The 56,104-nt window shown below is 62.0% G+C and carries 57 protein-coding genes and 2 tRNA genes (2 of these 59 cut by a window edge); 27 read left to right on the top strand and 32 right to left on the bottom strand.

From position 1 onward, the window contains the following. From F3H35_RS13015 to F3H35_RS13005, 3 genes are all read right to left on the bottom strand, one after another. On the bottom strand, positions 1–333 hold the 5' portion of the coding sequence (locus tag F3H35_RS13015) for a PepSY domain-containing protein (RefSeq protein WP_149779990.1). The gene continues 57 nt to the left of window position 1, outside the view; 333 of the gene's 390 nt are visible here — the first part of the coding sequence; the start codon lies at positions 331–333; the stop codon falls past the left edge of the window. 80 nt (positions 334–413) lie between these two features. Next, on the bottom strand, positions 414–875 hold the full coding sequence (locus F3H35_RS19215) for a hypothetical protein (protein ID WP_394852315.1): 462 nt from the start codon (positions 873–875) through the stop codon (positions 414–416). A gap of 151 nt (positions 876–1,026) precedes the next feature. Further along, positions 1,027–1,329, bottom strand: a complete 303-nt coding sequence (locus F3H35_RS13005; RefSeq protein WP_149779988.1) for a PepSY domain-containing protein — start codon at positions 1,327–1,329, stop codon at positions 1,027–1,029. 143 nt (positions 1,330–1,472) lie between these two features. On the opposite strand from F3H35_RS13005, the gene F3H35_RS13000 reads away from it, so the two are divergent. Together F3H35_RS13000 and F3H35_RS12995 are read left to right on the top strand one after the other, a co-directional pair. Further along, a complete protein-coding gene (locus F3H35_RS13000; protein ID WP_149779987.1) occupies positions 1,473–2,132 on the top strand; it encodes a response regulator transcription factor in 660 nt (219 codons plus the stop codon). Then, complete coding sequence (locus F3H35_RS12995) at positions 2,129–3,493, top strand: ATP-binding protein (protein ID WP_149779986.1); 1,365 nt, start codon at positions 2,129–2,131, stop codon at positions 3,491–3,493. The genes F3H35_RS13000 and F3H35_RS12995 overlap by 4 nt, the downstream gene beginning before the upstream one ends. Positions 3,494–3,675: 182 nt before the next feature. Here F3H35_RS12995 and F3H35_RS12990 read toward each other — a convergent pair whose 3' ends face one another. The 3 genes from F3H35_RS12990 to F3H35_RS12980 form a co-directional block, all read right to left on the bottom strand. After that, positions 3,676–5,637 carry a hydantoinase B/oxoprolinase family protein gene (locus F3H35_RS12990; RefSeq protein ID WP_149779985.1) on the bottom strand — a complete coding sequence of 654 codons (1,962 nt, stop codon included), beginning with the start codon at positions 5,635–5,637 and terminating at the stop codon, positions 3,676–3,678. Between the two features lie 3 nt (positions 5,638–5,640). Further along, positions 5,641–7,668, bottom strand: coding sequence for a hydantoinase/oxoprolinase family protein (locus F3H35_RS12985; RefSeq protein ID WP_149779984.1), 2,028 nt, complete (start codon positions 7,666–7,668; stop codon positions 5,641–5,643). Positions 7,669–7,776: 108 nt separating this feature from the next. Next, positions 7,777–8,733, bottom strand: a complete 957-nt coding sequence (locus tag F3H35_RS12980) for an AraC family transcriptional regulator (RefSeq protein WP_149779983.1) — start codon at positions 8,731–8,733, stop codon at positions 7,777–7,779. A 349-nt stretch (positions 8,734–9,082) separates the two neighbouring features. Between F3H35_RS12980 and F3H35_RS12975 the strand changes: the two genes are divergently transcribed. The 12 genes from F3H35_RS12975 (at position 9,083) to F3H35_RS12915 (ending at position 21,852) form a co-directional block, all read left to right on the top strand. Next, the gene (locus F3H35_RS12975) at positions 9,083–10,270 is read left to right on the top strand and encodes an ABC transporter substrate-binding protein (protein WP_223228407.1); all 1,188 of its coding nucleotides are present in this window, start codon (positions 9,083–9,085) and stop codon (positions 10,268–10,270) included. Then, complete coding sequence (locus F3H35_RS12970; protein WP_223228411.1) at positions 10,267–11,250, top strand: GntR family transcriptional regulator; 984 nt, start codon at positions 10,267–10,269, stop codon at positions 11,248–11,250. The genes F3H35_RS12975 and F3H35_RS12970 overlap by 4 nt, the downstream gene beginning before the upstream one ends. A gap of 237 nt (positions 11,251–11,487) precedes the next feature. Further along, positions 11,488–12,573 carry an ABC transporter ATP-binding protein gene (locus F3H35_RS12965; RefSeq protein WP_149779980.1) on the top strand — a complete coding sequence of 362 codons (1,086 nt, stop codon included), beginning with the start codon at positions 11,488–11,490 and terminating at the stop codon, positions 12,571–12,573. Beyond that, on the top strand, positions 12,570–13,436 hold the full coding sequence (locus tag F3H35_RS12960) for an ABC transporter permease (protein WP_149779979.1): 867 nt from the start codon (positions 12,570–12,572) through the stop codon (positions 13,434–13,436). The genes F3H35_RS12965 and F3H35_RS12960 overlap by 4 nt, the downstream gene beginning before the upstream one ends. 3 nt (positions 13,437–13,439) lie before the next feature. Next, the gene (locus tag F3H35_RS12955) at positions 13,440–14,291 is read left to right on the top strand and encodes an ABC transporter permease (protein WP_149779978.1); all 852 of its coding nucleotides are present in this window, start codon (positions 13,440–13,442) and stop codon (positions 14,289–14,291) included. After that, positions 14,288–15,004, top strand: coding sequence for an SDR family NAD(P)-dependent oxidoreductase (locus F3H35_RS12950; protein ID WP_149779977.1), 717 nt, complete (start codon positions 14,288–14,290; stop codon positions 15,002–15,004). The genes F3H35_RS12955 and F3H35_RS12950 overlap by 4 nt, the downstream gene beginning before the upstream one ends. Next, complete coding sequence (locus tag F3H35_RS12945) at positions 15,001–15,756, top strand: SDR family NAD(P)-dependent oxidoreductase (RefSeq protein ID WP_007817668.1); 756 nt, start codon at positions 15,001–15,003, stop codon at positions 15,754–15,756. Before F3H35_RS12950 ends, F3H35_RS12945 begins: the two co-directional genes overlap by 4 nt. A 65-nt stretch (positions 15,757–15,821) precedes the next feature. Beyond that, positions 15,822–17,045 carry an ABC transporter substrate-binding protein gene (locus F3H35_RS12940; RefSeq protein WP_149779976.1) on the top strand — a complete coding sequence of 408 codons (1,224 nt, stop codon included), beginning with the start codon at positions 15,822–15,824 and terminating at the stop codon, positions 17,043–17,045. 71 nt (positions 17,046–17,116) lie between these two features. Continuing rightward, a complete protein-coding gene (locus F3H35_RS12935) occupies positions 17,117–18,223 on the top strand; it encodes an ABC transporter ATP-binding protein (RefSeq protein ID WP_149779975.1) in 1,107 nt (368 codons plus the stop codon). Between the two features lie 15 nt (positions 18,224–18,238). Next, a complete protein-coding gene (locus F3H35_RS12930; RefSeq protein ID WP_149779974.1) occupies positions 18,239–19,591 on the top strand; it encodes an amidase in 1,353 nt (450 codons plus the stop codon). A gap of 43 nt (positions 19,592–19,634) precedes the next feature. Further along, positions 19,635–20,537 carry a polysaccharide deacetylase family protein gene (locus tag F3H35_RS12925; RefSeq protein WP_149779973.1) on the top strand — a complete coding sequence of 301 codons (903 nt, stop codon included), beginning with the start codon at positions 19,635–19,637 and terminating at the stop codon, positions 20,535–20,537. Positions 20,538–20,895: 358 nt separating this feature from the next. Further along, positions 20,896–21,852: a CobW family GTP-binding protein gene (locus F3H35_RS12915; RefSeq protein ID WP_149779972.1), complete on the top strand. Its 957-nt coding sequence runs from the start codon at positions 20,896–20,898 to the stop codon at positions 21,850–21,852. Between the two features lie 235 nt (positions 21,853–22,087). Here the strand turns inward: F3H35_RS12915 and F3H35_RS12910 are convergent. Then, positions 22,088–22,177, bottom strand: a tRNA-Ser gene (locus F3H35_RS12910). Positions 22,178–22,238: 61 nt separating this feature from the next. Here F3H35_RS12910 and F3H35_RS18885 point away from each other — a divergent pair. After that, complete coding sequence (locus F3H35_RS18885; RefSeq protein WP_188129963.1) at positions 22,239–22,406, top strand: hypothetical protein; 168 nt, start codon at positions 22,239–22,241, stop codon at positions 22,404–22,406. Positions 22,407–22,453: 47 nt separating this feature from the next. Then, entirely contained in the window at positions 22,454–23,674 is a 1,221-nt protein-coding gene (locus F3H35_RS12905) for a lytic murein transglycosylase (RefSeq protein ID WP_149779971.1), read from the top strand. Between the two features lie 171 nt (positions 23,675–23,845). Here the strand turns inward: F3H35_RS12905 and ychF are convergent, their stop codons facing one another. Beyond that, a complete protein-coding gene (gene ychF / locus F3H35_RS12900) occupies positions 23,846–24,943 on the bottom strand; it encodes a redox-regulated ATPase YchF (RefSeq protein WP_149779970.1) in 1,098 nt (365 codons plus the stop codon). A gap of 125 nt (positions 24,944–25,068) precedes the next feature. Here ychF and trpA point away from each other — a divergent pair, with 125 nt between their 5' ends. From trpA to F3H35_RS12885, 3 genes are all read left to right on the top strand, one after another. Continuing rightward, the gene (gene trpA / locus F3H35_RS12895) at positions 25,069–25,860 is read left to right on the top strand and encodes a tryptophan synthase subunit alpha (protein ID WP_149779969.1); all 792 of its coding nucleotides are present in this window, start codon (positions 25,069–25,071) and stop codon (positions 25,858–25,860) included. 100 nt (positions 25,861–25,960) lie between these two features. Next, complete coding sequence (locus tag F3H35_RS12890) at positions 25,961–27,127, top strand: alpha-hydroxy acid oxidase (protein WP_149779968.1); 1,167 nt, start codon at positions 25,961–25,963, stop codon at positions 27,125–27,127. A 270-nt stretch (positions 27,128–27,397) separates the two neighbouring features. Continuing rightward, the gene (locus F3H35_RS12885) at positions 27,398–28,048 is read left to right on the top strand and encodes a 50S ribosomal protein L25/general stress protein Ctc (protein ID WP_149779967.1); all 651 of its coding nucleotides are present in this window, start codon (positions 27,398–27,400) and stop codon (positions 28,046–28,048) included. A gap of 73 nt (positions 28,049–28,121) precedes the next feature. On the opposite strand, the gene F3H35_RS12880 is transcribed toward F3H35_RS12885, so the two are convergent. Next, positions 28,122–28,802 (bottom strand): FkbM family methyltransferase, encoded by a 681-nt coding sequence (locus F3H35_RS12880; RefSeq protein ID WP_223228406.1) that lies wholly within the window; start codon positions 28,800–28,802, stop codon positions 28,122–28,124. A gap of 73 nt (positions 28,803–28,875) precedes the next feature. Here F3H35_RS12880 and pth point away from each other — a divergent pair, with 73 nt between their 5' ends. The 5 genes from pth (at position 28,876) to F3H35_RS12855 (ending at position 32,198) form a co-directional block, all read left to right on the top strand. Next, positions 28,876–29,574 carry an aminoacyl-tRNA hydrolase gene (pth, locus tag F3H35_RS12875; protein ID WP_149779965.1) on the top strand — a complete coding sequence of 233 codons (699 nt, stop codon included), beginning with the start codon at positions 28,876–28,878 and terminating at the stop codon, positions 29,572–29,574. A gap of 28 nt (positions 29,575–29,602) precedes the next feature. After that, positions 29,603–30,766 carry a serine hydrolase domain-containing protein gene (locus F3H35_RS12870; protein ID WP_149779964.1) on the top strand — a complete coding sequence of 388 codons (1,164 nt, stop codon included), beginning with the start codon at positions 29,603–29,605 and terminating at the stop codon, positions 30,764–30,766. Positions 30,767–30,839: 73 nt separating this feature from the next. Further along, positions 30,840–31,160 carry an antibiotic biosynthesis monooxygenase family protein gene (locus F3H35_RS12865; protein ID WP_149779963.1) on the top strand — a complete coding sequence of 107 codons (321 nt, stop codon included), beginning with the start codon at positions 30,840–30,842 and terminating at the stop codon, positions 31,158–31,160. A gap of 49 nt (positions 31,161–31,209) precedes the next feature. Further along, complete coding sequence (locus tag F3H35_RS12860; protein WP_149779962.1) at positions 31,210–31,587, top strand: DUF2237 family protein; 378 nt, start codon at positions 31,210–31,212, stop codon at positions 31,585–31,587. A gap of 143 nt (positions 31,588–31,730) precedes the next feature. Beyond that, on the top strand, positions 31,731–32,198 hold the full coding sequence (locus tag F3H35_RS12855) for a DM13 domain-containing protein (RefSeq protein ID WP_149779961.1): 468 nt from the start codon (positions 31,731–31,733) through the stop codon (positions 32,196–32,198). Between the two features lie 19 nt (positions 32,199–32,217). Here the strand turns inward: F3H35_RS12855 and trpB are convergent, their stop codons facing one another. From trpB to cmk, 8 genes are all read right to left on the bottom strand, one after another. Further along, complete coding sequence (trpB, locus tag F3H35_RS12850) at positions 32,218–33,447, bottom strand: tryptophan synthase subunit beta (RefSeq protein WP_149779960.1); 1,230 nt, start codon at positions 33,445–33,447, stop codon at positions 32,218–32,220. A 194-nt stretch (positions 33,448–33,641) separates the two neighbouring features. Then, positions 33,642–33,875, bottom strand: coding sequence for an N-(5'-phosphoribosyl)anthranilate isomerase (locus tag F3H35_RS12845; protein ID WP_149779959.1), 234 nt, complete (start codon positions 33,873–33,875; stop codon positions 33,642–33,644). 46 nt (positions 33,876–33,921) lie between these two features. After that, positions 33,922–34,557: a class I SAM-dependent DNA methyltransferase gene (locus F3H35_RS12840; protein WP_149779958.1), complete on the bottom strand. Its 636-nt coding sequence runs from the start codon at positions 34,555–34,557 to the stop codon at positions 33,922–33,924. Between the two features lie 33 nt (positions 34,558–34,590). Then, a complete protein-coding gene (locus F3H35_RS12835) occupies positions 34,591–35,247 on the bottom strand; it encodes a phosphoribosylanthranilate isomerase (protein WP_007817609.1) in 657 nt (218 codons plus the stop codon). Positions 35,248–35,254: 7 nt separating this feature from the next. Further along, positions 35,255–35,605 carry a LapA family protein gene (locus F3H35_RS12830; RefSeq protein ID WP_149779957.1) on the bottom strand — a complete coding sequence of 117 codons (351 nt, stop codon included), beginning with the start codon at positions 35,603–35,605 and terminating at the stop codon, positions 35,255–35,257. Further along, positions 35,605–35,889 (bottom strand): integration host factor subunit beta, encoded by a 285-nt coding sequence (gene ihfB, locus F3H35_RS12825; RefSeq protein WP_007817605.1) that lies wholly within the window; start codon positions 35,887–35,889, stop codon positions 35,605–35,607. The genes F3H35_RS12830 and ihfB overlap by 1 nt, the downstream gene beginning before the upstream one ends. A gap of 339 nt (positions 35,890–36,228) precedes the next feature. After that, a complete protein-coding gene (gene rpsA, locus F3H35_RS12820) occupies positions 36,229–37,917 on the bottom strand; it encodes a 30S ribosomal protein S1 (RefSeq protein ID WP_007817603.1) in 1,689 nt (562 codons plus the stop codon). A 265-nt stretch (positions 37,918–38,182) separates the two neighbouring features. Next, positions 38,183–38,794: a (d)CMP kinase gene (gene cmk / locus F3H35_RS12815; RefSeq protein WP_149779956.1), complete on the bottom strand. Its 612-nt coding sequence runs from the start codon at positions 38,792–38,794 to the stop codon at positions 38,183–38,185. 238 nt (positions 38,795–39,032) lie between these two features. Here cmk and F3H35_RS12810 point away from each other — a divergent pair, with 238 nt between their 5' ends. Then, positions 39,033–39,353, top strand: a complete 321-nt coding sequence (locus F3H35_RS12810; protein ID WP_149779955.1) for a hypothetical protein — start codon at positions 39,033–39,035, stop codon at positions 39,351–39,353. A 33-nt stretch (positions 39,354–39,386) separates the two neighbouring features. On the opposite strand, the gene F3H35_RS12805 is transcribed toward F3H35_RS12810, so the two are convergent. The 3 genes from F3H35_RS12805 to F3H35_RS12795 all read right to left on the bottom strand — a co-directional run bounded on the left by F3H35_RS12805 (position 39,387) and on the right by F3H35_RS12795 (position 42,879). Continuing rightward, positions 39,387–39,460: transfer RNA gene (locus F3H35_RS12805), tRNA-Gly, on the bottom strand. A 68-nt stretch (positions 39,461–39,528) separates the two neighbouring features. Further along, the gene (locus F3H35_RS12800) at positions 39,529–41,586 is read right to left on the bottom strand and encodes an ASKHA domain-containing protein (protein ID WP_149779954.1); all 2,058 of its coding nucleotides are present in this window, start codon (positions 41,584–41,586) and stop codon (positions 39,529–39,531) included. Between the two features lie 138 nt (positions 41,587–41,724). Next, entirely contained in the window at positions 41,725–42,879 is a 1,155-nt protein-coding gene (locus F3H35_RS12795; RefSeq protein ID WP_149779953.1) for a CaiB/BaiF CoA transferase family protein, read from the bottom strand. Between the two features lie 185 nt (positions 42,880–43,064). Between F3H35_RS12795 and F3H35_RS12790 the strand changes: the two genes are divergently transcribed. Further along, the gene (locus F3H35_RS12790; RefSeq protein ID WP_149779952.1) at positions 43,065–43,688 is read left to right on the top strand and encodes a cysteine hydrolase family protein; all 624 of its coding nucleotides are present in this window, start codon (positions 43,065–43,067) and stop codon (positions 43,686–43,688) included. Between the two features lie 30 nt (positions 43,689–43,718). Here the strand turns inward: F3H35_RS12790 and aroA are convergent, their stop codons facing one another. The 11 genes from aroA to F3H35_RS12735 form a co-directional block, all read right to left on the bottom strand. Then, positions 43,719–45,068, bottom strand: coding sequence for a 3-phosphoshikimate 1-carboxyvinyltransferase (gene aroA, locus F3H35_RS12785; protein WP_149779951.1), 1,350 nt, complete (start codon positions 45,066–45,068; stop codon positions 43,719–43,721). Positions 45,069–45,233: 165 nt separating this feature from the next. Beyond that, a complete protein-coding gene (locus F3H35_RS12780; RefSeq protein WP_007817596.1) occupies positions 45,234–45,584 on the bottom strand; it encodes a RidA family protein in 351 nt (116 codons plus the stop codon). 11 nt (positions 45,585–45,595) lie between these two features. Further along, positions 45,596–46,699 (bottom strand): NAD(P)/FAD-dependent oxidoreductase, encoded by a 1,104-nt coding sequence (locus tag F3H35_RS12775; protein WP_149779950.1) that lies wholly within the window; start codon positions 46,697–46,699, stop codon positions 45,596–45,598. Then, positions 46,696–47,718: a histone deacetylase family protein gene (locus F3H35_RS12770; RefSeq protein ID WP_149779949.1), complete on the bottom strand. Its 1,023-nt coding sequence runs from the start codon at positions 47,716–47,718 to the stop codon at positions 46,696–46,698. The genes F3H35_RS12775 and F3H35_RS12770 overlap by 4 nt, the downstream gene beginning before the upstream one ends. Next, a complete protein-coding gene (locus tag F3H35_RS12765) occupies positions 47,715–48,203 on the bottom strand; it encodes a GNAT family N-acetyltransferase (protein WP_149779948.1) in 489 nt (162 codons plus the stop codon). The genes F3H35_RS12770 and F3H35_RS12765 overlap by 4 nt, the downstream gene beginning before the upstream one ends. A 4-nt stretch (positions 48,204–48,207) precedes the next feature. Then, a complete protein-coding gene (locus F3H35_RS12760) occupies positions 48,208–49,134 on the bottom strand; it encodes a BKACE family enzyme (protein ID WP_149779947.1) in 927 nt (308 codons plus the stop codon). Positions 49,135–49,147: 13 nt separating this feature from the next. Then, positions 49,148–50,500 (bottom strand): aminotransferase family protein, encoded by a 1,353-nt coding sequence (locus tag F3H35_RS12755; protein ID WP_149779946.1) that lies wholly within the window; start codon positions 50,498–50,500, stop codon positions 49,148–49,150. A 4-nt stretch (positions 50,501–50,504) separates the two neighbouring features. After that, positions 50,505–51,575 (bottom strand): ABC transporter ATP-binding protein, encoded by a 1,071-nt coding sequence (locus F3H35_RS12750; protein WP_007817587.1) that lies wholly within the window; start codon positions 51,573–51,575, stop codon positions 50,505–50,507. Between the two features lie 79 nt (positions 51,576–51,654). Beyond that, on the bottom strand, positions 51,655–52,797 hold the full coding sequence (locus tag F3H35_RS12745) for an extracellular solute-binding protein (RefSeq protein WP_149780066.1): 1,143 nt from the start codon (positions 52,795–52,797) through the stop codon (positions 51,655–51,657). A gap of 56 nt (positions 52,798–52,853) precedes the next feature. Then, positions 52,854–53,657, bottom strand: coding sequence for an ABC transporter permease (locus F3H35_RS12740; protein WP_223228404.1), 804 nt, complete (start codon positions 53,655–53,657; stop codon positions 52,854–52,856). Further along, the gene (locus tag F3H35_RS12735) at positions 53,657–54,523 is read right to left on the bottom strand and encodes an ABC transporter permease (RefSeq protein WP_149779945.1); all 867 of its coding nucleotides are present in this window, start codon (positions 54,521–54,523) and stop codon (positions 53,657–53,659) included. Before F3H35_RS12735 ends, F3H35_RS12740 begins: the two co-directional genes overlap by 1 nt. Before the next feature lie 111 nt (positions 54,524–54,634). Between F3H35_RS12735 and F3H35_RS12730 the strand changes: the two genes are divergently transcribed. Further along, positions 54,635–55,594, top strand: a complete 960-nt coding sequence (locus F3H35_RS12730) for a LysR family transcriptional regulator (RefSeq protein ID WP_149779944.1) — start codon at positions 54,635–54,637, stop codon at positions 55,592–55,594. A 47-nt stretch (positions 55,595–55,641) separates the two neighbouring features. Here F3H35_RS12730 and F3H35_RS12725 read toward each other — a convergent pair whose 3' ends face one another. After that, positions 55,642–56,104: the 3' portion of a choice-of-anchor K domain-containing protein gene (locus F3H35_RS12725; RefSeq protein WP_149779943.1), read on the bottom strand. 308 nt of this gene lie beyond the right edge of the window; the window shows 463 of its 771 coding nt (coding positions 309–771); the start codon falls outside the window, past its right edge; its stop codon occupies positions 55,642–55,644.

Raw genomic sequence — 56,104 nt, 5'->3', positions numbered from 1 at the left:
CGAGACCGAGGGCGCGACGGGATTGGCAGGCGCCAAGTTGAGTGAGCCGCGGCGATCATCGTAATCCTCATACTCGAATTCGACCACCTGAAGTGTACCCGGGTCGAGTTTCACCTCGATTGGACGGCCATTGGCATCGCGTCCCTCGATCTTGTAGCAGGCATCGTCGATCTTGAACTCGCGCACTGTCCAGCCGTTTTGCCGGGCCAGTTGCATCGCGGTCTCTTGCGGCTGCCATTGATCACGGGGGACGAAACAATCATCGTCATCCGCAAGCACGGCGCCTGCTGGCAAGGTGGCGAAAAGGGTCAAGGCGATAAGTGTCTTTTTCATGGCAGTATCTCCTTTTTTGCTGCTGAGACCAATTTGGCGCCACTATCTGAGGGTTTCCTGACGGCCCGACGCTTTCCACGTCAAGTCGCCGTCAGGAAAGGCTCCGCCGGTGAGAGCGTGGCCCGGTTTTCGTGATGGCGGACAGACGCCAGCACGATACCGCCCACATGCCGCAACACCGGCAAGAGCAACAGGTTGGCGAAGAGCTCATGCGCCTCTTGGAGTGTCTCGCTCATGGCCTTGGCCTGCGCGCCGTATTCGCGGTGGGCACCCGCCTCGTCCGCCCATGCGGGAGCCAAGATCGCCAGAATGGCCGGCACCATTGCCAAGCGACCGGGTGCGTCTTTGAGGAATCCGGTGACGGCAACGCAGGAGCGCGTTGCAAGCAAGGCCAGCACCATGACCGCGCCCGCCGGATTATGTCGCGCAGATAGGCAAGAGTTGCCCCGGGGGCTGACGAATTGAGAGAAGCGCACATGGCGGCTTGCCCAAGCCCCTACCAGCCGGATCGCGACAAGTCCCACGGCCGCGTATCCTGACAGTTGGTCTATCCTCGAACGCTCTTGCGCGCTCGCCCAGGCCGGCGCAACGGTCTAGACAAAACCCCGGTAAAAGATCCTGATGACCGGGTCCGAGACCCGGACCTTGCTGGACGCACCCGTATCGATATGCCGGGCGGCGTGATCGATTGCATCAGTCATCGTCATCGTCGTCGTCGTCATCATCATCGTCTTCGTATTCGAACTCGATGATCTGGAGCGTCTCGGGATGGAGCGTCACCTCGATGCGCCGCCCGGCGGCATCCCTGCCGTCGATCTCGTAGCAACCATCGTCGATCTTGATACGACGCACCGTCCAGCCATTCTCGGTGGCGAGCCGAGCGACTGTCTCGCGCGGCTGCCAATTCGCCATCGGCGCATAGCAATCATCATCCGCCAATGCGGCACCGGCCGGAAAAACCGCGATAAAACCAAGAATTGTCAATGTCTTCTTCATGGGACAAACTCAATGTGGAGCATCTGTTCGGGGCCATTAAGCGTCACCATACTTACAGGAACCTGAAGAGCTGTCCTCGCAAGCGTCAGCTTTGTGTCAGCCATAGCCGCCAAAGGTGGATCATCGAAACGGAAGGGACATCCATGCGCATCCTGCTGATCGAGGACGATACGACGCTCGGCGCGGCCGTGCGGGACCAGATTGCGGCGGATGGCCGGTCGGTGGATTGGGTCACCAGGCTTGACGCTGCGGATGATGCGCTGCGCGCAACGTCTTATGATCTGATCCTTCTCGACCTTATGCTGCCGGATGGACGCGGCATCGGATTTCTGAAGGCGTTGCGGCTGCGGGGCGATGTGACACCGGTCATCATTCTGACCGCCCTCGATCAGGTCACGGATCGGATCGAGGGGTTGAACGCGGGCGCTGATGATTACCTCGTAAAGCCCTTCGACCTTGCCGAATTATCCGCGAGGATCGGCTCGGTCGCGCGGCGCTATTGTGGCAACCCCAACCCAATCATCACCCATGGCCCCATCGACGTCGATCTTGCCGCGCACAGTGTTCATCGCGACGGCAAGCCGGTGCAATTGACCGCGCGAGAATGGGCGTTGTTCGAGGCCTTTCTTGCGCGTCCCGGGCAGCTTTTGTCGAAGGCGCAACTTGAAGAAAAGCTTTATGAATTTGGCGCCGAGGTGGAAAGCAACACGATCGAAGTGCATGTCAGCCGGTTGCGCAAGAAACTGGGAGCCGGGATCATCGAAACCGAGCGCGGTATGGGTTACCGTCTGGGGCGCCCATGAGATGGCCGGCAAGCCTGCAGGCCCGGCTTGCGCTGTCGCTTGGCCTTGTGCTGACAATCCTCTGGCTTGTGGCTGCGACGGTGACAGCTGTCACGATCCGCGGCGAGATGGACGAGGTCTTTGACAGCGCCCTGCGCGAAACCGCAGAGCGCATCCTTCCGCTCGCGGTAACCGACATCGTCGGCCGGGAAGATCAGGGAATAACGCAGCGACTGACCCCGATCCGCGCGCATGACGAGTTTTTCACCTATGTGGTGCGCGATAGCGAAGGGCGTGTTCTTCTGCAGTCCCATGCGGCCGATCCGGCCATTTTCCCACCCTATGACGGGACAGGGTTTCAGCAGACCGCCACTCATCGCCTGTATAGTGATGCGGCGCTGCGGGGGACGATCCGGATCACGGTGGCCGAACCGCTGACGCATCGCGCCGAGGTCGCGCGCGAAATCCAAGTTGGATTCAGCCTGCCACTGTTGATCGTACTGCCGGTGGCGCTGGTGGCCATCATTTTGACTGTGCGGTTCAGTCTCGCGCCGCTGCGCCATTTCCGCACGCGGATCGAGGCGCGGAGCGCACGCGACCTGTCGGAAATCCCCGCCGAGGGCCTTCCAGCGGAGCTGTCGCCCCTTGCGGCAACGGTCAACGGGCTGCTTGCCCGGATGCGCGACGCCTTCGAGGCCGAACGCAGCTTTGCGGCCAATGCAGCCCATGAAATCCGCACGCCTCTGGCCGGCGCCATCGGGCAGGCACAGCGCATTCGGTCCGAAACACGTGATCCGGCGATTGACGCGCGCGCTCGGGAAATTGAAACGACACTCAAGCGGCTGACCCGGCTTTCCGAGCGCCTGATGCAGCTTGCGCGGGCGGAAGGCGGGCAGCTGAGAACGGACCGGGGCACCGATATCAGGACCGTGGCGAGGATCATGGTGGAGGATATGGCGCGCGCCTGCGCGCCGGGGCGCATCGTCCTGACCCTGCCGGACAGTCCTGTCCTGTCGGACATCCACCCAGACGCTTTCGGCATCCTGTGCCGAAACCTTGTGGAGAACGCCTTGCGCCATGGCGCGGAAACCACTCCGGTCGAGGTGAGCCTGACAAGCGACGGTCTTCTGAGCGTGGCAAATGACGGCCCGGTCGTGCCGCGCGACACGATCGCCCGACTGGCGGGTCGTTTCGAGCGCGCGAACGCCAGTAGTGAGGGCAGCGGGCTGGGTCTGGCCATCGTCACGGCCATCGCCGAGCGGATCGGAAGCGACCTCGTTCTGGTGTCACCACGCGCCGATGCGCCCGACGGGTTTCAGGCATCGATCCAACTGCCTATGGTTCCCGACACGGCCTCTCCGGACAAAATCCACAAGTCTTGAAGTGCTGTCAGGCAAGCGGTTGGTGACACGCACCTGCACCATTTGCCGGATCGCCTGCTTTCCGGGGGGGCTAGGAACATGTCTGTGCGGGGCAAGTGCCCTGCCCGCTTCACAGACGGAGATTCTTGGACAGCCGTGACCAATGCACATGGCCCGGCAGGATGTGCCGGGCCATGACAATGTCAGCTCCAATGCGCGACGGAACGCTTCTCAAAGCTCTCCCGGAACTGCCGCGTCGAGTTCTCCATGATCTCGCCTGTCCCCCAGTCCAGGATGACGGCATATCTGCGAACCGCGTCCATCTCGTCGATTTCGCCGTTCTGATACATGCGAGACACGATCTCGGGGTCCATTCGAGCCCAGCCCACGCGGTTTTGGCGAATATACGCTCGGGCCTTTTCGGTCGCGGCTTCGTCGATCTCGTATTCCAGCATGTCGGCGTCAATCACCTTGATCACCACGCCATAGTCGAGTTCTGCCCGCTTGACCGAAACATATTCGTCAATCACATCCTGACGAACACGCTCCGGGTCGCGCTCCAGTGGGTCGCCATAGCCACCACCCCCGGCGGTGGGCCGTGTGAACCTGTCGCCGCTCTTGATCTTGTAATTCGAGAATACGGAACCCAGCCACTTTTCCTCGCCAGTGTCTGCATGCTCGATCATCAGACCGTGCGGCATCGACGGCAAACCACCTTCGACGCCCCAGACAACAGCGCGTTCCCGGTCGCAGATATAGGAAATGACCGTGTTTTCAGCTTCCAGCAATGTCGACGCCTTGATCACGCCAGCACCGCCACGCCATTTGCCGGGGCCAGGACTGTCCTGCTTGATCTGAAATTCATCGGCGCGCGTCGGGTTCACGCGCTCGTTGCCTTCCGAAGGTTGCGACATCAAGCCGGTACCGAAACAGGCGGTTGTCACGTCGCTTCCATCCTTGCCATTGCGCCCGCCCCAGCCACCGGGCAACCACTCGTAAAACATGTAGATGGGTTTCTCAGGCTTGCGCAGATCGTTCCCACCGGCGAGCAGATATTCCAGGTTGAAGGCACAGGCGATGGCGCGCTCCGGCATGATCTGTGACCACATTTCGAAAATCGCGTTCATGATCTTTTCGAACGGCATCAGAAAGCCCGTCACCGCAACGGGCCATTCCGCACTCACGACACTGTTCTTCGGAGCCTTGACCTCGACCATGCGGTAAAACCCGCTATTGAGCGGTAAGTCGGGGAAAAATGTCTTCATCCCGGCGACCACGGCCGAAAACGTGGCGCCATGCGCGGAATTGTAGATCGAAGAGATGGTCGGGTGGCTGCCCTCGAAATCATAAACGATCCGGTCGCCCTTGATTGTCATCTTGATATGGATCGGGATCATTCCCTCGCCTGCACCAGGATCACGGTCGATATAATCCACAGCCTCCCAAGTCCCGTCAGGCAAGTCCGATATGCGCTGACGCACCGCGCGTTCGACATAGTCCTGCACCGCGCCCATGCCTTGGGTGACTTGATCGCGTCCATATTTGGCCACCAGTCGCTGAAGTTCGCGTTCGGCCACCTGTGTCGCCTGGGCCTGTGAATGGATGTCGCCGATGATCGACGCGGGATCGCGCGTATTGGCCGCGATCATATTCGCTACATCGGCACAGAACCTGCCCTTGTGAAACAGCCGGACAGGTGTGATCCGCACCGCTTCGCCGAACATCTCATGCGCCGCGACGTTGAACGACCCCGGAACGGAGCCACCCAGATCGGACCAGTGCCCGTTGGACTGCGAGAAACCGATCAGCTGTTCTTCGTCGAAGATCGGGCGGATCAGGCGCACGTCGCTGAAGTGGGTACCGCCTGCATATGGATCGTTGATCGCATAGACATCACCGGGATACATATCGCCTTCGAAAACACGGATCACGTCCTTGCAGGTATAGTGCAAGGTTCCGACATGCACCGCGATGTCAGAATTGCCCTGCGCAACGCAGTTTCCTTCGGCGTCATGCAGACCATTCGAGAAATCACGGTTGTAGATCACGAAGGAATAGCAAGTCCGCAGCATCTGCTCGGCCATCTGGTCGACCGAGGTAATGAAAGAATTCTTGAGAACCTCGAATGTGACCGGGTCCAGTTCCTGATTGGTTGTGCTGTTCATACCTCAGTCCTTCACGCGAATAAGAATGTTCATGTATTGGTCGACCTTGGCCGTAGCCTTGGGCGGCACGACGACTGTCGAGTCGATCTGCTCGACAATGGCGGGCCCGGTAAATTCAGCCCCCGCCTTCATCTTGGCGCGGTCATAGATCGCGGCCTCGCATTTTTCCCCCTTGAACCAAACCGCGCGGGTGCCTGATGGTTCGGGTGCGTGCTTGACGACCTCGAAGGACGGAAGCTTGGCCTTCTGCACGATGCCGGTCGCCTTGACGCCGACACGGAAGATACTGACGGGTGCGTCTTCGCGACGGAAATTGTATTCGCGCTCATGCTCGTTGTGAAAACCTTGCACGAGGTCCTTCGTGCTCGTGATCGGGGACGGAGCCGAGACGGAAAGCGACCGCCACTGTCCCTGGTACATCATCTCGACCGAGCGTTGCAAAACGGTGTCTTCGGGCGCGACACCTTCGTGGCGCAACCGTGCCACAGCCTCTTTCTCGATCCTTGAAAATGCGGCTTCCAGGTCTTCCGGCGTCGTGGTCGCTGCATCCGCCATGAAACTGTCGGAAAAGTCGTGCTGGATATCGACCAGCAGGCATCCCATCGCCGAGGTGACGCCCGGGTTGGGCGGCACGATCACGACAGGAATGGACAGCTCTTTTGCCACCGCAGCACCATGCAGGGCGCCTGCACCGCCAAAGGCGATCAGCGCGAAATCCCGCGGGTCATGTCCGCGGCTGATCGACAGAAGGCGCACCGCGTTGGCCATATTGGCGTTGGCCACGTCAATGATCGCCTCTGCCGCCTCGTGAAGTTCCATGCCGAAAGGTTCTGCGACTGTCTCGCGCACAGCCTTTTCGGCCAGTGCAGGATCAAGAGTGATGTCGCCGCCGGCAAGGCTATGTCCTAGTCGGCCCAAGACAACATTGGCATCACTGTTGGTCGCCACCTCGTTGCCATTGGAGTAGCAGGCAGGCCCCGGATAGGCTCCGGCGGATTGTGGCCCGTTGCGCAGCGATCCCCCCTCGTCCTTCCAGGCCAGAGATCCCCCGCCGGCCCCGATTGTCAGCACCTCGATGCTGGGAAACCGGATCGGATAGCCGTATTCGATATACCAGTCCTTCGTCACCGTGGATTCGCCGCGGTAGGTCAGCGACACATCTGTGCTGGTCCCGCCCATGTCGAAACCGATCGAGTTCTCATAGCCGCACAGATTGCCGATGAAACGGCTGGCGATGGCCCCCGCCGCGATGCCGGACCCCGCAAGACGCGCCGCGAAATCCTTGACGCTGGCAGGTGTCATGACCCCGCCGCCCGAGTGCAGCAAAAGAAGGTCCCGATTGTATCCACCGTCCGTCAGCTTGTCGCTGAGGCGCGAGACGTAATCGACGACCACCGGCGACACGACGGCATTGACCATCGTCGTGGAGAACCGCTCATGCTCGAATATTTCGGGCATGATTTCTGACGATATCGAGATATGCACATCCGGCATCACCTCGCGCAGGATCGCCCGCATGCGCACTTCGTTCGTACTGTTGACATACGAGTTGATGAAGCAAACCGCGACCGCCTTTATGTCGCGCTTTTTCAGGATCTCGGCGACGCGGCGTGCCTCATCCTCGTCAAGCTCCTGGATGATCTTTCCAGCAGCGTCCACGCGTTCCTTTACGGTCAGACGGTCCCTTCGCGGAATATAGGGTTTGGCAACATCCTTGTAGGTGTCCCACAGGTCTTCCTTGTTCGAGCGGCGGATCTCGACAACATCGCGGAAACCTTCTGTGCAGACCATGGCCGCGCGCGGCAACTTGCGTGTGATCAGCGCATTCGTGGCCACCGTGGTCCCGTGTGAAAACATGGTGACGTCGGACAGGCTTACCTTGGCATCCGACACGCCAGTCAGGATGGCGCGCATGGGATCATCGGGGGTGGACGGTGTCTTTTCGATCCGGATCTGCCCGGTCTCTTCGTCCATGATACAGACGTCGGTGAACGTCCCCCCGACATCCACTGCAACTCTCGTCTTTGTCATCAGTTTTTCCTATCCTTTTTCACACCTGCCGAACGCGCGACAGGCGATACCGTTCGCCTGCGAAACCACGAGTGCAGGAGGCTCATCGAACTTTCGTCTCACGACGGGTCAGACGCATGCAGCCGAACGCCTTTGCTTGCGTGTCTCCGTCGGCGTGCAGCCGAACTTGGCGCGGTAGTGCTTGCAGAACTGGGCCTGATCGTAGAAGCCCCATTTCTGCGCGATCTGGGCCATGGTGGAGGTGTCATGCACCATCTCCAGCGTCTCGCGACAGCGGGTCAGCCGCCTGTCACGAATATAGCCCGCAACAGAGCACTCGTTTTCGGCGAACAAACCCTGCAGATACCGAAGGGATATGCCGCAGGATTCGGCCACCATCTGCGGCCCCAGATTGGGGTTTGACAGGTTATCACGTATGAACTGCTCAGCCCGCTGCAGATGGGCGGCACGGATCGTCGACACGGAACTATCAAGAATGCGATCATCGCTGCGCATCGAGAGGCACAGAAGATCGAGCAGATGTTGTCCGGCCATTTCACGCGCGGCATCGTTGATGACGTCAATGCTTTCGATCGTGTTGCGCACGGCGCCGACGAAATAGGACCCGATCCCGGAGCGCGCATCAAATGTGAGGGCGCTCAGGCGTTCCGTCGGCCCGACGCGCGACTGCACACTGGCCGTAGGCACTTTCAGCACCCAAAGTTTGTTGCGCTGGCTGTGAGAGAATTCATATGGCATGTCGCCCTGTTCGACCAAAAACCCACCTGGCGCACAGCGCGTATGGCGTGACGCCTGATGGAAACGCACCTCGGCGACATGGGGGATCGTGATCAGCAGACTGTTGTCCTTTTCCTCTTGGAAATGGCTCTTGTTGCGGCGGTACATGACGCCATCGCATTCCATCTCGGACAGGCCCATCACACCAAGCCCCCACGACTTCAAAGACCCCCTGAAACGCGTGGCGTCCCGGCATTCAACCGAGAGCGGGAAATAGGTTTCCGAGATCGTTCGCGACCAGACTTTGTTCTTGTCGATGGCACTTCCGTGGTCGGTAGAAAAAAACATCCTTTCCTCCTGTCGGACGGCTTGTCGCAAATACCGGCCTTGTCATCTTAGGGTAAACCTTACCCCAAGCCACAAGGCAAAATAGGTGATTTGCGCACAAAAGTTTGGTGCCCTCCTCTCTGGGGATCCGGAGTGCCGAGGCTTGCAATTCGCCTGGCGCATGCGCCAAAAACGCCCAAGGACACGCCAAGGTGGCGCCCCGAACGGCGCGATGCGGTCTTGCACAGCAGGCGCCTTTGGGGCCTCATGTTGCACGTCTTGTGCCGATGTCCGGTACGTTTCAATTTGGAAAACCGCTCCGATGCATGCCGACCTGCGTCATTCGCAAAAACCAGCGGCACCTGCCCAGGTGAAACGGCATGTCCTTCGTGTGCGCGGGACCGATGTCACCTTGCTGGAGGAAGTGCGGCAGCTGGCGGAGGCGGACCTTGGCTTTGAAATCCAGCATGAATCGCTCGACTTCCTGACCTGCCAGCACCGGGCGGCCATGGATCCTATGAACTACGACATCTATGAGCAATGCTTTCACAATCTGGATATCGTCTGGTATTGGGGCGCGCTGCAGCCGATCGACACGCGGCGCATTCTCCAATGGGACAAAATCGGCGATCTCGCCAAGACGGGTGGCATTAGCAAATATACTTGGCAGGGCCATGGCGACGCCCCGGTGCGCAAGCTCTATGTTCAGCCGGATGGCACATTGGGCCAGCAACCGATGCCGCTGATCAGCATGTTGCCGACCGCCCATAACGTCGACAGTTTCGGTTTCGACCGCCGCCTTTTCGGGGATGAGGGACCCGAGGGCTCGAGCTGGGCATGGTTGCTGGACCGCCGGGCACGCGGGCGGATCGCTCTGGTGGATGAACCCGCGATCGGAATCTATGACGCGGCTCTGGCCGCCGAGTCGAACGGAGACCTGACGTTCGAGGATATCGGCAACATGACCGTTGACGAGATCGACAGCCTTATGGCCCTGCTGGAAACGCTTCGGCAACAGGGGTTCTTTGTCGGCAGTTGGGTGTCTCCCGATCAAGCCGAAGCGCTGGTGCGCGCGGACCGGGTCTCGGTGCAAAGCATGTGGTCCCCCTCTTACGGCAATCTTGGTCATATGCAGGGCGTCTTCTGCGAAAGCGTGCCACGCGAAGGGTATCGCGCCTGGCACGGTGGCGCCTCACTCGCGCGGCACCTTTCGGGTAGCCAGTTGGATATCGCCTATGAGTATCTGAACTGGTGGCTGTCCGGTCCGGCGGGTGCGGTGATGGCGCGTCAGGGGCATTACATGACGAATGCCGATGGCGTACGCGAATATCTGAGCCCTGAGGAATGGGGCTATTGGTATGAAGGAGAGACCGCCCGATGCGACTTGAAAGGGCCTGATGGAAGGATCGTGGTTCGAGCGGGTCAACGCCGCGCAGGCGGAGCCTACCGCGAACGCGTCAGCCGGATCGCGTTGTGGAATACGGTGATGGACGAATACAATTACGCGGCCCGCGCCTGGAACCGGTTCATCACAAGCCTCGGAACGTTCGGACAATGACCGCGAAACCCAAAAGCCTTGAACAGGAGCCTCTTTACGAAACCATCAGCCGGGTCTTGCGATACAACATCGTGTCCGGGCGCCTGCCCGATGGCTTTGTTTTGATCGAAGGCCCGATCGCAAAGCTGATGCAAACCAGCCGCGCTCCGGTGCAGGCATCGCTTCGAATGCTCAACGCAGAGGGTTTGATACACCGGTTCCGGGGACGCGGCTATCTGGTCGGACAACCTTCGGCCAACCTGAAACCGATCCGGAAGCCCCTGGAGGATTTCGATTTCGACATTCCCCCTGCCTCGCGCTCGGCCTTGGCTGTGCGCGGGACATGGCTCCGGGTCTATGACAAGGTCGAAGCGGAAATAGCGGCCTGCCAGATATTCGGTGAATTCCGGGTGGTCGAAACCGAGCTGGCAAACCACCTCGGTGTCAGCAGAACCGTCGCCCGAGATGTCCTGAGCCGCCTGAATGAACGGGGTTTGATCCGAAAGGGGGCAACCTCGCATTGGCTTGCCGGGCCACTGACCGCCCGGACCCTGCGCGAGAAGTTCGAGCTTCGCAGTTTGATGGAACCGGAAGCCCTGCGGATGGCGACCGATTTCATCGACTATTCCCAGATCACGCGGATCTGCCAGCAGATCGAGAGCGGCAAGGCAAAGGACGCGGCCGAACTGGAAGATGCGCTGATGCGTTACTGTCTTCGCAAGGCCCCCAACAATGCTCTTGTGGAAATCATCGACAACAATCGCTTGCTGTTGTCTGCGATGGACAAGGCGCTCAGCGACCTGGGATTGCCGGTGGACACGGTCGCCCTGGATCAGTACGGCGCCCTTTTCCATCTGATCGGATCACGCCAAACAAGCGCCTCGACTGAATATTTGAAAGAACATTTGCGCATATTGTCGTACAAGAGTTTGGCACGGCTCAAGATCGTGGCGCTAATACCCGAAAGCGAATCGATCCCCAAATATCTGAACAGAGTTTAAAAATGGATTTGGAACGCGATATCCATTTATTTCTTCGGTAAATTACGTGGATTTTCTTAATATTTCCGGAATTTTGCGTGATAATCGCAAAGTATCCGGGAAAAGATGGCTATTGCCATAAGCCTCAATTAGTCATTTCATACGATATACATTTTGTGTTCAGGCCATGTTGCAGCACCCCAGAAGCAGGTCGTGCGGCGGCTGAGTTGCTTGGGTTCACAACGAAAAGAGGGCTTTATGACGCAAAGCGACCCCATTTTTCGGCTGGAGGGAGTGACGCGCAGATATGGCAATCTGACCGCGCTTGACGGCATAGATTTCGGAGCTGAGGACAACAGCTACATCGCGTTGCTGGGGCCATCGGGGTCGGGCAAGACCTCACTCCTGCGTGTGATCGCCGGATTTGAAGCTCCGGATACGGGCCGCATCTGGTTTCAGGGTCGTGACATCACCGATCTGCCGGCTCATGAGCGCGGAATCGGCTTTGTCTTTCAGAATTTCGCACTTTTCCCACACCTGACCATTTTCGAGAACGTCGCCTTCGGCTTGCGGAATGGCGCGACCAAAGTACCGGACGCAGAGATCACGGATCGCGTCAGGGCCTCGATCGACATGGTCGGGCTTGCTGGTCTGGAAGACCGGAATCCGGATCAGATATCTGGTGGGCAAAAGCAGCGCGTTGCACTGGCGCGTTCACTCGTGATGCAGCCTAAACTGGTGTTGCTGGACGAGCCGCTTGGGGCACTGGACGCCAACTTGCGCGAAAGAATGCAGACGGAACTGCGGACCATTCGCGAAAGGCTCGATGTGACCTTCCTGCATGTGACGGGAAGCGAAACCGAAGCTCTGGCGATGGGCGACCGGGTAGCGGTTCTGGATGCCGGCCGGATCGTGCAATACGACACGCCGGATGCGATTTATGACCGTCCGATCATTTCGGATGTCGCGCTGTTTCTGAATCGCTTCAATCTTTTCGAGGGAACTCTGAAAGACGGCAGCTTCCATGGCGCCTTCGGAGCAGCGCCCGTGTCTTCGGTTCGGGCCAACGACAGCGATGTCTACGCGATCCGGTATGACCGGACACGGATATTCGACACGGATGCCTCGGATCTGCCCGGACCGGCGCTGCCTGTCCGCTACCTCGCGAGCGAATATCTCGGATCCTCGATCATCTTTCTGTTTGAAACCGCAGACCACAAGACAGTCGAGGTCGATCATCACCTCAGTCTGGGCGAGCCACGCGATCTGAGCGTCGGACAAAATTACATTCTTTCATGGGATCCCGCGCAGGCGATCGTATTTGGCAAGGAGGCAGCACAATGAGTGCGGCAATTGGCAAACGGCAGAAAGCAACCACATTCCAGCTGCTTGCTCCCGGCGTCGTCTGGATGATCCTGTTCCTGGTCGCACCGATCATGATGATCGTTTACGTGTCGTTCTGGACGCAGACGACCTTCGCGATAAACTCGACACTGACGCTGGACAGCTGGCGGAACTTCTTCGCCTCGGAGGCCTATGTCGGTGCACTCTGGACCACGATCCGGCTGTGGCTGATCGTTCTTACCCTGACCTTCCTCATCGGGTATCCCGCCGCTCTCTATGTGGGCTTGCTGGTCAAGAGCAAGACGGTTGCAACAGTCTTGCTTGTGCTGTGCGTGATCCCCTTCTGGACCTCGTTTCTGATCCGGGTGCTGGCCTGGCGCCCCATGTTGGGCAAGGAGGGGGCGATCAACATCATCCTTCAGAAAGTCGGTCTTATCGACACGCCGATCGAGGTTCTTCTGTTTTCCGAACTTTCGGTCATCATCGGCATGACGCAGATTTACGTCGTCTTCATGGTGGGGCCGATCGCCTTCATGCTAGGCCGGATCGATCGCAACATCATCGAGGCTGCCCGCGACCTGGGCGCCGGTTTCGGACGGATCTTCTGGAAGATCATCTTCCCGCTCAGCTTGCCCGGGGTCGTGGTCGGCGCGATCTTCGTCAGCGTGATGGTTCTGGGCGAATTCGCAACATCGGGTGCCCTGTCCGGAAGAAAGGTGAACCTTCTGGGCAATATCATTGTGACCCAGGTGGGATCGCTGAAATGGGCCATGGCATCGGTTGTCGGGGTGATCCTGACCATCCTGCTGGGCATCGTGGTGGCAGGATTTCTGCGCATCGTCGATCTGAAGCGGGAGATTTAAGCGATGGAATCCAAGATCCTCAAACCGATCCTCGCAGTCTATGTCGGCCTGTTCATCCTGTTTCTCTACGGTCCCTTCATCGTGCTGAGCATACTGTCCTTTCAGCAGGGACCCGAAGGGGGGCCGCAGTTTCCGATCATCGAATGGTCCACTTACTGGTACCAGCATCTTTTCGGGCTGACCCCGCCATCACGCATTGCCCCGCTGCCGGTTGGTGAGGCTCTTGTTCGCTCGCTGACACTGGCCTTCATGACGATGGTCACAGCGACGGTTCTCGGCGTCATGGCCGCGCAGGCCTTCCGCAAACGGTTCCGGGGCGCTGGTGTGGTGTTCTACTTGATCGTTCTCGGGATGATGGTTCCAGGCGTTCTCACCGGCCTTGGCACATCGCTGCTGGCCAATAACGTGGTCGGTATCGAGCGCCACTGGTGGAGCACGGCTTTCCTGGCGCATGTGGTCTATACATTCCCGTTCGCTTTCCTTGTGATGCTGGCGATCCTCAACCGCTTCGACGGCTCTGTCGAGGAGGCATCGTGGTCGCTTGGCGTCTCGCCCATCACGACGTTCCGCAAGGTGACGTTCCCGCTGATCTTCCCGGGCGTTCTGTCGGCCATGCTTTTCGCCTTCACGCTCAGCTTTGATGAATTCCCGCGCACCCTGTTCGCTTCGGGCCGAGACCAGACATTGCCGCTTGCGATTTACGGCACCTTCTCGGTCGAGATCCATCCCAACATCTTTGCCTTCGGGGTCATGACAACACTGTTCTCATTCGCGCTCTTGGCGGTCTACGGCATCCTGATGGGCCTGAGCGTCCGGCGCGCAAAGAAAATGGCCATGCAGGAAGATATCGCATGAATACGGTCATCGTCACTGGCGCAGGATCAGGGATCGGCCTTGCAGTTGCCACGAAGCTTGCTGGGCTGGGCTATAATGTCGTCGTGAATGACTACAATGCCGACGCCGCGAACGAGGCCGCTGCACAGATCGGTGGGCTTGCAGTGCAAGGCGATGTCTCGAACGAGCAGGACGTGGCCCGCATGCTCGAGACATGTGTTGCAGAATTCGGTGCGCCGACCCATCTCGTCAACAACGCCGGCCACGTGCACCAATCGCGCTTTGTCGATCTCGACCCTGTCGATTTCGATCGCATGATTTCCGTCCATCTACGCGGCACGTTCCTGTGCACGCGCGCGGTCCTGCCCCAAATGCTTGCCCGGAAATCCGGCTGCGTGGTCAACATGGCCTCGCAACTTGGCCAGATCGGCGGGATCGAGTTGGTCCATTATTCCGCGGCGAAAGCCGGGATCATCGGGATGACCAAGGCGCTGGCGCGCGAGGTGTCGACCCAAGGCGTGCGCGTCAACGCTGTCGCCCCCGGTCCGATCAATACACCTTTGGTGCGCGCGCTTTCCGAAGAATGGCGCGCGGCAAAAGCCGCCGAACTTCCCTTGGGCCACTTTGGAGAACCCGAAGATGTCGCAGAAACGGTTGCCTTCCTGTGTTCCGACGCGGCGCGCATCTATGTCGGCCAGACGCTTTCACCAAATTCCGGAGACGTAATGCTATGAAATCAGTTGCTCTGATCACGGGCGCCGGTATCGGCATAGGGCGTGCCACCGCCAAAGCTCTTGCCGCGCGCGGTGATCATGTGATCGCCACAGACATTCTCGAGGACGAAGGTCGCAGCATCGTTCAGGAGATCCGCAAGGCCGGCGGCGAGGCGGAGTTCCAGCATCTCGATGTGCGCGACACCGATCGTGCCAATGCGGTGGTAAAGGACATCGAAACCCGCTTTGGCAGGATAGACACGATCGTGGCCAATGCTGGGATTGCGCACCGTGTTCCGCTGGAACAACTGACCGACGAGAAATGGGATCACACCTTTGATATCGACCTCAAGGGGATGCTTCGCGTTATCAGGCCTGCCGTGCCGGGCATGAAAGCGCGCGGCAAGGGTGCGGTCGTCTGCCTTTCGTCGATCATGGGCGTCGCCTATGGCTGGGATGAGCATGTGCACTACTCGGCAGCCAAGGCCGGGGTGGTCGGTCTGGTCCGCGGCCTTGCGGTTGAACTGGGCCGAAGCGGCGTTCGGGTGAATGGAGTCGCGCCGGGATATATCCGAACGGCTCAGCTTTTGTCGGAGAAACACTCCCTTGGACCCGAGGGGGCCAAAACAGTGGGCGATATCGTTCCGCTTGGCCGCATTGGCCTGCCGGATGACATTGCGGATGTCGTGGCGTTCCTCGCGTCCGACGCCGCAAGATATCTGACAGGTCAGGTTATTACCGTGGATGGTGGGCTTATGGTCGGGCGCTACTGAACACGGAAGGGAAGCAAGACTTCCCAATTTCCAAAGACGAAACGACCTCAACATGGAGAAGAAAAGTGACACACTCAAATTTCTCAAGACGGAACTTTCTGAAAGCCACGGCAGGCTCTGCGGCGCTCGCGGCGGGCGGCATGCCCTTCCTTGGCGCACAGCAGGCATTCGCGGCGAACCTGGCCAACCAGGAGTTGCGCACCGTTGGTCTTTCGGTGACCGTGCAGGAACGTATCCTGAACGATTTCAAGGAAAAATCCGGCGTCGGTTCGGTTAGCGGCAAGGCGGATATCTTCCCCAACACCCAAACCGAAATTCTGTCCGGCTCCGATGCCTATGACTGCTGGGAAATCATCGGCGAGCGTCTTGCAGCGATGGTTGCCACGGACAAGCTTGCGCCTGTTGCTGCTTCGGACCTGACGAACTGGGCGGGAATTCGCGAAACCTTCACCACCCCGTCCGACCGTTGGGCGCTCAATCAGCAGATTGTCGGCCAGATTTGGGAGGATGAAAGCCAGACGCGCCTGAACATGGTGCCGACGGTCTACAACTACGACTCCATCGGCTATCGTCCCGATCTGGTGGATGCGGAAGAAGCCTCCAACTGGTCGTCGCTCTTCGATCCGAAATTCAAGGGCAAGACCGGCCTGAACGTGGACCCGCTGATCGCCTTCGGTCAAGCCGTCCTCGCCATGAACGAACTGAACCTGCTCGAGGTGTCAAACCCCGGAAACCCGGATGCCGCCGCTATCGAAGAAGCCGCCAAGTTCCTGATCTCCAAGAAGAAAGAAGGACAGTTCCGCGCGCTTTGGGGCGACTTCGGCGAACTGGTGAACCTGCTGGCTTCCGGCGAGATGGTCATTGCCGACGCATGGCAGCCCGCAGTGATGGCCGTGAAGGCACAAGGCGTCGAGTGTTCCTATGCGACCATGAAAAGCGGCTATCGCGGCTGGTCGATCGGTGTCGCCCCGCTCAAGACGTCGCCAAACCTTGAAGCCGTCGCAGCCTATGCCGACTACTGGTTGTCCGGCCCGCCTGCGATCGCCGTGTCCGAGCAGGGCTATTATTCGCCCACAACGAACGTCAAGAACGTCATGGATCCTGACAAATATGCCTTCTGGTACGAAGGCAAGCCGTGGGTTGGTGCAACCGAGCGTGGCATCAAGGAAGGCGATCTTCGCGATGGGGGATCCCTCGAAGAGCGCGCCGCCAACGTGGCCTACTGGCACCAGTGGCCCGATGAGTACGACCTGCTCATCCAGAAGTGGGACGAATTCCTCTCTGCATAAATCGACATTGGTTCAGCCGGCCCGCCGGCTGAACCCCCCTTCCCTTTTCCCAGGAACAGGACGCATTTCCCTTGGCCTATGATCTTCAGCTCACGAACGTCTACAAGACCTATGACAATGGAACACCGGCCGTCATCGACTTCAATCTGGATGTCGAGAAAGGGGAATTCATAGCATTCCTGGGCCCTTCCGGCTGTGGTAAATCCACGACCCTGCGGATGATTTCAGGGTTTGAAACGATCACGTCAGGCGATCTGATGATCCGCGGCAAGCGGGTCAACGACCAACTCCCCGAGAAGCGCCCCACCTCGATGATCTTTCAGAACTATGCGCTTTTCCCGCATATGAACGTGCGCCAGAACGTGCTGTTCGGCCTCGAGGTCAAGAACATGCCGCGCGACCAAGCCAATCGCAAGGTTGACGAGATCCTGGAAAAGCTGGGCCTGAGCGCGATTGCGAACATGCCGACCGCGCGTCTGTCGGGTGGCCAGCGTCAGCGGATCGCCCTTGCCCGCTCACTGGTTGTCGAACCGGACATCCTGCTGCTGGACGAACCCCTTGGCGCGCTTGATGCGAACCTGCGCAAGAGTATCCAGAACGAATTGAAACTGCTGCAACGCGACCTCGGTATCACCTTTGTCTTCGTGACACATGCGCAATCCGAGGCCCTCGCGCTGTCCGACCGGATTGTCGTGATGAACGCGGGCCGCATCGAACAGATCAGCCCCCCACGCGAGCTTTACACACGCCCCTGCAGCCAGTTCGTCGCCCGCTTCATCGGCTCGAACACCATATTGCCGGGAACCGTCGTCGGGCAGGAAGATGGAAATGTGATCCTCCAAACAGCCTTTGGCCATCTGACCGGTGCGAACCGCGCGGGCGTCGATGTCCATGCAGGCCGCGAGATGAGCATCATCCTGCCGGCCGAGGCCGTGGATCTTGTTCCCGCCGACGTGCCGGAAGACGAAATGCGCGCGAATTTCGGCTCGAACGCCATCAGCTGCACCATCGAGAAGCTGCAAATCGTCGGCCATATCATGCATATGATCGTGCGCTTCGCGGATGGCAATCAGATCAATGTCGAAGGGCATGTGGACAAATACCGCGACCGCCTCAAAGCTGGGTCTCGCGCCTTCGTCGCGTGGAATCCCTCCAATGCCACCGTGATCGACAACTAGGGGCAAGGCAATTTTATGGCCTATACGACCGCACAGCATATTTCAGAGGGATTGCGCTCGGGAAAACTTGATCCCGTTGCACTGACCGAAGAGGTCTATGACCGTCTGGAACAGCACGGCGACACCGCAATTTATATCGAAACGACCCGCGATCGCGCGATGGCCGAGGCCGAGGCTTCGCGCTTGCGGTTCAAGTCAGGCTTGCCGGCAGGCCCGTTGGATGGTGTGCCTGTGGCGTGGAAGGACCTTTTTGATCTGAAAGGCCGCGTGACCACCGCCGGAGCCATCGTCACCAGAACAGATACAGCGGCGAAGGCCGACGCACCGGTGATCGCAACAGCCCACAGGGCCGGGATGATCAGCACCGGTACGGTCAACATGACGGAATTCGCCTTTTCGGGTATCGGCCTCAACCCACATTACGGCACGCCCCGCAATGTGCATGCCCCCACCGGTCAAAGACGCAGCCCGGGCGGTTCATCCTCGGGCTCTGGCGTGGTCGTTTCGGCCGGGATCGTCCCTATCTCGATAGGCACGGATACGGGCGGCTCGGTCCGTATCCCGGCCTCTTTCAACGGCGTGGTGGGCTACAAGACCTCTTCGGGCCGCTATCCCATGGACGGGGTCTATCCACTGGCGAAATCCCTCGATACGATTGGGCCACTGGCACACACGGTTGCCGATTGTGCCTTGTTCGACGCGGTCTTGCGCGGCAAAGACAGCCCCGAGGCGCAGCCCGCAGATGTCGATGGATTGTCCTTCGTCATTCCGGACGAGATCTTTCTGGATGGGCTTGCGCCATCGGTCGCGGCCAATTTCAACGCGACCGTGGACAGGCTCGAGACGGCGGGAGCACGGGTCAAGCGCATTTCGCTTCCTGAACTGTCGGAACTGACCGACCTGATCGCCGAGCACGGTTTTCTGGCCGGTGCGGAAGCGCTGGCGCTGCATCGCGAGCGGGTGCGCGGCCCTGCAGCCGCGCAAATGGATGCCCGCGTCGTGCGCCGCATCAGGCTGGCCGAGAGCATGAGCGCAGTTGACGTTCTGTTACTGCAACAGGCCCGCACCCGCATGATGGCGTCGACAGCGGCCAGAATAGGCCGGTCAATCGTGCTGTGCCCGACCACGGCCACCACCGCCATGGAGATCGAGCCGCTCGAAGCGGATCAGGAGGTTTTCTTTCGCCACAACGGCCTGACGCTGCGCAACACCTCTTTGGGCAATTTCCTAGATTGGTGTGGCGTTTCCATTCCCAACGGCACCGATGCCGATGGCATGCCGACGGGCTTCCTGCTGTCAGCCCCGACCGGTCAAGACACAGCCCTGCTGGCCGCCGCTCTGAGCTGCGAAGAGATCATCCGCGGCTAGTGCCGCGGTGACATCGACTGAAACAAAGAAGAGGAGACCCAAAATGACCAAGAAAATCTACTGTGCCTTCGGCACGGATATCGACTCTGTCGCGGGCCAGATCGGCTCTTATGGCGGGGGAGATTCACCCAACGACATCCAGCGCGGCATCTTCGCGACCGAAGTCGGCGTGCCGCGCCTGCTGCGCCTGTTCAAGAAATACGAGATGCGGACGTCGTTCTTCATCCCGGGCCATTCGATCGAGACATTTCCGAAAGAGATGGACATGATCGTCGAGGCGGGACACGAGATTGGCGCACATGGCTATTTGCATGAAAACCCGGTTGCGATGACCCCTTCTCAGGAAGAGGATGTTCTGGTCAAGTCCATCGAACTGATCAAGAAACTCACCGGCGAAGCCCCCAAGGGCTATGTCGCACCCTGGTGGGAAATGTCCAACGTGACCGCGTCGCTGTTGGGCAAGTACGGATTTTCCTACGACCACAGCCAAAGCTACCGTGATTTCCAGCCGTTCTATGCCCGTGTCGGCGACGAATGGAATGTGATCGACTATTCCAAGACCGCCGGTGAGTGGATGCATCCGCTCAAGCACGGCAAAGAGATCGACCTCGTGGATATCGGCGCAAACTGGTATGTCGACGATCTTCCGCCGATGATGTTCATCAAGAACGCGCCCAACAGCCACGGCTTTGTCAGCCCGCGTGATATCGAGCAGATGTGGAAGGACCAGTTCGACTGGGTCTATCGTGAAATGGACTACGGGGTTTTCCCGATCACCATTCACCCCGACGTTGCGGGCCGTCCGCAGGTTCTGCTGATGCTCGAGCGGCTGATCGATTATATCAACACGCATTCCGGCGTCGAATGGGTGGATTTCAACACCATTGCGGACGACTTCCGCCAGCGCTTCCCGTTCGACAGCGACAAGCGTCCTGAAGTGATCTGAAATGGCACAGGGGCAGCGCCATGCGCGCTGCCCCCTCCGCAATTCGATGAGGTGTTCAGATGTGCAATGCATGCGGTTTCCCGACACGCCCTGGCCACTGGACCGACGCAGGTGCCGATAACGCCGGCGACAGGCTAAGGCTGCAAATGCGCCGTGCCCAGATCCTGAACAGATTGCTGAATGGCTATGGCTTCAAGGCGCGTCCCCCCGGGCACGGGCCGGGCTTTGCGCTGTCTTCCTTTTCAGGTCGCACCACATTGCTGCCAGATCTTGAAGCCGTATGGCAGGAAGCCGCGCAGCAATTGGGCCACCCCATCGATCCGCTTGATCCCCGGTTCACCGCGGCCGAACCCAACTCATGATCGCGCCACCAGAAGATGGCCGTCTTCGGCTGACCATTCTTGGTGGTTACTTGGGCTCCGGCAAGACAACCTGGCTGCGCCATCAGCTTTACGAAGGTGGCTTCGGCAAGGCCCATATTCTCATCAACGAAGCTGCCGAAACTCCGGTCGACGACACGTTGCTGGCATCTCAATCCGCAGGCGTCACGATGTTGTCAGGCGGATGTGCCTGCTGCACGGGCAAGGATGATCTTGTCAATGCGCTCAAGGCGCTGTGCGATGCCCATAGCCGACAGAAGCCCGAAGACCGAAAGACTGCCCAGATTGTTCTCGAAACGAGCGGTCTTGCCGATCCTGCCGCCATACTGGATGCCATCCAGCAAGACAGCGTGCTTGTGCATCACATCCGCGTGGCCGAAATCATCGTGCTGGTGGACGCCATGAATGCGGCGGACCAATTGCGCACCGAGCATTTGGGACGGGCGCAGATCGAAGCGGCCGACCGCATCATCTTAACCAAGGTGGATGCTGTTCCCGATGCGGTGCTGGCCACTGTTGTCGCAACCGTGCGCCATCTCAATCCGGTCGCCAGGATCGAGGCTGCGGTGAAGGGCGAACCTTTCGCCTTGCCGGACTTGCCGGCTGTACCACCTTATGATCTGCCCCGGATCTCGGATGGTGGCGAGCCGATCCAACCCACGAAAATCGACATCCCGGACGATGTGGACTGGGCCACATTTTCCATTTGGCTGTCGGCACTTATCTATGCGCGTGGCGATGATCTGGTCCGCGTCAAGGGTGTCTTCGACACGCCTGCGGGTCCATTGCTGTTACAAGCGGTGCGAAAGTCCGTGCAGCCGCCCGAATTGCTGCCGCCCGAGGCGGCTCAACGTCAAAACCAGATCGTTTTCATCGGGCGCGGATACAAAGGCGATGATCTGCGCCGATCGCTGGACTATTTCACCCGCGGCTAGGCCCAACAAACGGCGTAGTTTACGTGGATGACTGAGAAAAGACGGGCAACCATCTCCGGGCCTCCCCGTCGTTGAGTGAAACAGGCGTCTGGCCCTTGAGCTAACCCCCTGAAATCACGCGAATAAGGCTTTGGTCATCTGTCCAAGAGAGGGATGGGCCACGAACCGCTGAATCCTAAGCTGACGACCCTATGCAGAGTAATGCTGCACTCGTGCTTTCAACACCTCAGGGAAGTGGCGGAGACGATGGGATTCGAACCCACGAGACCCTTCCGGGCCTACTCCCTTAGCAGGGGAGCGCCTTCGACCACTCGGCCACGTCTCCGCCGACGCGTATAGCCGGGCGGTGACACTGTTTACAAGGCGAAATTTCAGGAAACCGACATATGGTGGAGATTGGTGCGGCGCTGGTGAAATATCGCCGGCACACATCCTCATCCGAGGCTGAAGGCCTGCCGCCCGAGGCGAGGGCGCAGGTGGGTGGCGCGCGGGAGCAAGGGGCCTGCCGGGCGGATATGGGTGTGGTCAGCCAGAGAGGATCTGGCGTAACATAGGGTGTGCAGACCTTGGGCAATGGAAGGCCAACGCATTGATACGGTACATGTTTTCCCTTCTTCTGACCCTCGCCTTGGCGCTTCCGGCATGGGCGCAGGACCGTCAGCAGATCGAGCGTCAGTTCCAGAGCTGGCTGGAGCAGACGATCTGGCCAGAGGCGCAAAGGACAGGCGTTTCGCGGCGCACGTTCGATGCGGCGGTGGAGGGTGTGCGGCTCAATTGGGAGCTGCCGGATCTGGTTGTGCCGGGGCAAAAGGCGCAGGTCCCGACACGGCAGAGACAGGCGGAATTCGGGGCGCCATCGCGCTATTTCAGCGGGGTCGAGACGGATGCGGCGGTGGGACGGCAGATGGCGCAGCAGCACGCGAGGGCGCTGGCGGAAGCGGAGCGCAAGACCGGCGTGCCGGGGCGGATCGTGCTGGGAATCTGGGGACGGGAAAGCGCATATGGGCGCGCGAAAATTCCGCACAACGCCGTTCAAGTCCTTGCGACCAAAGGATTTATGAGCACGCGGGCGGCATATTTCACGGACGAACTTCTGGCCGCCCTGCAGATTCTGGAGCGCGGTCAGGCCCCGGCTGGGACGCTGAGAAGCAGTTGGGCCGGGGCGCTAGGGCAGCCGCAATTCATGCCCTCGAATGTTCTGGAGCATGCCGCAGATGGCGACGGCGACCGGCGCGCAGATATCTGGACCTCGGAGGCCGACACGATCGCGTCGATCGCCAATTACCTCGCGCGGCACGGCTGGCAGGCGGGGCGCGACTGGGGGTTCGAGGTGGTGGTTCCCGACACGGTCTCCTGCGCGCTGGAGGGGCCGGACCAGGGGCGCCGGATCGCCGATTGGGCCGCTGCAGGCGTGCGGCGGGTATCGGGTAAACCCTTCCCTGATAATGAAAAAAACAAAGACGGCTTTCTGATGATGCCGGCCGGGCGGCACGGGCCGGCCTTTGTCGTGACGCCCAATTTCTATGTCCTGAAGGACTATAACATGAGCGATCTCTATGCGCTTTACGTGGGTCACGTGGGCGACAGGATCGCCTATGGCATGGGCGATTTCGAGGGGCGCTGGCGCGATCCGGGGCGGCTGATGCGGTCGGATATCGCACGGATGCAGCAGGGCCTCGAGAGGCTGGGGCATGATGTCGGCGGGGTGGACGGGCTGCCGGGATTCAAGACGCGGCGATCCATCGGGCGCTGGCAGGAGGCCACCGGACGGACCCCGACATGCTTTCCGGACAGGGCGGTGATCGACGCGCTGGCGCGGTGAGTGCCGAATCACCCCCAAGCCCCTGATTAACGGCGAAAAACTCCGTTCGGTATCGCGTCGGTATCACGTCGGTATCGCGTCGGTATCGGGCACAGAAATGGGCAGGGTTAATAGAGCGTTCGTTCTGTTTGCCGCAAATTCCGTACGAAACGCCGGAGGCTAAACACCAGATCAGGTGTTGAAGAGGAAATGCAGCACGTCGCCATCCTTGACGATATAGGCCTTGCCCTCGGCGCGCATCTTGCCGGCTTCCTTGGCGCCCTGTTCACCGTTGCAGGCGACGAAATCGTCATAGGCGATGGTTTCGGCGCGGATGAAGCCCTTTTCGAAATCGCCATGAATGACACCTGCGGCCTTGGGGGCGGAGGTGCCTGCGGGAATGGTCCAGGCGCGGGCCTCTTTCGGGCCGACGGTGAAATAGGTCTCGAGATGCAGAAGATCGTAGCCGGCGCGAATGAGACGGTCGAGACCGGCCTCGGTCAGGCCCATCTCGTCGAGGAACATGCCCGCCTCTTCGGCGTCGAGCTGGCTGATCTCTTCCTCGATGCGGGCGGAGATCACGACGCTGGCCGCGCCCTGTTCGGCGGCCATCTTTTCGACCTCGGCGGAGAAGGCATTGCCGGTGGCGGCGCTGGCCTCATCGACATTGCAGACATAGAGAATGGGCTTGGTGGTCAGAAGCTGCAGACCTTTCCAGGCTTTCTGGTCCTCGGCGGAGACCTCGACGGTGCGGGCGGGTTGGCCGTCTTCCAGCGCGGCCTGCGCGGCGGCGAGCAGGCGCTCTTGCAGAACGGCGTCCTTGTCACCGCCCTTGAGCTTGCGCACGAGGCCGGCGCGGCGCTTTTCGATCGATTCGAGATCGGCCAGCATCAGTTCGGTTTCGATCACCTCGGCATCGGCGACGGGATCGACACGGCCCTCGACATGGGTGACGTCGCCATCCTCGAAGCAGCGCAGCACATGGGCGATGGCGTCCACCTCGCGGATATTGGCGAGAAACTGGTTGCCCAAACCCTCGCCCTTGGAGGCGCCTTTCACCAGACCGGCGATGTCCACAAAGGTCATCCGGGTGGGGATTATGGTGGCCGAGCCGCCGATCCGGGCCAGCGTGTCAAGCCGCGCGTCGGGCACGTTCACCTCGCCCACATTGGGTTCGATGGTGCAGAACGGGAAATTCGCGGCCTGCGCGGCCGCCGTTTTGGTCAGCGCGTTGAACAGCGTGGACTTGCCCACATTCGGCAGTCCGACGATCCCCATCTTGAAGCCCATTCCCGGCCCCTCCTGATTGCGAGTTGCGCGCATCTACGGCGCGGGACGGGTCGAGGTCAAGCTGGGCATTGATTTTGCCCCGGCTTTCGGTCAAACCCGGTGCGACCCAATTTCAGGATAAAGCAATGACCCGCATCGACGCCAAATTCGCCGAGCTTCAGGCCGCAGGAAAAAAAGCCTTCGTGGCCTATGTGATGGCGGGCGATCCGGATTACGACACCTCGCTCGAGCTGATCAAGGGGCTGCCGGGGGCCGGTGTGGACATCATCGAGATGGGCATGCCCTTTACCGATCCGATGGCCGATGGCGAAACGATCCAGCTGGCCGGGCAGCGCGCGCTTGCCGGGGGGCAGACACTGGAGAAGACGCTGGCGATGGCGACGGAGTTCCGCAAGGACAACCAGACGACGCCGATCGTGATGATGGGCTATTACAATCCGATCTACAATCGCGGGGTGGACAAGTTTCTGGCCGATGCCAAGGCGGCGGGGATCGACGGGCTGATCGTGGTGGACCTGCCGCCCGAAGAGGATGACGAGCTGTGCATCCCTGCGCAGAAGGCCGGGCTGAACTTCATCCGGCTGGCCACGCCCACCACCGATGACAAACGCCTGCCCAAGGTGCTGCAGAACACCAGCGGCTTCGTCTATTACGTGTCGATCACCGGGATCACCGGCGCGGCGGCGGCACAGGCCGCCGATGTGGCGCCCGAAGTGGCGCGGATCAAGGCCAAGACCGATCTGCCGGTGATCGTAGGCTTCGGCATCCGCAGCCCCGAGACCAGCCGCGAGATCGCCGGTGTGGCCGATGGCGCGGTCGTGGGCTCGGCCATCGTGGCCAAGCTGGCCGAGGGCGTGCCGGTTCCGCAAGTGCTGGATTTCGTCAAGGGGTTGGCGGACGGGGCGCATTCGGCCTGAATATCGCGCTGAAGGCCGGGTGAGGCGTGGCGGGCCGGATTGCGCGCGCGCGGCGTGACTGGTAATCGAACCTGACCAGTTTTGCCCGGAGAGCCTTGCCATGCCCGTCATCACATCCATCGCCGATCTCAAGCGCATCTATCACCGGCGCGTGCCGAAGATGTTCTATGATTACGCGGAATCGGGCAGCTGGACCGAGCAGACCTTCCGCGAGAACACCAGCGACTTCTCGAAGATCTACCTGCGCCAGCGGGTGGCCGTGGACATGGACGGGCGCAGCACCGCGAGCCAGATGATCGGCCAGGATGTCGCGATGCCGGTGGGTCTTGCGCCGGTGGGTCTCACGGGCATGCAGCACGCCGACGGCGAGATCAAGGCCGCGCGCGCGGCGGGCAAGTTCGGGGTGCCCTATACGCTGTCCACGATGTCGATCTGTTCGATCGAGGATGTGGCCGAGAACACCGACGCCCCTTTCTGGATGCAGGTCTATACGCTGAAGGACGATGACTTCATGCAGCGCCTGTTCGACCGGGCAAAGGCCGCGAAATGCTCGGCGGCGATGATCACGGTGGATCTGCAGGTGCTGGGCCAGCGGCACAAGGACCTCAAGAACGGGCTGAGCGCGCCGCCCAAGCTGACGCCCGCCTCGGTGGCCAACATGATGACCAAGGTGCATTGGGGGCTGGGGATGCTGGGGACCAAGCGGCGGTTCTTCGGCAATATCGTGGGCCATGCGAAGGGCGTGACGGACCCGTCGTCGCTGAGCACATGGACGTCCGAGGCCTTCGATCCCTCGCTCAACTGGGACCGCATCCGGGAGTTCCGCAAGATGTGGGACGGCCCGCTGATCATCAAGGGCATCATGGATCCGCGCGATGCGCGCGAGGCGCTGAATGTCGGCGCGGATGCGATCATCGTGTCGAACCATGGCGGGCGGCAACTCGATGGCGCGCTGAGCGCGATCCGTGCCCTGCCGGCGATCCTCGATGCGGTGGGCGACAAGATCGAGGTGCATATCGACAGCGGCATCCGGACCGGTCAGGACGTGCTCAAGGCCCTGGCCATGGGGGCGAAGGGCACCTATATCGGGCGCGCCTATGTCTACGGCCTGGGCGCGATGGGCGAGGCGGGCGTGACCCGTGCGCTCGAGGTGATCCACAAGGAACTCGATGTGTCGATGGCGCTCTGTGGTCGCCGCGACGTGCGCACACTCGACCGCGATATCCTGATGATCCCGGAAGGGTTCGAAGGCCGCTGGCAGGCGTAAGCACGCTCTCCGCGCGGATGCGCTCGCGGCATATGGCGGGTGCCTCCGGCGGGGATATTTGGAGCCAGAAGAAACCCCGGGGCGGCTGCGGCTTCTTCTGGCCGGAAATATCCCGGGGGAGTCGCGGCGAAGACGCGACGGGGGCTGGCCCCCTCCCCGGCCCGACGCTGTGAATTGGGCCTTTTCAACAGGGGCGATCCGGTCTATACGCGCGGCTTCACGCGGGGTTACAGCCTTGGAGGAACCCCGCCCTAACCTATGGAGAACAACATGGCTGGAGAAATTCCTGATCTTCACGCCCAGGAACGCACGGGGACAGGCAAGGGCGCCGCTCGTGCTGTGCGCCGCGCGCATATGGTTCCGGGCATCGTATTCGGTGGCGACGTCGATCCGCTTCCGATCCAGATTCCCTACAACGTGCTGATCAAGAAGCTGAAAGAGGGCCGGTTCAAGTCGACCCTGTTCAACCTCAAGGTCGAAGGGCATGACGATGTGCGCGTGATCTGCCGCGACGTGCAGCGCGATGTGGTCAAGGATCTGCCGACCCATCTGGACCTGATGCGTCTGCGCCGGACGACGAAGATCAACCTGTTCATCCCGGTGAGCTTCACCGGCGAGGACGTGGCACCCGGCCTTAAGAAGGGCGGCGTTCTGACCGTGGTCCGCAACGAGATCGAGCTGGTCGTGACGGCGGGCGACATTCCCGAAGAGGTCACCGTGGACCTGTCCGGCATGGATATCGGCGACACGCTGACCATCAGCCAGGTGACGCTGCCGGAAGGCGCGCAGCCGACGATCGACCGCGATTTCGTGATCTGCAACATCTCGGCCCCGTCGGCGCTGAGATCGTCGGAGGACGAGGACGATTCGGCCGAGGTTCCGACCGTTGGTGAGACGGAAGCCGAGGGCGACGAGGGCTGAGCCCGTCACGCGCTCTGGTCCGGAGCCGCGGCAAGACAACGAACGCGGGATGGCAGCGCCGTCCCGCGTTTTTTCATGCGCTGCGCAGTCGCCGCATGCACAGGATCCGGCCACGCGACGGGCCGGGATCATAGGTCATGCCCGAGGCCGAAAGGCAGTCGACGATTCGCTTGATCACCATGTCCGGATATCGGGCCGGGTGCAGTTCCATCATCACCGAGCGCACATGGTCGGGCCATGGCGCATCGAAGAGATGTTCCTCCGCGCCTTCGACATCCATGATCACCACATGGGGCCGATAGCGCGCCAGCAGATCGCCCAGCACGAGGCGCGGCACATAGATCACCGCGGCGGAGCGGGCGTCCTCGGTCGCGATATGCGCCCCCCAGAAGGCCGAGCCGGTCTGAAAGCCGATCCTGTCCGGACCCTCCGCCTGCCCTGTCACCGCGCCATGCAGCAAGGTCACGCCGGCGACGTCGTTGCGCGCGAGATTGGCCTCGATCACCGGCAGCATATGCGGGTTCGCTTCGACCGTGACGACGTTTTCGGCGCCGGTGATCCCGGCACAGAGCGTCGCGATATAGCCAAGCCCCGAGCCCAGTTCGAGCACACGCTGGCCCGGGCGCAGGCGCATCAGGGCGGCGCGCGCCTCATGCGCCTCATAGCCGCCCGAGACCAGCTTGTCCCGGATCCGGTCGGTCAGCATCGCATCGGGCAGCGCCAGTTGCACCCCGTTCACCTCATACTCGGCCATACACTGCCCCTGATCGTTGATTCCATCGCCCATGCCGCGTAGACCAGCATCACCAAAGATGGGGGCCGCGGCAATGCTGCTATTCGTGGGGCTGGGAAATCCCGGTGCGAAATATGCCGGACACCGGCACAATATCGGCTTCATGGCCATCGACCGCATCGCGGAGGACCATGGGTTCGGGCCCTGGAAGGGAAAGTTCCAGGGCGAGATCGCCGAAGGCCAGTTGGGCGGTCAGAAGGTGATGCTGCTCAAGCCCGGCACCTTCATGAATCTCAGCGGGCAGTCGGTGGGCGAGGCGATGCGCTTTTACAAGCTGGAACCGGGCGATGTGACCGTGTTTCATGACGAGCTCGATCTGGCGCCGGGCAAGGTCCGGGTCAAGACGGGCGGCGGCCATGCGGGGCATAACGGGTTGCGCTCGATCCATCAGCATGTCGGAGAGGCCTATCAGCGCGTACGGCTTGGTATCGGGCATCCGGGCCGCAAGGAGCTGGTGGCGCAGTATGTCCTGCAGGATTTCGCCAAGGCGGATGCCGATTGGCTGGGCGATCTGATGCGCGGCATTTCCGATGGCGCCGCAGAGCTGGCAGCGGGCCGCAAGGACAGGTTCCTGAATGCCATCGCGCAGCGCATGGCCCCTGCCGGGGCGCCGCCTGCGCCGAAATCCGATGCGGCGGGCGCGGCGCCCAAGGCGCGGCCGGCTGTCAAGCCGGATGAGCAGGCCCCGGACAACCGCAGCCCGCTGCAACGTCTGGTCGACAGGTTCCGATGAGCGCGGCTGGCCAGGGGAGAACGGGCAGATGAGGTGGATCCTGCGATGGGCGATGCGCGCGGTGCTGATGGCCCTGTTGGCGATTGTGGTCATAGGTCTGTGGAAGCGTGACGAGATCCTGAGATTATGGGCGGTCAACACGCTCTTTGACGAGGACCGGATTGTCGAGAATTTCTCGCATATGGACCGGGCGTTCCTGACCGTGCCGCTGGGGCGCGGCGAGGGGCCGGTCTCGGTTTTGCCCGAGGGGCCGCCGCTTGCGCTGCCGCAAGGCACTCAGGCATGGATCGAGGCGCGGGCGGTCACCTCGCTGATGGTGCTGCATGAGGGCCGGGTGGTGCATGAAAGCTATCACCTGGGCACCGGGCCGGAAGACCGGAGGATCAGCTGGTCGCTGTCGAAAAGCTATCTCTCGGCGCTTTTCGGTCTTCTGGTGGAGGATGGCACGATCGCGTCGCTCGACGTGCCGGTCACGCGCTATGACCCGCGCCTGATCGGAGGGGCCTATGACGGGGTGACGATCCGGCAGGTCTTGCAGATGACCAGCGGTGTGGAGTTCGACGAGGATTATCTGGACTATCATTCGGATATCAACCGGATGGGCCGGGTGCTGGCGCTTGGCGGCACGATGGACGGGTTCGCGGCGGGGCTGATGGCGCGGGCGGCGCAGCCTGGAGAGCTTTGGGAGTATGTCTCGATCGACACGCATGTTCTGGGCATGGTGGTGCGCGGAGCGACGGGCCGTGACATTCCGGACCTGCTGACCGAGAGGATCCTGGCGCCGCTGGGGCTTGAGGACGCGCCCTATTATCTGAGCGATGGCGAGGGTGTGGCCTTTGTCCTTGGCGGTCTGAACATGCGCACAAGGGATCATGCCCGGTTCGGGCTGATGTATGAACAGATGGGCGTCTATGAGGGGCGGCAGGTGGTGCCGGCCGATTGGGTGCGTCTGTCGACCCGAGCCAGCGCGCCGACACAGCCGGGAAAGATCGGCTATGGCTATCAGTGGTGGATTCCGGTGGGCGCGCCGGATGGGGTTTTCATGGCGCGCGGCATCTATGGGCAGTATATCTATATCGATCAGGACCGGGATGCGGTGATCGTGGTGACCAGCGCGGATCGGGGCTTTCGCGAAGAGGGCGTGCACGAGACGAATGTCGAGATGATGCGCCGGATCGCCGAGGCGCTGTGACGGGTTGAAGAGACAGCCCCGGCGCTATTTACTGTGGGGACAGCCACGGATCAGCAGACAAGGACGCAAGGGCATGAGTTACATCGCCATGAACAGGTTTCAGGTGCGCCACGGGTTTGAGGAAAGCTTCGAGACCATGTGGGCCAAGCGGGAAAGCCGGTTGAAGGAGATGGACGGGTTTCGCGAGTTCCGCCTGCTGAAAGGGCCGGATGGAGACGGGTTCCGGCATTATATCAGCCATGCGATCTGGGACAGCCACAAGGCCTTCGAGGCGTGGACGAAATCGCAGCAGTTCCGCGATGCGCACAAGGGTGCAGGCCAATCGCAGACGCGCGATGCGCTGATGGGGGCGCCTGTCTTCGAGGGATACGAGACGGTGCTGCACGAGGCGTGAGCGGCAAGACACGCCACGGCCCACTGCCGATGCAAGAGGAGCACGCGGGATGATGACGAAAGACGAGGCGGTCAATGTTCTGGGCGGTGATCTGGAGCTGTGTTCGCAGGATCCCGTGACCGGCTTTTTCCGGGACGGGCATTGCAATACATGCACCGAAGATCGGGGCAGCCATACGGTCTGCGCGCTGATGACGGCGGAGTTTCTGGCCTATTCGAAATATGTGGGCAACGACCTGAGCACGCCGCGACCGGAATTCGGCTTTGCCGGATTGAAGCCGGGCGATCAATGGTGCCTGTGCGCGGCGCGGTTCCTGCAGGCGCATGACGAAGGCTGCGCGCCGAAGGTGCGGCTTGCGGCCACGCATATGCGCGCATTGGATATCGTGCCGCTGCATGTGTTGCAGGAGCATGCATCCGAGACCTGAGGCGCGGACGCCATGCGCCTTCGAAGGCGCGTGGTCAGGCGCTTCGAAGCGCCTGAACGGCTTTGCAAAACGCCCGTTTCGCGCCATACTGGAGGTCTCCGGTCCGGTTGGCGGGCCGGATCATGTGCGTCAGGACACCGGTGATGCGTAAACTTGTTCTGCTGGTCAGCCATCTTGCGATGCTTGGCGTGGGCTTCGGACTGGGGATCTATCTGCTGCCGATCCTGACCGCACCCCCCGCCCCCGAGGCCGCCATGTTGCAGGAAAAGGCGCTGTCGGCACAGTATTCAGCTGAGTTCACACGCGATCTGGAAGGCAGTGATTTTCTGCATTGGGGCGAAGGGACCGTCAGCCTGTCGCCCACCGAGATCGTGCATCAGGGGCGTCTGGCCCCGGGGCCGGACTACAGGCTGTATCTGGTGCCGCAATTTGTGGAAACCGAGGCGCAATTCGAAGCTGTCAGATCCGATGCGCTGGACATCGGTCAGATCAAGAGCTTTGACGGCTTTCTCATCGCCGTGCCCGAAGGCGTCGACCTCGACGCCTACACCACGGTTCTTGTGTGGTGTGAGGCGTTTGGCGAGTTCATAACAGCCGCCGCCTATCGCTGAGGCGGGCGACGGACGACGCTCAGTCGGCGTCGTCCATGTCGAAGCCCAGATGGCGGGCGACGGTGAAGATGTCCTTGTCGCCCCGGCCGCACATATTCATGATCAGCAGGTGATCGGAGGGAAGATCGGGCGCGATCTTCATGACATGGGCCAGCGCATGGCTGGGCTCGAGCGCCGGGATGATCCCTTCAAGCTCGCAGCACAGCTGGAACGCCTCGAGCGCCTCGCGGTCGGTGATCGAGACATATTTCGCACGGCCGATATCGTGCAGCCAGCTGTGTTCGGGGCCGATGCCGGGATAATCGAGCCCTGCGGAAATCGAATAGCCTTCGAGGATCTGGCCGTCATCGTCCTGCAAAAGATAGGTGCGGTTGCCATGCAGAACCCCGGGGCGTCCGCCGGTGAGCGAGGCGCAATGCTCCATCTTTTCGTCGACGCCGCGGCCCCCGGCCTCGACCCCGATGATGTTCACGCTGGTATCGTCGAGGAAAGGATAGAACAGGCCCATGGCGTTCGAGCCGCCACCGATCGCGGCGATGATCGTGTCGGGCAGACGGCCTTCGGCGGCCTGCATCTGTTCCTTGGCTTCCTTGCCGATGATCGACTGGAAATCGCGCACCATGGCCGGATAGGGATGCGGGCCGGCGACGGTGCCGATGCAATAGAACGTGTCGCGCACATTGGTGACCCAGTCGCGCAGCGCGTCGTTCATCGCGTCCTTGAGCGTGCCACGGCCCGAGGTGACCGGGATCACTTCGGCGCCCAGAAGGCGCATGCGGAAGACGTTGGGTTTCTGGCGCTGGACGTCATGGGCGCCCATGTAGACCACGCATTTCAGGCCGAACTTGGCGCAGACCGTGGCGGTGGCGACACCGTGCTGACCGGCGCCGGTTTCGGCGATGATCCGGGTCTTGCCCATGCGGCGGGCGAGAATGATCTGGCCCAGCACGTTGTTGATCTTGTGCGCGCCGGTGTGGTTGAGCTCGTCGCGCTTGAGATAGATCTTGGCGCCGCCCAGATGCTTGGTCAGCCGGTCCGCATAATAGAGCGGGCTGGGGCGGCCCACGTAATGGGTCCAAAGATCATGCATCTCGTCCCAAAAGGACTGGTCGGTTTTGGCGTGCTCATACTGCTCTTCAAGCTCGAGGATAAGCGGCATCAGGGTTTCGGACACGAAGCGACCGCCGAATTTGCCGAAGCGGCCTTTTTCGTCGGGTCCTGTCATGAAGGAATTGAAAAGATCGTTCATCGCTGCGTGCCTTCCGGTCTGGGCCTTGATCCTTGGGTTCAATATGGGACGCACAGGGGATTTTCCAGCGAAAACCGACGGAACCGGGGTGGGCAAGGCGTTTCGAAACGCCTTTTGTGCGCGGTTTCGAAACCGCGCGGGACGCCGCGCCGGCGCGGCGTGGTCAAGGGCTTTCGAAAGCCCTTGACCAAAGATCAACGCCGCGCACGGCGGATCGGCAGGGTATTGCAGAATATCACGAAGTGGCGGCCATTCTCGACGGCCTGGAACCCGCGGCGTTCCACCTCGGCCAGGAAGGCCTGACGACCGGCGAGGCGTTCCACATCGCGGATCTGGCGCTTGACGACCCCGCCGCGCATCGCCTCGGTCGAGGTGAAGACCTGGGCGATCCAGCGCTCGGGCGTCAGGTGATCTGGCAAACGTCTCATGCAGACAGCCTGCCACCGCCACGATTAAGACGAGGTTAACACGGGATCACAGCATCCGCATCACATGGAGCCGGGACCACAGCTCTGGTTCGGCCAGAAGATAGGGGCGGAACGGGGCGCTGATTTCGACCTCTTCCCATTGTCCGGCAGCCTTGAGGCCTTCGATCACCGCCGGAAAGCCCTGGCTTTCCCATGTGGCGCTCAGAAGGTTGAACACGCCGATCCCGCCCGGCCGCGTGACGCGGGCGAGTTCCCGAAGGCTTTCGGGCGGGGCATGTCCGGGGCCGAAAGAACCGATGCAGGTGAAGGCCGCAAAGGCGTCATCCGCGAAAGGCAGACCGGTGGCCATGTTGGCGACGGTGAAATCGGCATAGACCCCGGTGCGCCGCGCCGCGGCGATCATTTCCGGCGAGAGGTCGCACCCGGTGATCGGACCATAGCCCAGGATCGCCAGCGTCTCGCCCACCAGCCCGGTGCCACAGCCTGCATCGAGGATCGGGCCTGATACGGAAGAGCCGAGGTGCCGCGCCAACAGCCCCGCGCCGAGGGACGGCAACCGAAAGCCTTTGCGCAGATTGTCCGCGTCATAGCTGCGCGACCAGTCGTCATAGAGTTTGCGCGCGGCCTCGGGCGTCTTGGCGCCATAGAGATCGTCGAGATCTTCGGATTTCTGCTCGGTCAATTGCCCCTCCTGGTGATCGTGGACCGGACGGGCTCAATCCTCGGATGCGGCGCGAGCCCTGTCAATGAAGGCGCGCATGAGATCGGCGTCCTTTTCACCCGGAGCGCGTTCCACACCTGACGAGACATCGAGTTGCCGTGCGCCTGTCTGGTGGACCGCATCCGCCACATTGTCGGGGTTCAGACCACCGGCCAGCATCCACGGTTTCGACCAGCGCCGCCCCGAAAGAAGCGTCCAGTCGAAGGCCATGGCATTGCCGCCGGGACGATCGGCGCCAGCGGGGGGCTTGGCATCGACAAGGATCTGATCGGCGACCTTTTCGTAGAAATCGATCTGTGTCAGATCGGTTTCGTCCGCGACGCCCACTGCCTTCATCACCGGCAGGCCGGTGCGCTGTTTGATCTGCGTGACGCGGGCAGGCGTTTCGTGACCGTGCAGCTGGATCATGTCGATCTGCACATGCGCGGTCAGCGCATCAAGCAGCGCATCATCGGGATCGACGGTCAGAGCCACACGGATGATCCCCTCGGGCACGGCAGCGGCCATGAAGGCCGCGGCTTCGAGATCGAGGTTGCGGGGCGATTTGGGAAAGAACACGAACCCCACATAGGACGCCCCCGCAAGGATCGCGGCGGGCACGTCGGCGGGATCGGTCAACCCGCAGATCTTGACCTTGATGTCATCGGGCATGGCGCGCTCAGCCGGCCTTGTCGAGCAGGGCCAGAACCTCGTCCTTGCCCTCGTGGGTCTCACCCTTGAGGCGTTTCACCTCGGCGCGCAGGGCACGCAATTCGCGCATCTGGCGCGCGGCGGCGGCCCGCTCGCCATATTCGCGGATCCATTCCCAGATGAAACCGACGACAAGCCCGGCGGCCACACCTGCGAAGATCACCACGAACAAAGGCACTTCGTGGCTGGGGTTCAGCGCCGCAAGGCCCGACAATTCGTCGGGCACCAGACGCACCTCGACCATGGCGCGATTGGCGAGGGCCACAAGAACAAGCGCCACGGCGAAGATGGCAATGGACGCATAGCGGATGTAACGCATCAGGATTTTCCGTTCAGTCGGTCACGCAACAGCTTGCCCGTCTTGAAGAACGGCACATGCTTTTCCTCTACATAGACCGCCTCACCGGTCCGGGGATTGCGACCCGTGCGCGCATCGCGCCGTTTCACTGAGAACGCGCCGAAACCGCGCAGCTCGACCCGGTTTCCTTCGGCCATGGCATTGGTGATCTCGTTGAAAATGGTGTTAACGATACGCTCGACATCGCGCTGATAAAGATGCGGATTTTCTTCGGCAATTTTTTGAATCAACTCCGACCGGATCATTGGTTCTCCCCCGGGTTTTTTGGTTTTTGGCGCAACAGGCAGTCTTGGGGACTATAGATACAAACATCAGGAATCGAAACAGAAACACGGGGGGGCCAAGCGGCAAATCGCAAAATTTCTCGCGTTAAACGGGCATTTTGATCGCGCGACCAATGTCCCAAGCAGCATGCGGCACCCACCCAAGGCATTTTGCATCCGCAGCAAAGCCGTTGATTCGCAAAGGGAAAGCCGGTTGTGCCTCGTAGGTTTGGCCAAGGGCGCAGAAGGGGGCGCAACGTGAAACGGCCCCGCCGGGGCGGGGCCGTTCGAGAGGGTCGTCAGAGGTCGGACGCGCAGGGCTTAGCCCTTGTCGTCGTCGCCTTTGAGGGCTGCACCGAGGATATCACCAAGCGATGCGCCCGAGTCCGAGCTGCCATACTGCTGCACGGCTTCTTTTTCCTCGGCGATCTCGCGGGCCTTGATCGACAGACCAAGACGACGTGTCTTGGAGTCGACATTGGTCACGCGCACATCGACCTTGTCGCCGACCGTGAAACGCTCGGGGCGCTGCTCGGAGCGGTCACGGCTGAGGTCGGAGCGGCGGATGAAGGACTTGAGCCCGTCATACTGCACTTCGATCCCGCCATCCTCGATCGAGGTGACCTCGACCGTGATGATCGAGCCACGCTTCACGCCGCCGACGGCATCGGCGAAGGGATCGCCGTCCAGCGCCTTGATCGAGAGGGAGATACGCTCTTTCTCGACATCGACTTCCGAGACGACAGCCTTGACGATATCGCCCTTCTTGTAGTTCTGGATCGCCTCTTCGCCGCGCTCGTCCCAGCTGAGGTCCGAGAGGTGAACCATGCCGTCGATATCGCCGGGCAGGCCGATGAACAGACCGAATTCGGTGATGTTCTTGACCTCGCCTTCGACTTCGGTGCCGACGGGATGGGTTTCTGCGAAGACTTCCCAGGGGTTGCGCTGCGTCTGCTTGAGACCAAGAGACACGCGGCGCTTGGCCTGGTCGATTTCCAGCACCATGACTTCGACTTCCTGAGAGGTCGACACGATCTTGCCGGGATGCACGTTCTTCTTGGTCCAGGACATTTCCGAGACGTGCACCAGACCTTCGACACCGGGCTCCAGCTCGACGAAGGCGCCGTAATCGGTGATGTTGGTGACGCGACCGGTATGGACCGAGGCCAGCGGATACTTGGCGGCCACCAGATCCCACGGATCTTCCTGCAGCTGCTTCATGCCGAGGCTGATACGGTGGGTTTCCTTGTTGATCTTGATGACCTGGACCTTCACGGTCTCGCCGATCGACAGGATCTCGGAGGGGTGGTTGACGCGACGCCATGCCATGTCGGTGACGTGCAGAAGACCGTCAACACCGCCCAGATCGACGAAGGCGCCGTATTCGGTGATGTTCTTGACCACACCATCCACGGTGTCGCCTTCGGTCAGCTGCGAGATCACTTCGGCGCGCTGTTCAGCGCGGCTTTCTTCCAGGATGGCGCGGCGCGACACGACGATGTTGCCACGGCGGCGATCCATCTTGAGGATCTGGAACGGCTGCTTGAGACCCATCAGCGGGCCGGCATCGCGCACGGGGCGCACATCGACCTGAGAGCCGGGCAGGAACGCCACGGCGCCGCCCAGATCGACGGTGAAGCCGCCCTTGACGCGGCCAAAGATCGCGCCATCGACGCGTTCTTCGTCGGCATAGGCCTTTTCAAGACGGTCCCATGCCTCTTCGCGGCGTGCCATCTCACGGCTGATGACGGCTTCGCCACGGGAGTTCTCGGCGGCGCGGAGGAACACCTCGACCTCGTCGCCAACGGCGATTTCGGGCGCTTCGCCGGGATTTGCGAATTCCTTGAGATCGACGCGGCCTTCCATCTTGTAGCCGACATCGATGATGGCCTGGCCCGCTTCGATCGCGATCACCTTGCCTTTGACGACAGACCCCTCATCGGGCGTGTCCATTTCGAGACTTTCATTAAGGAGGGTCTCGAATTCCTCCATGGATGCGTTATGAGCCATGTGGCGTGGTTTTCCTTTACAAGTGCATTTTTCCGGCCGCGCGGTTGTCTCCGCCGGTCTTGGGGTTTCGTTGGTCAGACGTGCCACAAAACAAAGAGGGCCGGTGACCCGACCCTGCTCGATCTCTTTGTTATATGGCCTTGATCGCCTTATCGACAGGGGCGCACATATCCGCTTGCGCCATGCTTTGCAAGCCCCTCGTGCCGTCCGGCATGGCAAAGGCGGGCGCGCGCCGATCGTGCGTGCCGGGTTGCGCGGGCGCGCGTCAGCGGTTCAGGCGGTCTTCGATGAGCGAGATGGCCGCCGAGACGGCCTCGTCGATCGACATCTGCGACGTGTCGAGCAGCACCGCATCCTCGGCCGGTTTGAGCGGGGCGGCGGCACGGGCGCTGTCGCGCTCGTCGCGCGTGCGAAGATCGCGCAGAACATCCTCGAGGCTGTCGGCATGCCCCTTTTCGCGCAGTTCTTTCCAGCGGCGCTCGGCGCGGATGTCGTCCGTGGCGGTGATGAAGAGCTTCACCTCGGCGTCAGGGCAGATCACGGTGCCAATGTCGCGCCCATCGAGCACCGCCCCCCCTGCCCTGCGGGCAAAGGCGCGTTGAAAATCCAGCAGGGCCTCACGCACATCGGGAAGAGCGGCAACGCGGCTTGCGGCCTGCGCCACTTCGGGGGTGCGCAGATCCTCGGCCTCGAGATCGGAGGCCTGCAGGGTGCGCGCGGCCTCGACCGGATCGGTGCCATCCAGCGTGCGGCGCCCGGTGGCGCGATACAGCAGGCCGGTATCCAGATGCGCAAAGCCGAAATGGTCCGCGACGGCGCGCGAGACGGTGCCCTTTCCGGCGGCTGCCGGGCCATCGATCGCGATGGTGAACGCCATGATGTCATCCTTTGCTGATGGGGGCATGGGTATGCCATGCGACCGGCACGCTCAAGCCCCAGTGCCGCGCCCGCGCTGCCCGGAATGCCGTTTGCGCGGGTTTCGAGACTCGGCCCGGAACAGACTGTTTACGGACCCGGGTCTCCCAAAATGCGCAAACTTGGGGTAGGCTGCGCCCATTATTGGACGTCTTATCCGGATCACACGAGACTTTGAGCTATTTCAACAGGGTAAAATTATGATCGACACCGAGGACCATCCTCGTCCCACCCCTCATTCCCCCGGCACCACAAGAAACGAGGGCCTGACGACTTTCGGCTCGGACCGGCAGGACAAGGCCGAGCAACTGCGCCGCAAGGCGTTGAAGCAGCCCGGGAATTTTCCCAATAGCCCGCGCCTTGTGCGCTGGTGGGATACGCGGTCATTGAATTGGCTGCCCGGTCTCGAGGTGATCATCCTGCTGATCGCGATCCTGATGATGTCGATCGCGCTGCCGCTTCAGGCCGGATTGATCCAGCTTGGAACGGATGAGCCGCACAGCGAAACACCGATAGAGTAACCTGGCGACTGGCCGTGCTGCGTGCCGGGATGTTGGAGCGGGTAACGGGAATCGAACCCGTAACTTAAGCTTGGGAAGCTCGCGTGATACCTTTTCACCATACCCGCCCGGGCGAACGTCTAGGTATGAAATCCGCCTTGCCCGGTCAAGGGGAAAGCTATCACGCGGCCCTGTTTCAGGCGCGCCGGCGTCTGCGGCGGCGGCCCCCGTCTTCGCCGTCGCCATCGCCGCCGGCCCCGGTGTTGAAACTGACATGCGGCAAGGTCACGATCCGGCCCAATTCGGGGAAGGGATCGGTCTTGTGCGGGATCGCGTTGGCGGCGACGAAATGTTCCTGGAATTTGGGCTCGATGGCGGTCTCGACCTTGGAGATCTGGCCCACGACGCGTTCGATCTCGGTGCGGGCGGCGACATTGCACAGCGCGATGCGCGCGCCGGTGCCCGCCGCGTTGCCGGCACTTGTCACCTTGTCCAGTGGCACATCCGGGATCATCCCCAAAACCATGGCATGGAGCGGGCTGATATGGGCCCCGAACGCCCCGGCGAGCACGACACGATCCACCTTGTCCACACCGCGTTCATCCATCAGCAGCCGCGCCCCCGCATAGAGCGCGGATTTGGCCAACTGAATGGCGCGGATATCGCCTTGGGTGACGGTAATGCGTGGCCCGCCATCTGCGGTGGCGTCATGGATGAGATAGGCATGGGTGCGCCCTTCGGGCACCGAGCGCGGCGTACCCGTTGCCTCGGCCGATCCGATCAGGCCGCTTTCATCCACAAGGCCCGCGATGCGCATTTCGGCCACCGCCTCGATGATGCCGGAACCGCAGATGCCGGTGATACCGGAGGCGGCGGTTTCCGCGTCGAAGCCGTCCTCGTCCGACCACTTGTCGCAGCCGATCACCCGAAAGCGCGGCTCCTTGGTGACGGGATCTATCCGGATGGTCTCGATTGCGCCGGGGGCCGCGCGCTGACCGCTGGAGATCTGCGCGCCCTCGAAGGCAGGGCCGGTCGGCGAAGAGCAGGCCAGCACACGTGCGCGGTCGCCCAGCAGGATTTCAGCATTGGTGCCCACATCGACGATCAGAACAAGGTCTTCGGATTTACCCGGCTCTTCGGACAGGGCCACGGCGGCGGCGTCGGCCCCCACATGGCCCGCGATGCAAGGCAGGATATAGGTGCGCGCACGCGGGTTGATCGTCGTCAGATCCAGTTCGCGGGCCGGCATCGAGATCGAGTCCGAGGTCGCCAGCGCAAAAGGCGCCTGCCCCAGTTCGACCGGGTCGATGCCCAAAAGCAGGTGATGCATCACCGGATTGCAGACAAACACGGTTTCCACGATCAGATGCGGATCGATCCCCGCCTCCTTGGCGATCTCACCGGCCAATGTGTCGATGGCCTCGCGTACGGCGCTGGTCATCTCGCGGTCGCCGCCGGGGTTCATCATGGAATAGCTGACCCGGCTCATCAGGTCCTCGCCGAAGCGGATCTGGGGGTTCATGATGCCTGAAGACGCCTTGACCTCACCCGTGTCGAGATCGGTCAGATGCGCGGCGATGGTGGTGGAGCCAAGATCGATGGCTAGACCGTAAAGCCCGTCTTCGTGCAGTCCCGGCCAGATCTCGATCAGGCGGGCCACGTCATCGGTATGGGATTTATGCAGCGCGACGGTGACCTGGAACTTGCCCTTGCGCAACACCGGCTGCAGCTTGGACAGCAGCGACTGGTCGGCACGGATCGCGGGGATATCCCATTCGCGCGACAGCGCGCGTTCCAACCGCTCCAGATCGCCCGTGGGTTCGTGCATGTCGGGCTCGTCCACCTCAACGAAATAGAGCCTGGTGGCGGGGTCCATCTCGATCACGCGGGCCGAGGCAGCCTTGCGCACCACTTGCCGATGGACCTGACTTTCGGGGGGCACGTCGATCACCACATCGCCCATCACCTGCGCCTGACAGCCCAGACGGCGGCCCGGCTTGAGGCCGCGTTTCTGGTCATAGCGTTCCTCGACCGCGTTCCATTCCGACAGGGCGTCCTGATGGACGGTCACGCCATGTTTGGAAAATTCGCCGTAGGAGGGCGTGATCTGGCATTTCGAGCAGATGCCACGCCCGCCGCAGACCGAATCGAGATCGACCCCCAATTGCCGTGCAGCGGTCAGCACCGGGGTTCCCTTGGGAAACCGGCCGCGCTTGCCCGAGGGGGTGAAGACGACGAGGGGGTCTTGCGACATCGGGATGTGTCCTTATCCGTGACATTCTGGTTGCACGGCGGAACATAAGGCAATGCCCGCCGGGTTACAGCCTGCAACCGTCAGAAAATGTCACAGGCGCGGCATGAAGGTCATGCCGGCATCAAGACGGGCCCGCCCTCAGGACGCGTCACGCGCCAGCCAATCGAGGATCGCCGCGCGGTCCCCATCAAGATCGGGCGCCGGTCCGCGCGTCTTGGGGTCTTCCATCCCACTGATCTTGATGGGATTTCCCGCTGCGGTGAAGGCCGGCTTGCCGGCGGCATCCAGCACATCGACCACCATGTTGCGGGCAAGGATCTGCGGATCGCGCATCGCTTCGGCGACATTCTGGATCGGGCCGGTGGGCACACCGGCGGCGACCAGACGCTCGATCCATTGCGCCTTGGGCTGATCGATGGTCACCGCTTCGATCAGGCGCTTGAGCATCCGGGCATTTTCGCAGCGCGCAGGGTTGGTCGCAAAGCGCGGATCCTCGGCCAGTGGCAGGCCGAGCACATCGCATAACCGCGCAAAAAGAGCATCATTGCCTGCGGCGATCACGAACAGACCGTCGGCGGCATGATAGGTCTCGAATGGGGTGATCGAGGGATGCCGCGCCCCCGAGGGACCGGGCGGGGTGCCGGTGACCGAGGTGATGGCGACAGCATGTTCGAGGATGGCCAGCTGACCATCCAGCATGGCCACATCCACCTTGCGCCCCAGCCCGGTCCTTTCGCGATCGTAAAGCGCCGCCAGCACGCCCTGGAGCATGTACATCCCGGCGATGATGTCGCCGATGCTGGCGCCGACGCGGACGGGCTCGCGATCTTTCTCGCCGGTGATCGACATGACGCCGCCGCGCGCCTGCACGACCATGTCATAGGCCGGGCGCAAGGCATCGGGGCCGGTATGGCCAAAGCCGCTGACCGCCCCATAGATCAGGCGCGGATAGCGGGCGTGAAGGGTCTCCCAGCCGTAGCCCAGCTTTTCCATGGTACCCGGGCGGTAATTTTCGAGAATCACATCGGCCCGCTCGAGAAGCCGGTCGAACAGCGCGCGGTCGGCATCGGCCTTGAGATCGAGTGCGACCGACTGTTTGCCGCGATTGAGCGTGGCGAAATAGGCGCTCTTGTCAGCCTTGAAGGGCGGAAAGGACCGTGTGTCGTCACCGCTTCCGGGCCGCTCCACCTTGATGACATGCGCGCCCAGGTCGGCCATCGTCATCGAGGCGAAAGGCCCGGCCAGCACATGGGTCAGATCGAGAACGGTGATCGGTGCGAGAGGGGCGGTCATGGCGGGTCTCCTGTTTGCGGCGTGGTCCGGTCCAGTCCTAGAGCATCGGCATGACATGACACTGACACGGATCAAACCCGGTTCTTGCCTCTGGCCGGGGAATTGTGCAGACGAAAGCATCTGTGCAGGTGCGAGGGAGGTCGAGGTATGACTGGGCGATGCTGTGCTGATCCGGGCAGGCAGCGATGATATGGGCCGCTATGGCCCTGTTGGCCGGTGGGCTGCTGGTCTGGGCGTGGATCGTTGCACGTCGCATGGTGCGCGCCAGTCAGGGCACGCCGGTGCCGCCACGCGCGGGCGCTGCGCTGCTGCTGATCGAATTGCAGGACTGCCTTTGGACCGATGCACAGCACGATGCCGCAACGCGCGCCCGCGTCGAGGCCGCGGTGGCGCGCGAGGTGGAACTGGCGCGGCACCGCGATCAGCCGGTGATCGCGCTGCGGCAGGAATGGCACGGGCTGATGGCGCGGCTGATCGTGCGGCTGACCCGGCCCGGCGCACCGATGCGCGGCGGCGCGGATGTGGAACTGGCGCCCGCGTTTCGCGGCATGGCCGATCATGTGATCGTCAAGCCGGTGGAAGACGGGTTCGAGACCGGCGCGCTGGATGCGCTTCTGGAAATGCTGCGCGTCGGGCGGCTGCGACTTGTGGGGCGCGAGGGCTGCGCGGGGCTGGCGCGCACCGCGCAGGGCGCGCTCAACCGAGGCTATGAGGTGGAGCTGGTGCGCGACGGGATCGCCGCCAGGGACAGTGCCGCCTTCGATGCCGTGCTCGAGGCGCTGACCAGCCAGGGGGCGCGGGTCGTCTGAACAACATCGCATGCGCCCGGCCGGGCCGGATCAGTCATCGCGGCGGATATCGGCGCCAAGCGAGGCCATGAGCGGTTCGAAAATCGGGAAGGAGGTGGCGATCGGGCCACCGTCATCCACCGTGACCGGCTGGTTCGTGGCCAGACCCATCACCAGAAACGACATGGCGATACGGTGGTCCAGATGGCTGGCACAGGTCGCGCCCCCCGGCACATCGCCATGACCCCGGCCATGCACGATCCACCAGTCGGGACCGTCCTCGACCTCGATACCGTTGGCGCGCAGACCGATGGCCATGGCCTCGATCCGGTCGGATTCCTTGACGCGCAATTCCTTGACGCCACGCATGACCGTGGCACCCTGGGCGAAGGCCGCGACGACCGAGAGCACGGGGTATTCGTCGATCATCGATGCGGCACGCTCGGGCGGGACCTCGATCCCCTTGAGGTCCGGCGAAAAGCGGGCGCGCAGATCGGCCACGGGCTCGCCGCCCTCCTCGCGCAGGTTTTCGTAGCTCAGATCGGCGCCCATCTCCTGCAGGGTGGTGAAGAGACCCGCACGGGTGGGGTTCAGCCCGATATTGGGCACCAGCACGTCCGAGCCTTCGGTGATCAGCGCGGCACAGACAGGAAAGGCCGCCGAGCTGGGATCGCGGGGCACGGCGATGGTTTGAGGCGACAGCTCGGGCTGGCCTTCGAGGGTGATGATGCGGCCTTCTGCGGTGTCTTCGGTGGTGATCTGCGCGCCGAACCCCGCCAGCATCCGTTCGGTATGATCGCGGGTCGCCTCGTGCTCGATCACGACGGTCTGACCGGGTGCGTTCAACCCTGCCAGCAGCACCGCCGATTTCACCTGCGCTGAAGGAACGGGCACGGTGTAGCGCACTGGCAAGGGATCGCGCGCGCCCACGATGGTCATGGGCAAACGCCCCCCCGACCGGCCCACCGCCTGCGCGCCGAAAAGCGCCAGCGGATCGGTCACCCGCGCCATGGGCCGTTTGTTCAGGCTGGCATCGCCGGTGAAGGTGGCGGTCACCGGCGAGGTCGCCATCGCCCCCATGATGAGCCGCACACCGGTGCCGGAATTGCCACAATCGATCACCTGATCGGGCTCGGCGAAGCCCCCGACACCGACGCCGTGAATGCGCCATGTGCCATCGTCATCGCGCGCCACCTCGGCGCCGAAGGCGCGCATGGCACGGGCCGTGTCCAGCACGTCCTGTCCTTCGAGAAGGCCGGTCACGACCGTCTCGCCCACCGACAGCGCCCCGAGGATCAGGGAGCGATGCGAAATCGACTTGTCGCCGGGAATATCGGCGGTGCCGGCAAGCCCGCCGGAGCGGTGCGAGGTCATGGAAATCGGAGCGCCGTGGCCGGACATGGGGATGCCTTTCGTCAATGGATCGCCCGCCTGATAGCGCAAGCATCCGGCCGCGTCCATCACCGTCGAGAGGCGCTTTGGGCGCAGGGCGGATGCCTCCGGCGGGAGTATTTGGGGAACGATGAAAGGCGGGCCGCACGAAAGACCGGGCGGCCCGGCCCCGGCTCAGGGAAGAGCGGCGGTGATGATCAGCTCAACCTTGTAGTCGGGCGTGGCCAGTTTCGCCTCGCCGCAAGCGCGGGTCGGGGCATGGCCCTCGGGCACCCAGGCGTCCCAGACGGCGTTCATCTCGGCGAAATCGGCCATGTCGGCCAGCCAGATCGTGCAGCTGAGCATGCGGGTTGCGTCGGTGCCGGCCTCGGCCAGAAGGGCCTCGACCTTTTCGATGCAGCTTTGGGTCTGTGCGGTGACGCTTTCGCCGGGGGCGCCGACCTGACCGGCGAGATATGCGATGCCGTTATGGATGACCATCTGGCTCATGCGCGGGCCGGTATGATGGCGGGTGATGTCGCTCATGGGGTGTCCTTTCAGGAGCTGTGAAACCGGGCGGGCGAAAGCGCCGCGACCGTGGCATCCGATAGACCGGGTTCGGCCCCGGTGACAAGCGCCGCCGTGAGCTGCGCGAGGGCCGGGGCTGTCTGAACGCCGTAGCCGCCCTGCCCTGCCAGCCAGAAAAATCCGTCCGCCTCAGGCGCGAAGCCTGCGACGGGTGTCCTGTCCGCGGCAAAGCTGCGCAGGCCCGCCCAGCTGTGATCGACACGGGTGACGGGGACTGTCACGGCCTGTTCATAGCGGTGCAGACCTTCGGCCAGCACCATGTCATCGGGCCAGGCATCATGGGGCGCGACCGGGTCCTCATCGGCGGGCGAGACCATCAGCTTGCCCGCATCGGGCTTGGCATACCAGGTCTCGGAGATCGAGCCGAAAAGCGGCCAGCGCGAGATATCATGTCCTTTGGGTGCGGGCAGAAGCGCCGCAGAGCGGCGCATCGGCGTGATGCCCAAAGGCGCCACACCCGCCAAACGCGCCACCGGATCGGCCCAGGCCCCGGCGGCGTTCACCAGCACGGGCGCGGTGAATGGCCTATCGCCCGCGGTGACCTGCCAGGCGGCATGCCCTCGCCGGATGGCGGTGACGGGGGCGCTGGTCACCACCTGCCCGCCCCGTGCCTTGAGCAGCCGGGCATAGCCCTGCAGCATGCGATCCACGTCGATGTCCTGAGCGTCACGTTCCAGAGCGGCCCGAACAATGCGCTCGGGGCGCAGGATGGGGACCAGATCGACCGCGTCTGTGGCCTCCAGCAGGTCGATCCCGGAGGCGCCGTCGCAATAGGCCTGCAGCGTGCCGAGCTCGTCCTCGCCCGCCAGCAGCAACTCGCCGCGCGGCGACAGCAGCGAGCGGTCACTGATGCCCTCTGGCGCCTCGAACACCGGAGCGGCGGCGGCATTGAGTGCTCGCAGGGTGGCGTTGCCGTAATTGCGGATGAAAATCGCGGCCGAGCGCCCGGTGGAATGATAACCGAGCTGCGCCTCGGTCTCGATCACCGTGACGCGGGCATGGGCGGCCAGTTCAGCGGCGGCGCTGATGCCGGCGATCCCGCCTCCGATGACGATGATGTCGGGATGTGTCATGCGCCCTCGAAGCCGGTCAGCACGGCGGTCAGGTTGTGGCCGAGTTCGTCGCAGAGATAGCCGCCTTCCTGTACGAACAGCGTGGGCAGCCCCAGCCCTGCGATGGCCGCGCCGATCCGGGAAAATCCGGGTGTCGTGACGGCGAAGCCCTTGAAGGGATCGCCCTCATAGGCGTCAAGGCCGAGGGCCACCACCACCACATCCGCGCCGAAGGCGGATATGCGCGCGAGCGCCGTATCGAGCGCGCGCAGAAAACCCTCGTCATCGGTGCCGCGCGGCAAGGGCAGGTTGAGGTTGTAGCCAAGGCCCCGGCCGGTGCCGCGCTCTTCGGCATGGCCCCAGAAGAACGGGTAGAAACGGGCCGGGTCGGCATGGAGCGAGACGGTCAGCACGTCGTCGCGATCATAGAAGATGCCTTGCGTGCCGTTGCCGTGATGCACATCCACATCGAGGATCGCCGGGGAGAGGCCCCGGGCGCGCAGCCGTTTGGCGGCAATGCCGGAATTGTTCAGGAAACAAAAGCCCCCCGCCAGATCGCCGAAGGCGTGATGCCCCGGCGGGCGCGACAGCGCATATGCGGCGCGCGCGCCCGACGCCAGAAGATCTGCACCGGTGATCGCCACCTGTGCGGACCAATAGGCCGCCTCCCAGGTGCCTTCACCGATCGGACAGGCGGTGTCGGCCTGATGATAGCCCGCCTGCCCCACCGCCGATCGCGGGTAACTGTCGGTGCGGTTGGCGGGGTGGATGTTGGGGATCACCTCGTCTCCGGCGCCATCGATGCGCTGCCAGCGGGTGTAGATCGTTTGAAGGAACGACAGGTATTCAGGCGAATGCACGGCGGCGAGCGGACCCATCCCGGCATCGTCGGGCGCCTGCATCTCGCACCCGGCGGCGCGCGCGCCCTCGATCAGTCTGGCGATGCGGGCAGGTTGTTCGGGGCTTGGCAGAACCTTGCCGTTGGCCATGAAATGCCGAGGGTCATGCCGCCATTGCCGTTCGTCGAAAATCGCTTTCATCCTGTGTCCTTCATCATTTCGAGGCACCCTTCGCGATCCAGGGTCATCACGGTTGCACCGGTCCGCGGGACGAGACCCAATCGGTCATAAAAGGCACGCGACGCAACGGAATGATCGTAGACGGCCAGCGTCAGCCATTCAGCCTGCCAAGTCTGTGCGGCGTGGCGCACAACCGCGGCCAGCAACCTGCGGCCGAGGCCAGAGCCACGCACGGTTTCATCGACCCAAAGGTCCGACACATAGACGCCCGCAGCCCCCCGCGCCGTCGAATACGTGGGGCTGAAAAGAGCAGCCCCGCAGAGTGTGTCGCCCTGCATCGCCAGCAGACCATGCGCCGGCGCGACCTCGGACAGAAGCGCCGATGCCAGGCAGGCACGGCTGGCCTTGTGGGTATCGCCCAGATCGGCGCTGAGCGCGCGCAGCGCGCCGTCCAGCAGCGTCAGGTCATCGTCAGTCCGAACGGGGCGGAAGGTAATCGCGGTCATGATGTCAGATCGCGGTCCTGTCCGCGCCTTTGAGGCTGAGCATATCACGCGCACGGGCAGGGCTTGCAACCGTGCGGCCCAGATCCTCGACGATGCGGCGGATCTTGGCGACCTGCGCGGCGTTGCTGGTGGCCAGCTCGCCCCTGGCGATGGTCAGGCTGTCCTCGAGCCCGACACGCACATGCCCCCCCATGGCGGCGGCCATGGTGATCATCGGCATCTGGTGGCGGCCTGCCGCGAGCACCGAGAACATGTAATCCGCGCCGAAGAGCTTGTCGGCGATGCGGACCATATGGGTCAGGTTTTCAGGGTCCGGCCCGACCCCTCCCAGCACGCCGAACACGAACTGGATGAAAAACGGCGGCTGGATCATGCCCCGATCCGCGAAATGGCGCAGCATGTAGAGATGCGAGAGGTCGTAGCATTCGAACTCGAACCGCGCGCCGCGTTCGGTGCCCAGTTCTGTCAGGATGCGGGCGATATCGCGGGGCGTGTTCTTGAAAACCAGATCGTCGGTGGCTTCCAGAAACGGTTTTTCCCAGTCATGCTGCCAGTCGGTGAACCGCTCGGCCATCGGATAGAGCGCGAAATTCATCGACCCCATGTTGAGCGAGGCCATTTCGGGGGCGGCAAGGCGCGGGGTGGCCAGACGCTCATCGAGGCTCATGATCGCGCTGCCACCGGTCGAGAGATTGAGGATCGCGTCACAGCCCTGATGGATGCTTGGAAGAAAGGCCATGAAATGCTCGACCGAGGCCGAAGGCCGGCCGGTTTCGGGATCGCGCGCGTGCAGATGCAGAATCGCGGCCCCTGCCTCGGCGGCGCCGAGGGCCTGCGCGGCGATCTCGTCGCCGGTCACCGGAAGATGGGGCGACATGGACGGCGTGTGGATCGAGCCCGTGATGGCGCAGGTGATGATGATGTCGGACATGCGGGGCCTTGTCTTATGCGATGCGATCCAGTTCGGGGCGGATTTCGTCGGTGAATTGAGCCAGCGACAGGTCGAGCATCTCGGTGATCTCGTCGAGATGGGTTTCGGTCACGATCATCGGGGGGGCGACGATGATATGGTCACCCTCCAGCCCCATGCGGGTGCGCCGCGAATAAACGATCAGACCGTTGTCATAGGCGATGTTCACGAAGCGGTCGAAGGCCTTGAGATGCTTGGGCAAAGGCGCCTTTGTGCGACGGTCCGACATGAATTCGAATGCCGTCAGAAGGCCCATGCCGCGCACGTCGCCGATGATCGGATAGCGTTGCATCAGACCGGTCAAACGCTCCATCAGGCGCGCGCCCATCACCGCCGAATTCCCGGTGAGATCATTGCGTTCGATCTCGTCGATCACGGCGACACCCGCCGCACAAGCCAAGGGGTTTCCGGCATAGGTATAGCCGTGCAGGAAACCGCCATCGTCCAGAACCGCCTCGACCAGCCGTTCATGCGCCGCCATCGCGCCAAGCGGCACATAGCCTGCGGCAAAGCCCTTGGACATCACGATGATATCCGGGGTCAGGTTCCAATGCTCGGCGGCCAGAAACGCACCGGTGCGGCCCGCGCCGGTCATGACCTCGTCGAGGATGAAAAGCACGCCGTATTTGCGGCAGATCTGCTGCACGCGCTCCATGTAGCCGCGCGGCGGGGGCAGCGCCCCGGTCGAGGCACCGCCCACCGGCTCGACCATGAAGGCCAAGACGCTTTCGGGGCCTTCCTCGAGGATCTTCGCCTCGAGCATGTCCGCATAGTGATGGCCCGTCGCCTCGTCATCGGGGTCGAGCCCGTCAAGATAGGCGGTGGGCGCGGGGATCTTGGGCATAGCCTGCATCATCGGCTCGAACGGCTTGGTCAGCGGGTCGTAGCCGGTGATCGCCAGCGCGCCGAGCGTGCAGCCATGATAGCTGGGCGCGCGGGTGATGATCTTCCAGCGGCTGCCCTCACCTGTGGCCAGCGCGTATTGCCGCGCCAGTTTCATCGCGCTTTCCACGGCTTCGGAGCCACCCGAGACGAAAAAGATCCGGTTCAGACCTTCGGGGCAAAGTTCTGCCGTCTTCGCAGCCAGTTTCTCGGAGGCCTCGGTCTCGAAATGCAACCGATAGCCGAAGGTCGATTTCTCCATCTGACGGCGCATCGCCTCGAGCACGTTCTCGTTGGAATGTCCGATATTGCAGACCATCGCCCCGGAGGATCCGTCGAGATAGCGCTTGCCGTCCACATCCCACATGTAGACGCCGCGCGCCTGATCCAGAACCGGACGGCGCTGGCGGCCCTGATAGAACAGATGGCTTGGTCTTTGTGTCATGGCATTATCCGGGCAAGGCGGCGCAATCCTGCGGCCGCAGATGAAGATTGACCTTGGTGCCAACCGCGAAGGGATGACCGTCGATCATGTTGATAGCTTGCAGCTGCGTGTCGCCGGCCTGCACGAAATAGCGGACCGACTGGCCCTGATAATCGACGGTCTGCACGGTGGCGGGAACCGAAATCACGCCCTCGGGCGCAGGCGATGTGGACAGCACCAGCTTTTCTGCGCGCACCACCAGTTTGGCGGGGCCTTCGGAGGTGATCCTAGGGGCTTTTGCCGCCGGGATGGGCACCGTGCCGAAGGTCTTTTCATGCAAGGTCACGGCCCCGCCCGATAGCGCGCAGCGGGCCGCGAGGATGTTCGATGCCCCGAGGAAATGCGCCACGAATTCGCTGGCCGGCGTGTTGTAGACCTCTTCTGGGGCGCCAACCTGTTCGACCCGGCCTTCGGACATCACGACGATCTGGTCGGACATCGCCAGTGCCTCGGACTGGTCATGGGTGACGAAGACGGTGGTCACGCCGATCCGTTCCTGAATGCGCTTCAGTTCAACGCGCATGTCCTCGCGCAGATTGGCATCAAGGGCCGAGAGCGGCTCGTCCAGAAGCAGCACATCGGGTTCGATGACGATGGCCCGAGCAAGTGCGATACGCTGTTGCTGCCCGCCCGAAAGCGCCTTGGGATAGCGATCCCCGACATTGGGAAGCTGCACGAGATCCAGCGCCTCCTGCACGCGGCGCGGTATGTCCGAGGACGGCACGTTGCGGTATTTCAGCCCGAACGCCACGTTTTCGGCCACGGTCTTGTGCGGGAAAAGCGCATAGTTCTGGAACACGAGGCCAAGATTGCGCTTGTGAATGGGCACGTCGTTGACACGTCTGCCACCGATCAGGATTTCGCCTTCGGTCGGGTCCAGCAGACCCGCGATCATGCGCAGGTTGGTCGTCTTTCCGCAGCCCGACGGCCCCAGAAGCGTGACAAAAGCTCCCTCGGGTATTTCAAGCGACGAGCGATGCACGGCGGTGAAGGTGCCGAACCGCTTGACGATGTTGTTCAGAGTGACCGAGCTCATTCATGGCCTCCGGTGGCGGGGAATTGGGGGCGACCGGCCCCGGCGCACAAGGCTGCGGGACCGGTCTTGATCGTTTGGCTCAATAGCCCTTTTGCACGCGGCCGAAGGTCTTTGACCATTCCTGCTCGTTGCCGTTCCAATAGGCCGGATCGGCAAAGGTCAGCCCCGAAAGCGTGCCCGTGGGATCGAAGGCGGGCAGGGTCGGGATCTTGGCACCCAAATCCACCTTCTGCGGATCGAGTGCCGGCGGATAGTTCTGCCCTTCAGCCACCGCGATCGAGGTTTCCGGCGCGAGCATGAAGTTCAGCAGCTCTTCGCAGGCCTCCATCGGGCTGCCCTTGATGACGAACAGGCATTCCTGCCAGCCCATGCCATTGGGCGGATCGATATAGCCGATGTCGTGGCCCTGTTCCTGCAGGGCGTAGATGCGGCCGGACCAGCCTTCGGTCACATAGACTTCTTCCTCGGCCAGAAGGCTCATCAGTTCGGCGCCCGATCCCCAGTATTTCAGGCTCAGATCGCGATGCTGGCGCACGGCATCCCAGACGGCGTCCATATCTTCGATCGCATTGGGGTTCTGGCCGGTTTGAAGCGCGGCATACCAGATACGGGTGCGCCAATCGCTCCAGCCGGCGATCTTGCCCTTGTAAGCGGCATCGATCAGCAGGCCCGCGCCCTTTTCCTTGGCCTCTTCGTCCGAGATATGCTTGCGGTTATAGGCAAGACCCGTGGTGCCGTAGTCGTAGGGCACACAAGAGAGCTTGCCATCCGAGACCCCGCGGAACACGTCGACCAATTTGGGAATGACGTATTGCAGGTTGGGAATGTTGTCCTCGTTCAGCACGGTGCTGAGGCCAAGATTGTGGTAACGCGCATAGTCGAACACACCCGACAGATGCGCGATGTTGTATTCGCCTTCCTGGCTGGCCTTGACGCGGCTGAGGTATTCGTCCCCCCCGCCGAATGTGCCATCGACCACTTCGATACCGGTCTTGGCGGTGTAGGGATCGAAGGCATGTTCGCGGAACGCCTCGGAGACCACGCCGCCCCAACCGTCAAAGCGAACCTGGCTCACGGCCTGCGCATGGGCGAATTTGGCGAAGGGCGTCTGCACACCGTAAGCAAGGCCCGCGGCCCCGATCAGCCCCAGAAAGCCGCGCCGGTCGATATCGCCGTTCATGTAGCGCTCGCGCAGACGCTCGTAGCGGGTTGTGTTGTCCATTTTCCTGGTCATAGGTCACTCCTTGTTGACATGGGTTCAGTTTGCGTCAGCGGTTCTCAGGTGCCGCTCTTGGTTGAAAGTTTCCGGGCAATCGCCAGCCCCAGCAGAGGCAGCCCGACCGTCATCAGGATCATCACAGTGCCAAGCGCGTTGATTTCGGGACTGATCGAATTGCGCAGCATGGCAAAAATCTGGGTCGGGACGGTTTCCACGCCGCCGGGCTTCCAGAACAATGTGCCGGTGATGTCATCGAAACTGATGGTGAAGGCGAAAAGCGCGCCAGCCAGAACAGCCGGCATCATGAGTGGCAGGGTGATCTGGAAGAAGGTCTGGCGCGGGCTGGCCCCAAGGCTCATTGCGGCCTCTTCGACATCGCGCTTGATGCTGACCAGACGGGCCTGCACCACAAGGATGACGAAGGGCAAGGTGAAGATCACATGGCCCAGCAAGAGCAGGGTGAAGCTTTTGTTGATCTGCAGGAAGTTCAGGAACAGCAGCAGCGCCACCGCCAACACCACCTCGGGCACCAGAATTGGCGCGATCAGCAGTGTGGAAATCAGGTTCGACCCCGGCACTCGGTAGCGCACCAGCGCAAGGCTGGCCAGAACACCCAAGGTGGTCGAGATCGCCGCCGTCAGCAGCCCCAGCACGATCGAGGTGCGAAACGCCCGCAGGATCGCGTCGTTCTGCGCCAGTTCCACGAACCAACGGAAGGAAAACCCGGTCATCGGAAAACTTCCGAACTGGCTGGCGTTGAAGGACAAGAGCACAACCACCGCCACCGGCAGGAACATGAACATGTAGACCAGCAGGGTCCATGCGCGCACCAATGCCCAGCCCAGTGATCCCGACTCGCGCATCAGCCCAGCCCCTTCATCAGCTGCGCCATGCCCAGATAACGGTTGTAGATCAGAACCAGAACCCCCAGCACCCCCAGCAGCATCAGGCTGAGGGCCGACCCAAGCGGCCAGTTGAGCTGCGTGATGATCGCCTCGAACACGAGGTTTGCGAACATCGCGTCAGTCGGCCCGCCCAGAACCAGCGGCGTGATATAGGTGCCGGCGCCCAGAACGAAACACAGCAGCCCGCCCGCCGCCAGCCCCGGCAGCGACAGCGGCAGGGTCACCTGCAGGAACGCCTGCCAGCGTGTCGCGCCAAGCGAATTGGCGGCATCTTCGAGATTGGTGTCGATCCCGTCCAGACTGACAAAGACATTCAGCACCATGAAGGGCAGAAGGAAATGCACAAGACCCAGGATCACGGTGGTTTCGTTATAGAGCATCTGGATCGGCTCATTGATGATGCCCAGCGCCAGAAGCGCGCTGTTGAATGCCCCCGACACGCCAAGGATGTTAATCCAGCTCATCGTGCGAATGATGTAGCTGATCCAGAAAGGCAGCATCAGCAACAGCAGCAGGATCGCCTTGTTTCCCTTGGACCGGGCAATGAAATAGGCCGCGGGATAGCCCATGACCGCGCAGACGAACGTCGTGATCGCGGCGATCTTGAGCGTGTTGAGCAGGATGTCGCGGTAAAACGCGTCCGTCAGCGCCTCTTGCCAGTTGTCCAGAAAGAAGCCCACCTGATCGGCGCCCGTCGCAGTGCGCAACCAGAACGAATAGACCACGATGAACAGCAAGGGCACGAACAGCAGCAACGCTACCGCCGTGAGCGCCGGAGACAGCAATATCCAAGGCTGTCGGGCCTCTCGGGCTTCGACCGACATGACACTCCCTCTTTGTTCCCTGGCCCGTTGTCACCGGGCTTGGCTTGACGATGCAAAGGGGGCATGCATTAATCAAATAAATAATCGGAATTTTGACTATTGACCGAAACTATGGAAACCCCGGACGGCGCTGTCCGTCTGATGCGCGAACTGGACTGGAACCTGCTGCGAACATTCGTCGTGCTGGGACAGTCCCGCTCGATCACCGAAGCGGCGCACCGGCTGCGGCTCACGCAGCCTTCGGTCTCGACCGCGCTCAAACGGCTGGAAGACCGCGTCGGACGTCGTCTGATCGACCGCAAACCGGGGCATTTCGAACTGACGAAAGCGGGGCAGGTTCTTTATCGCGAGGCGGTAGACATCCAGGGATCGATCCTGCGCCTATCAACCCAGATGCGCGAAATGACTGACGAGGTGACAGGCCATGTGCGTATCGCGCTCGCCAGCCATGTGATCTGCCCGCTCTTTGATGCCGTCCTGTCGGAATTTCACGCCGAGCACCCCAAGGCCACGCTGTCGATCGACGTGCTGTCCTCGTCCGAGGCCGTCGAAAGCGTCTCGGGGCGGTTTTCATCCTTTGCCGTATGTCTGGTGAACCGACGCAACCCGAACCTTGAATACATGCGCATCTACCGGGAATTTTTTGGTCTTTTCTGTGGGCCGCCGCATCCTTTGTTCGGGCGCGAGAACCTCACGCGGGAGGATCTGGCGGGGCATTCCGCCGTCAGTTTCGACACCGACCGCCTGCAGGATGCGCTGAAACCGGTGGCCGTGATGCGGGCCGAGGCCAATATGGAGGATCTGATCGTGGGCACATCCGGCCACCTTGAAGAGGTGCGGCGGATGATCATCGCCGGACTGGGGATCGGCCCCCTGCCGGTTCACGTCACCAAGCGCGATGTGCAGGACGGTGTCATGTGGCAATTGCCCCCCTACGACACGCCGCCCGCGATAGATGTGCATGTGGTCTGGAACCCCAAGGCGAGCCTCAATCGCGCCGAGCAGTCCTTTCTGGACCGGCTGCTCAAGCGGATCGAAGCGACTCCCATGGAAGACCGAACCTATCGGTGATGGGCCGGGGCCAGCCCCCTGCCCCAGCCCCGGCCAAGCTGCCGCGATCAGGCCGCGCGGGCCTTTCGGCGCCCGAAGGCCACCATTCCGCCAATTGCTCCAAGCAGCAAAGGCAGTGTCGCCGGCAGCGGGATCGGTGCCACGGAATAGGAACCGCGCAGATAAGCCGCGTTCTCTTGTTCCTCGATGGTGGAGAATTTGGTGAACGGGGTGTCACCTTGTTCGTCGAGATAGAAACCGTCCACTTCAAAAGTGTAGACCAAATCTCCGACGCGCACCGTTTGCGGGGCTGCGGACCAGCTTACCAAGGTCACGATATCATTGTCACAATCCGCTGCCGCGCCAGACACATTCACACACGTATTATCGGTTTCATCATGCAGAAAGTTGAAGACCGAAGAAAAACTGAAGACATGGCCATGAATATCGCCTTCGATATCCACGGTTAGGGTTGCGCCGGTTATTGTGGGCTTATCTCCGTCAGCAGCGCCCGGGGAACTTTCATAGAAG

The organism is Roseovarius litoreus, assembly GCF_900142765.1.
Taxonomy (GTDB): Bacteria; Pseudomonadota; Alphaproteobacteria; order Rhodobacterales; family Rhodobacteraceae; genus Roseovarius; species Roseovarius litoreus.
Note: the sequence above shows the minus strand (reverse complement) of the source record. Positions and strands in the feature narration are given on the sequence as shown.

Excerpts from the sequence above, each read along its gene's own strand:
- F3H35_RS12810 (WP_149779955.1), top strand. The coding sequence starts at position 39,033 with ATGATCGACACCGAGGACCATCCTCGTCCCACCCCTCATTCCCCCGGC.
- F3H35_RS12955 (WP_149779978.1), top strand. The coding sequence starts at position 13,440 with ATGGAATCCAAGATCCTCAAACCGATCCTCGCAGTCTATGTCGGCCTG.
- F3H35_RS12885 (WP_149779967.1), top strand. The coding sequence starts at position 27,398 with ATGGCTGGAGAAATTCCTGATCTTCACGCCCAGGAACGCACGGGGACA.
- F3H35_RS12980 (WP_149779983.1), bottom strand. The coding sequence starts at position 8,733 with ATGTTTTTTTCTACCGACCACGGAAGTGCCATCGACAAGAACAAAGTC.
- F3H35_RS13000 (WP_149779987.1), top strand. The coding sequence starts at position 1,473 with ATGCGCATCCTGCTGATCGAGGACGATACGACGCTCGGCGCGGCCGTG.
- F3H35_RS12905 (WP_149779971.1), top strand. The coding sequence starts at position 22,454 with ATGTTTTCCCTTCTTCTGACCCTCGCCTTGGCGCTTCCGGCATGGGCG.
- F3H35_RS12965 (WP_149779980.1), top strand. The coding sequence starts at position 11,488 with ATGACGCAAAGCGACCCCATTTTTCGGCTGGAGGGAGTGACGCGCAGA.
- trpB (WP_149779960.1), bottom strand. The coding sequence starts at position 33,447 with ATGAACGATCTTTTCAATTCCTTCATGACAGGACCCGACGAAAAAGGC.
- F3H35_RS12915 (WP_149779972.1), top strand. The coding sequence starts at position 20,896 with ATGATCGCGCCACCAGAAGATGGCCGTCTTCGGCTGACCATTCTTGGT.
- ychF (WP_149779970.1), bottom strand. The coding sequence starts at position 24,943 with ATGGGCTTCAAGATGGGGATCGTCGGACTGCCGAATGTGGGCAAGTCC.
- F3H35_RS12745 (WP_149780066.1), bottom strand. The coding sequence starts at position 52,797 with ATGGACAACACAACCCGCTACGAGCGTCTGCGCGAGCGCTACATGAAC.
- F3H35_RS12735 (WP_149779945.1), bottom strand. The coding sequence starts at position 54,523 with ATGTCGGTCGAAGCCCGAGAGGCCCGACAGCCTTGGATATTGCTGTCT.
- F3H35_RS12925 (WP_149779973.1), top strand. The coding sequence starts at position 19,635 with ATGACCAAGAAAATCTACTGTGCCTTCGGCACGGATATCGACTCTGTC.
- F3H35_RS12865 (WP_149779963.1), top strand. The coding sequence starts at position 30,840 with ATGAGTTACATCGCCATGAACAGGTTTCAGGTGCGCCACGGGTTTGAG.
- F3H35_RS12835 (WP_007817609.1), bottom strand. The coding sequence starts at position 35,247 with ATGCCCGATGACATCAAGGTCAAGATCTGCGGGTTGACCGATCCCGCC.
- F3H35_RS12770 (WP_149779949.1), bottom strand. The coding sequence starts at position 47,718 with ATGAAAGCGATTTTCGACGAACGGCAATGGCGGCATGACCCTCGGCAT.
- F3H35_RS12800 (WP_149779954.1), bottom strand. The coding sequence starts at position 41,586 with ATGTCGCAAGACCCCCTCGTCGTCTTCACCCCCTCGGGCAAGCGCGGC.
- pth (WP_149779965.1), top strand. The coding sequence starts at position 28,876 with ATGCTGCTATTCGTGGGGCTGGGAAATCCCGGTGCGAAATATGCCGGA.
- F3H35_RS12845 (WP_149779959.1), bottom strand. The coding sequence starts at position 33,875 with ATGAGACGTTTGCCAGATCACCTGACGCCCGAGCGCTGGATCGCCCAG.
- F3H35_RS18885 (WP_188129963.1), top strand. The coding sequence starts at position 22,239 with ATGGTGGAGATTGGTGCGGCGCTGGTGAAATATCGCCGGCACACATCC.
- F3H35_RS12730 (WP_149779944.1), top strand. The coding sequence starts at position 54,635 with ATGGAAACCCCGGACGGCGCTGTCCGTCTGATGCGCGAACTGGACTGG.
- F3H35_RS12880 (WP_223228406.1), bottom strand. The coding sequence starts at position 28,802 with ATGGCCGAGTATGAGGTGAACGGGGTGCAACTGGCGCTGCCCGATGCG.
- F3H35_RS12780 (WP_007817596.1), bottom strand. The coding sequence starts at position 45,584 with ATGAGCGACATCACCCGCCATCATACCGGCCCGCGCATGAGCCAGATG.
- F3H35_RS12945 (WP_007817668.1), top strand. The coding sequence starts at position 15,001 with ATGAAATCAGTTGCTCTGATCACGGGCGCCGGTATCGGCATAGGGCGT.
- F3H35_RS12990 (WP_149779985.1), bottom strand. The coding sequence starts at position 5,637 with ATGAACAGCACAACCAATCAGGAACTGGACCCGGTCACATTCGAGGTT.
- F3H35_RS12760 (WP_149779947.1), bottom strand. The coding sequence starts at position 49,134 with ATGTCCGACATCATCATCACCTGCGCCATCACGGGCTCGATCCACACG.
- F3H35_RS12970 (WP_223228411.1), top strand. The coding sequence starts at position 10,267 with ATGACCGCGAAACCCAAAAGCCTTGAACAGGAGCCTCTTTACGAAACC.
- F3H35_RS12765 (WP_149779948.1), bottom strand. The coding sequence starts at position 48,203 with ATGACCGCGATTACCTTCCGCCCCGTTCGGACTGACGATGACCTGACG.
- F3H35_RS12985 (WP_149779984.1), bottom strand. The coding sequence starts at position 7,668 with ATGACAAAGACGAGAGTTGCAGTGGATGTCGGGGGGACGTTCACCGAC.
- F3H35_RS12750 (WP_007817587.1), bottom strand. The coding sequence starts at position 51,575 with ATGAGCTCGGTCACTCTGAACAACATCGTCAAGCGGTTCGGCACCTTC.
- trpA (WP_149779969.1), top strand. The coding sequence starts at position 25,069 with ATGACCCGCATCGACGCCAAATTCGCCGAGCTTCAGGCCGCAGGAAAA.
- cmk (WP_149779956.1), bottom strand. The coding sequence starts at position 38,794 with ATGGCGTTCACCATCGCGATCGATGGCCCGGCAGCCGCCGGAAAGGGC.
- F3H35_RS12870 (WP_149779964.1), top strand. The coding sequence starts at position 29,603 with ATGAGGTGGATCCTGCGATGGGCGATGCGCGCGGTGCTGATGGCCCTG.
- F3H35_RS12950 (WP_149779977.1), top strand. The coding sequence starts at position 14,288 with ATGAATACGGTCATCGTCACTGGCGCAGGATCAGGGATCGGCCTTGCA.
- F3H35_RS12740 (WP_223228404.1), bottom strand. The coding sequence starts at position 53,657 with ATGCGCGAGTCGGGATCACTGGGCTGGGCATTGGTGCGCGCATGGACC.
- F3H35_RS12930 (WP_149779974.1), top strand. The coding sequence starts at position 18,239 with ATGGCCTATACGACCGCACAGCATATTTCAGAGGGATTGCGCTCGGGA.
- ihfB (WP_007817605.1), bottom strand. The coding sequence starts at position 35,889 with ATGATCCGGTCGGAGTTGATTCAAAAAATTGCCGAAGAAAATCCGCAT.
- F3H35_RS13005 (WP_149779988.1), bottom strand. The coding sequence starts at position 1,329 with ATGAAGAAGACATTGACAATTCTTGGTTTTATCGCGGTTTTTCCGGCC.
- aroA (WP_149779951.1), bottom strand. The coding sequence starts at position 45,068 with ATGTCCGGCCACGGCGCTCCGATTTCCATGACCTCGCACCGCTCCGGC.
- F3H35_RS12790 (WP_149779952.1), top strand. The coding sequence starts at position 43,065 with ATGATATGGGCCGCTATGGCCCTGTTGGCCGGTGGGCTGCTGGTCTGG.
- F3H35_RS12960 (WP_149779979.1), top strand. The coding sequence starts at position 12,570 with ATGAGTGCGGCAATTGGCAAACGGCAGAAAGCAACCACATTCCAGCTG.
- F3H35_RS12890 (WP_149779968.1), top strand. The coding sequence starts at position 25,961 with ATGCCCGTCATCACATCCATCGCCGATCTCAAGCGCATCTATCACCGG.
- F3H35_RS12995 (WP_149779986.1), top strand. The coding sequence starts at position 2,129 with ATGAGATGGCCGGCAAGCCTGCAGGCCCGGCTTGCGCTGTCGCTTGGC.
- F3H35_RS12860 (WP_149779962.1), top strand. The coding sequence starts at position 31,210 with ATGATGACGAAAGACGAGGCGGTCAATGTTCTGGGCGGTGATCTGGAG.
- F3H35_RS12755 (WP_149779946.1), bottom strand. The coding sequence starts at position 50,500 with ATGACACAAAGACCAAGCCATCTGTTCTATCAGGGCCGCCAGCGCCGT.
- F3H35_RS12795 (WP_149779953.1), bottom strand. The coding sequence starts at position 42,879 with ATGACCGCCCCTCTCGCACCGATCACCGTTCTCGATCTGACCCATGTG.
- F3H35_RS12855 (WP_149779961.1), top strand. The coding sequence starts at position 31,731 with ATGCGTAAACTTGTTCTGCTGGTCAGCCATCTTGCGATGCTTGGCGTG.
- rpsA (WP_007817603.1), bottom strand. The coding sequence starts at position 37,917 with ATGGCTCATAACGCATCCATGGAGGAATTCGAGACCCTCCTTAATGAA.
- F3H35_RS12775 (WP_149779950.1), bottom strand. The coding sequence starts at position 46,699 with ATGACACATCCCGACATCATCGTCATCGGAGGCGGGATCGCCGGCATC.
- F3H35_RS12830 (WP_149779957.1), bottom strand. The coding sequence starts at position 35,605 with ATGCGTTACATCCGCTATGCGTCCATTGCCATCTTCGCCGTGGCGCTT.